General features: G+C 40.8%; 39 protein-coding genes, 1 tRNA gene and 1 pseudogene (2 of these 41 cut by a window edge). 15 read left to right on the top strand and 26 right to left on the bottom strand.

What is annotated here, in order from left to right; translation table 11 throughout:
- Both KFO40_RS02075 and KFO40_RS02070 read left to right on the top strand, forming a co-directional pair.
- Window positions 1-460, top strand: partial view of a DUF2059 domain-containing protein gene (locus KFO40_RS02075; RefSeq protein ID WP_128859667.1) — the end only. The gene continues 560 nt to the left of window position 1, outside the view; 460 of the gene's 1,020 nt are visible here — the last part of the coding sequence; its start codon lies beyond the left edge, outside the window; it ends in the stop codon at window positions 458-460.
- A gap of 85 nt (window positions 461-545) precedes the next feature.
- Window positions 546-1,736, top strand: a complete 1,191-nt coding sequence (locus tag KFO40_RS02070; RefSeq protein ID WP_225450227.1) for a TlpA disulfide reductase family protein — start codon at window positions 546-548, stop codon at window positions 1,734-1,736.
- 87 nt (window positions 1,737-1,823) lie between these two features.
- On the opposite strand, the gene KFO40_RS02065 is transcribed toward KFO40_RS02070, so the two are convergent.
- Window positions 1,824-2,891 carry a M20 family metallo-hydrolase gene (locus KFO40_RS02065; protein ID WP_087318166.1) on the bottom strand — a complete coding sequence of 356 codons (1,068 nt, stop codon included), beginning with the start codon at window positions 2,889-2,891 and terminating at the stop codon, window positions 1,824-1,826.
- Between the two features lie 109 nt (window positions 2,892-3,000).
- Between KFO40_RS02065 and KFO40_RS02060 the strand changes: the two genes are divergently transcribed.
- A complete protein-coding gene (locus KFO40_RS02060) occupies window positions 3,001-4,815 on the top strand; it encodes an AMP-dependent synthetase/ligase (RefSeq protein ID WP_211146035.1) in 1,815 nt (604 codons plus the stop codon).
- Between the two features lie 239 nt (window positions 4,816-5,054).
- Here KFO40_RS02060 and KFO40_RS02055 read toward each other — a convergent pair.
- Window positions 5,055-5,381: pseudogene (locus KFO40_RS02055) on the bottom strand (insulinase family protein); the annotation flags it as partial.
- A gap of 271 nt (window positions 5,382-5,652) precedes the next feature.
- Between KFO40_RS02055 and prfB the strand changes: the two are divergent.
- The 5 genes from prfB to KFO40_RS02035 all read left to right on the top strand — a co-directional run bounded on the left by prfB (window position 5,653) and on the right by KFO40_RS02035 (window position 10,206).
- Window positions 5,653-6,769 (top strand): peptide chain release factor 2 gene (gene prfB, locus KFO40_RS02050; protein ID WP_117683141.1). Its coding sequence is split into 2 segments (ribosomal slippage): window positions 5,653-5,715 and window positions 5,717-6,769, totalling 1,116 coding nucleotides; the frame shifts between segments, so codons are not numbered across the junction.
- An 84-nt stretch (window positions 6,770-6,853) separates the two neighbouring features.
- Window positions 6,854-6,988 carry a hypothetical protein gene (locus KFO40_RS25805; RefSeq protein ID WP_004299554.1) on the top strand — a complete coding sequence of 45 codons (135 nt, stop codon included), beginning with the start codon at window positions 6,854-6,856 and terminating at the stop codon, window positions 6,986-6,988.
- 235 nt (window positions 6,989-7,223) lie between these two features.
- A complete protein-coding gene (locus KFO40_RS02045) occupies window positions 7,224-8,276 on the top strand; it encodes a porin (RefSeq protein ID WP_008770408.1) in 1,053 nt (350 codons plus the stop codon).
- A 111-nt stretch (window positions 8,277-8,387) separates the two neighbouring features.
- Window positions 8,388-8,855, top strand: coding sequence for a CYTH domain-containing protein (locus tag KFO40_RS02040; RefSeq protein WP_117683142.1), 468 nt, complete (start codon window positions 8,388-8,390; stop codon window positions 8,853-8,855).
- A gap of 58 nt (window positions 8,856-8,913) precedes the next feature.
- Window positions 8,914-10,206 carry an MgtC/SapB family protein gene (locus KFO40_RS02035; RefSeq protein ID WP_211146052.1) on the top strand — a complete coding sequence of 431 codons (1,293 nt, stop codon included), beginning with the start codon at window positions 8,914-8,916 and terminating at the stop codon, window positions 10,204-10,206.
- A gap of 326 nt (window positions 10,207-10,532) precedes the next feature.
- On the opposite strand, the gene KFO40_RS02030 is transcribed toward KFO40_RS02035, so the two are convergent.
- Window positions 10,533-11,675 (bottom strand): DNA/RNA non-specific endonuclease, encoded by a 1,143-nt coding sequence (locus KFO40_RS02030; RefSeq protein ID WP_211146034.1) that lies wholly within the window; start codon window positions 11,673-11,675, stop codon window positions 10,533-10,535.
- A complete protein-coding gene (locus KFO40_RS02025; RefSeq protein ID WP_087323930.1) occupies window positions 11,672-12,697 on the bottom strand; it encodes an endonuclease in 1,026 nt (341 codons plus the stop codon). Before KFO40_RS02025 ends, KFO40_RS02030 begins: the two co-directional genes overlap by 4 nt.
- A 200-nt stretch (window positions 12,698-12,897) precedes the next feature.
- Here KFO40_RS02025 and KFO40_RS02020 point away from each other — a divergent pair, with 200 nt between their 5' ends.
- From KFO40_RS02020 to KFO40_RS02005, 4 genes are all read left to right on the top strand, one after another.
- Entirely contained in the window at window positions 12,898-15,426 is a 2,529-nt protein-coding gene (locus KFO40_RS02020; RefSeq protein ID WP_008024272.1) for a TonB-dependent receptor, read from the top strand.
- 47 nt (window positions 15,427-15,473) lie between these two features.
- On the top strand, window positions 15,474-16,316 hold the full coding sequence (locus KFO40_RS02015; RefSeq protein WP_004313872.1) for a DUF5689 domain-containing protein: 843 nt from the start codon (window positions 15,474-15,476) through the stop codon (window positions 16,314-16,316).
- Window positions 16,317-16,336: 20 nt separating this feature from the next.
- Window positions 16,337-18,370, top strand: coding sequence for a DUF6359 domain-containing protein (locus tag KFO40_RS02010; RefSeq protein WP_229037498.1), 2,034 nt, complete (start codon window positions 16,337-16,339; stop codon window positions 18,368-18,370).
- Window positions 18,371-18,497: 127 nt separating this feature from the next.
- Complete coding sequence (locus KFO40_RS02005) at window positions 18,498-19,346, top strand: DNA/RNA non-specific endonuclease (protein WP_211146033.1); 849 nt, start codon at window positions 18,498-18,500, stop codon at window positions 19,344-19,346.
- A gap of 48 nt (window positions 19,347-19,394) precedes the next feature.
- On the opposite strand, the gene KFO40_RS02000 is transcribed toward KFO40_RS02005, so the two are convergent.
- Window positions 19,395-20,948 (bottom strand): ATP-binding protein, encoded by a 1,554-nt coding sequence (locus KFO40_RS02000; protein ID WP_087318173.1) that lies wholly within the window; start codon window positions 20,946-20,948, stop codon window positions 19,395-19,397.
- A 190-nt stretch (window positions 20,949-21,138) separates the two neighbouring features.
- On the opposite strand from KFO40_RS02000, the gene KFO40_RS01995 reads away from it, so the two are divergent.
- The 3 genes from KFO40_RS01995 to KFO40_RS01985 all read left to right on the top strand — a co-directional run bounded on the left by KFO40_RS01995 (window position 21,139) and on the right by KFO40_RS01985 (window position 27,501).
- Window positions 21,139-22,713 (top strand): ATP-binding protein, encoded by a 1,575-nt coding sequence (locus tag KFO40_RS01995; RefSeq protein ID WP_004313876.1) that lies wholly within the window; start codon window positions 21,139-21,141, stop codon window positions 22,711-22,713.
- Between the two features lie 1,475 nt (window positions 22,714-24,188).
- Complete coding sequence (locus KFO40_RS01990; RefSeq protein ID WP_049701699.1) at window positions 24,189-24,638, top strand: hypothetical protein; 450 nt, start codon at window positions 24,189-24,191, stop codon at window positions 24,636-24,638.
- Between the two features lie 301 nt (window positions 24,639-24,939).
- Complete coding sequence (locus tag KFO40_RS01985; protein WP_087317121.1) at window positions 24,940-27,501, top strand: outer membrane beta-barrel family protein; 2,562 nt, start codon at window positions 24,940-24,942, stop codon at window positions 27,499-27,501.
- Window positions 27,502-27,528: 27 nt separating this feature from the next.
- On the opposite strand, the gene KFO40_RS01980 is transcribed toward KFO40_RS01985, so the two are convergent.
- From KFO40_RS01980 to KFO40_RS01885, 21 genes are all read right to left on the bottom strand, one after another.
- Window positions 27,529-28,902 carry a glucoamylase family protein gene (locus KFO40_RS01980; protein WP_008024291.1) on the bottom strand — a complete coding sequence of 458 codons (1,374 nt, stop codon included), beginning with the start codon at window positions 28,900-28,902 and terminating at the stop codon, window positions 27,529-27,531.
- A gap of 48 nt (window positions 28,903-28,950) precedes the next feature.
- Window positions 28,951-31,260, bottom strand: a complete 2,310-nt coding sequence (bglX, locus tag KFO40_RS01975; RefSeq protein WP_211146032.1) for a beta-glucosidase BglX — start codon at window positions 31,258-31,260, stop codon at window positions 28,951-28,953.
- A gap of 142 nt (window positions 31,261-31,402) precedes the next feature.
- Window positions 31,403-32,935: a RagB/SusD family nutrient uptake outer membrane protein gene (locus KFO40_RS01970; protein WP_099146323.1), complete on the bottom strand. Its 1,533-nt coding sequence runs from the start codon at window positions 32,933-32,935 to the stop codon at window positions 31,403-31,405.
- Between the two features lie 64 nt (window positions 32,936-32,999).
- Window positions 33,000-36,065: a SusC/RagA family TonB-linked outer membrane protein gene (locus KFO40_RS01965; RefSeq protein WP_120144799.1), complete on the bottom strand. Its 3,066-nt coding sequence runs from the start codon at window positions 36,063-36,065 to the stop codon at window positions 33,000-33,002.
- A 248-nt stretch (window positions 36,066-36,313) separates the two neighbouring features.
- A complete protein-coding gene (locus tag KFO40_RS01960; RefSeq protein WP_211146031.1) occupies window positions 36,314-37,204 on the bottom strand; it encodes a carbohydrate kinase family protein in 891 nt (296 codons plus the stop codon).
- 60 nt (window positions 37,205-37,264) lie between these two features.
- A tRNA-Leu gene (locus KFO40_RS01955) sits at window positions 37,265-37,346 on the bottom strand.
- A 73-nt stretch (window positions 37,347-37,419) separates the two neighbouring features.
- On the bottom strand, window positions 37,420-38,481 hold the full coding sequence (locus tag KFO40_RS01950; RefSeq protein ID WP_049702273.1) for a S41 family peptidase: 1,062 nt from the start codon (window positions 38,479-38,481) through the stop codon (window positions 37,420-37,422).
- Window positions 38,482-38,528: 47 nt separating this feature from the next.
- The gene (locus KFO40_RS01945; protein ID WP_049701705.1) at window positions 38,529-39,389 is read right to left on the bottom strand and encodes a DUF3316 domain-containing protein; all 861 of its coding nucleotides are present in this window, start codon (window positions 39,387-39,389) and stop codon (window positions 38,529-38,531) included.
- Entirely contained in the window at window positions 39,389-42,034 is a 2,646-nt protein-coding gene (locus KFO40_RS01940) for a DNA gyrase/topoisomerase IV subunit A (protein WP_211146030.1), read from the bottom strand. Before KFO40_RS01940 ends, KFO40_RS01945 begins: the two co-directional genes overlap by 1 nt.
- 206 nt (window positions 42,035-42,240) lie before the next feature.
- The gene (locus KFO40_RS01935) at window positions 42,241-43,584 is read right to left on the bottom strand and encodes a Gfo/Idh/MocA family oxidoreductase (protein WP_008024306.1); all 1,344 of its coding nucleotides are present in this window, start codon (window positions 43,582-43,584) and stop codon (window positions 42,241-42,243) included.
- 87 nt (window positions 43,585-43,671) lie between these two features.
- On the bottom strand, window positions 43,672-43,911 hold the full coding sequence (locus KFO40_RS25860; RefSeq protein ID WP_008024308.1) for a hypothetical protein: 240 nt from the start codon (window positions 43,909-43,911) through the stop codon (window positions 43,672-43,674).
- 3 nt (window positions 43,912-43,914) lie between these two features.
- The gene (locus tag KFO40_RS01930) at window positions 43,915-45,240 is read right to left on the bottom strand and encodes a Gfo/Idh/MocA family protein (protein WP_032812030.1); all 1,326 of its coding nucleotides are present in this window, start codon (window positions 45,238-45,240) and stop codon (window positions 43,915-43,917) included.
- A 1-nt stretch (window position 45,241) separates the two neighbouring features.
- Window positions 45,242-46,009 (bottom strand): FAD:protein FMN transferase, encoded by a 768-nt coding sequence (locus KFO40_RS01925; protein WP_181981038.1) that lies wholly within the window; start codon window positions 46,007-46,009, stop codon window positions 45,242-45,244.
- A gap of 52 nt (window positions 46,010-46,061) precedes the next feature.
- A complete protein-coding gene (locus tag KFO40_RS01920; RefSeq protein WP_117683153.1) occupies window positions 46,062-47,465 on the bottom strand; it encodes a putative oxidoreductase C-terminal domain-containing protein in 1,404 nt (467 codons plus the stop codon).
- 4 nt (window positions 47,466-47,469) lie between these two features.
- Window positions 47,470-48,480 (bottom strand): Gfo/Idh/MocA family protein, encoded by a 1,011-nt coding sequence (locus KFO40_RS01915; protein WP_117683154.1) that lies wholly within the window; start codon window positions 48,478-48,480, stop codon window positions 47,470-47,472.
- Window positions 48,481-48,486: 6 nt separating this feature from the next.
- Complete coding sequence (locus tag KFO40_RS01910) at window positions 48,487-49,278, bottom strand: glucosamine-6-phosphate deaminase (RefSeq protein WP_117683155.1); 792 nt, start codon at window positions 49,276-49,278, stop codon at window positions 48,487-48,489.
- Complete coding sequence (nagA, locus tag KFO40_RS01905; protein ID WP_211146029.1) at window positions 49,259-50,446, bottom strand: N-acetylglucosamine-6-phosphate deacetylase; 1,188 nt, start codon at window positions 50,444-50,446, stop codon at window positions 49,259-49,261. The genes KFO40_RS01910 and nagA overlap by 20 nt, the downstream gene beginning before the upstream one ends.
- Before the next feature lie 32 nt (window positions 50,447-50,478).
- Complete coding sequence (locus KFO40_RS01900) at window positions 50,479-51,795, bottom strand: sugar MFS transporter (RefSeq protein WP_117683157.1); 1,317 nt, start codon at window positions 51,793-51,795, stop codon at window positions 50,479-50,481.
- A 111-nt stretch (window positions 51,796-51,906) separates the two neighbouring features.
- Window positions 51,907-53,556, bottom strand: a complete 1,650-nt coding sequence (locus KFO40_RS01895; protein ID WP_117683158.1) for a glycoside hydrolase family 32 protein — start codon at window positions 53,554-53,556, stop codon at window positions 51,907-51,909.
- A 17-nt stretch (window positions 53,557-53,573) separates the two neighbouring features.
- Complete coding sequence (locus tag KFO40_RS01890; protein ID WP_117683159.1) at window positions 53,574-55,178, bottom strand: beta-N-acetylhexosaminidase; 1,605 nt, start codon at window positions 55,176-55,178, stop codon at window positions 53,574-53,576.
- Window positions 55,179-55,268: 90 nt separating this feature from the next.
- On the bottom strand, window positions 55,269-57,671 hold the 3' portion of the coding sequence (locus tag KFO40_RS01885) for a hypothetical protein (protein WP_117683160.1). 111 nt of this gene lie beyond the right edge of the window; the window shows 2,403 of its 2,514 coding nt (coding positions 112-2,514); its start codon lies off the right edge, out of view; it ends in the stop codon at window positions 55,269-55,271.

Raw genomic sequence — 57,671 nt, 5'->3', positions numbered from 1 at the left:
TATAGTTATAGTTCCTGAAGAGGTGTATGAGAAAGCGTATGAGAATGGGAGGTCTACAACTCCTTCTTTATATTCGATTGAAAGGAGAAAGAATGATACTAAAGTGACATTCATACAACCTATTTATTGGGATTGGCAATGGTTGTATTATAGTCCGGGATTTAAGATTATCGATAAGAAAAGTGGCGATGAGTATAATGTGCGGGGATATGATGGTGGAGCTCCGATGGGGAGGCTGTTGGCTGTCAAAGGATTTAATCATAAATATATTTATATCAGTCTTTTATTCCCGAAACTGAAGAAGAGTGTGAAAGAAATAGATATTCTTGAGTTGCCACACAAAAAAGATAAAGAACAGTTGCCTTCTAATGATGATGGAAAGTCTAAATCATATTTTAATGTAAAGGTGAAAGATTATCAGGTCGTTTCCGATAAGAAAAATAAGAAGATCTATTATTAGTTCAAATGATTATTAGAATTTGAAATGACAATAGCAGGTATTGAACATGAGTGTGAACTTTTTTTTTGATATAAACTTATTCCGTATGAGAAATCGAATTATGATTTTATGCACGTTTTGTGCTATTGCTATATTTTCTTCTGCCCAAGAGAAATTCTCTATCCGAGGTATTGCTGATGAGGAATTGAATAATCAATTGTTGTATTTATGCCTGATGGGAGATGGAGAGCAAGCTAAAGAAGTCGTTTTGGACAGTACAACAGTGGAAAAAGGTAAGTTCTCTTTTTCTGGTGTACATCAGATGCCGGATATTGCAATCATCAAGGATATGGATGGAGAAACCTATCCGTTGATTTTCGAAAAAGGAGAAATATCAGTAAATATTGCTGCGAATAAGAGAGGGGGAACGCCTTTAAATGATTCATTGAATATAGCTTTAAATCGTATGCAGCTAATAATGGATAATATGTTGAAAACATCAGATAGTATTTATAAGTTAATGGCTGGAATGAAATCTGAAGAATTTGCTGATAAGATGGTGAATGATACTGCATTTAGAGCAAGATATGATAAAATAGAGAAGAATTTTCTTGCACAAGTGGATTCTGTATCACATTGTATAAAGGATTATAAGAATAGTATAGTGGGTGTATATCTTTTCTCCGTTGGAGGTATGATGATGCCTTTTGATGATATGAAGATTCTGATGAAAGAAGCTTCGCCTCTGTTTTCACAAAATAATTTGGTGAGAAATATTGTGGAAAAGAAGAACCAAGCAGAGCTGCGAAGGAAGGCGGAACTTGAAAATAAAATGACTCCGGAGCAGCGTGAAGAACAAAAGAAACGGCAGGAAATGGATGCCAAGATAAAGATTGGCGAACGTTTCCCGGATGCTAAAGTGAAAGACAATGCTGGCAACATGAAGCTCTTGTCTGATTATGTGGGTAAGGGAAAATATGTCTTGATTGACTTTTGGGCTTCATGGTGCGGACCTTGCCGGCATGAAATGCCCAATGTGAAAGCTGCTTATGAAAAATATGCTTCTAAGGGATTTGAGGTGATTAGCATATCTACAGATCGGAAACTGAAACCTTGGAGGGCTGCTGTTGAAGAACTTGGAATGAATTGGGTACAATTGTTGGATGTGGATGCTTCTGATATATATGGTATCTATGCTATACCCAGAACTTTCCTTGTAGATCCTACGGGAATTGTTATAGACAAAAACTTAAGGGGTGAAAAACTGGAGGAAGCTTTATCGAAGTTGTTTGAATAATCGTTGCTTTGTTTTTATTGTATGGGTGAATTGATAGTTGAGAACTATATAATAGGATAACAATTATCAATTCACCAATGACTTTTATTAAATCAGAAGTCCGTCCAATAGCTCTAAATAAAGTCCGATAGCTTCTTCTATTTCTTTTAACATGATATATTCTTCTGCCGTGTGTGAACGTGACGAACGGCCCGGACCAATTTTTACCGATGGGAAGGACATTAGTGCTTGGTCGGACAATGTTGGAGAACCAAAAGGAACGCGTCCTAACTTCATAGCTTTCTGTACAAATGGGTGTTTCTCGTCAATTCGTGAAGAATTGAGACGGAATGAACGAGCTTGGGCTTCACAGGAAATATGCTTTTTGATTTCAGCAAACAGTTCTTCATTTGAGTAAAGCTCGTTACTCCGGACATCGACGATGAAAGTACATTTGTCGGGAATCACATTGTGTTGTGTACCGGCATTGATAACAGTAACACTCATCTTCACGGGACCCAACAAGGGCGATTCTTTCTCAAAACGATAGTCACGGAACCAGGCAATATCATCCAATACTTTGTAAATAGCATTGTCTCCTTCATTACGCGCTGCGTGTCCTGCTTTACCTGTTGCGGTAACATCTAGTACCATTAATCCCTTCTCGGCAATGGCGGGTTGCATCTCTGTAGGTTCACCTACTATGGCGAACGAAACAGGAGGGAGCCCCTGTAATACACTCTCAATGCCATCCTTGCCTGAAACTTCTTCTTCACAAGAGGCCAGATAAATCAGATTATACTTCTGCGAAGTACGACATAGTTGCAGGAACACCTGTAATAACGAAACAACGCTGGCACCGGCATCGTTACTTCCTAATCCATATAACTTACCGTTTTCTTCACGTGGAGTGAACGGATCTTTTCGCCAACCGTTAACAGGTTTCACTGTGTCTATGTGGGAGTTAAGTAAAATAGTCGGCTTCTTCAGATCAAACATAGGACTAAAGCACCACACATTATTTCCTTTACGTCCCGTCTGCATACCTGCCATTTCAATATAGTTTTGCAGGAAATCCGCAGCTTGGGTTTCTTCCCGGCTGATTGAAGGAATACTAATCAGTGATTTAAGCAGGCTTACAGCCTCTGTTGTCATATACGGAATATCATATTTCATAGTGCAAATCTTTTATCTATACCTTAATATTTGCACAAAGATAGTCGTTTTGAGCAATAGTTTCAAATAAAACTAATACCTTTGTACCATATTTACTAATACAAAGAGTATGACTTATCATCATTTATCTGTCCTGGTCCATCGTCAGGCCGAAAAATATGGCGACAAGGTAGCCTTAAAATACCGTGACTATGAGACAGCTCAATGGATTCCTATTTCATGGAAGCAGTTCTCCGGATCAGTACGGCAAGCAGCTAATGCTTTCGTGGCATTGGGAGTAGAAGAACAAGAGAATATCGGTATATTTTCACAAAATAAACCCGAATGGTTCTATGTCGACTTTGGCGCGTTTGCCAATCGGGCTGTTACTATTCCGTTTTATGCAACGAGTTCACCTGCGCAGGCGCAATATATCATTAATGATGCGCAGATTCGTTTCCTTTTTGTAGGCGAGCAATACCAGTATGATGCTGCTTTCAGCATCTTTGGTTTCTGCACCTCTCTGCAACAACTGATTATTTTTGACCGTTCGGTAGTGAAAGATCCTCGCGACGTATCGTCTATCTATTTTGATGAGTTTATGGCGATGGGAGAGGGATTGCCTCACAATAATACGGTAGAAGAACGTACCGAACGGGCTTCTTATGATGACTTGGCAAACATTCTCTATACATCCGGCACAACGGGTGAACCGAAGGGCGTCATGCTTCATCATTCCTGTTATCTGGAACAGTTTCATACACACGATGACCGTTTGACGACTATGTCGGATAAGGATGTATCTATGAACTTCCTCCCCTTGACACACGTGTTTGAGAAAGCATGGTGTTATCTCTGTATTCATAAAGGAGTGCAGATTTGTATCAATCTCCGTCCGGCGGATATTCAGACAACGATTAAGGAAATTCGTCCGACACTGATGTGTAGTGTTCCCCGTTTCTGGGAGAAAGTATATGCAGGTGTACAGGAGAAAATTAACGAAACAACAGGGTTGAAGAAAGCACTGATGCTGGATGCTATCCGGGTAGGTAGAATCCATAATCTGGATTATCTGCGTTTGGGTAAGACTCCTCCGGTGATGAATCAACTGAAATATAAATTCTACGAAAAGACAATCTACTCTCTACTGAAAAAAACAATCGGTATTGAGAACGGTAACTTTTTCCCGACTGCCGGTGCTGCCGTCCCCGATGAAATCAATGAATTTGTCCATTCGGTAGGAATCAATATGGTGGTAGGATATGGTTTGACGGAATCGACGGCCACTGTATCTTGTACATTGCCGGTTGGCTATGATATCGGTTCAGTAGGTGTTGTACTTCCGGGAATTGAAGTGAAAATCGGTGAAGACAATGAAATTCTTCTTCGGGGCAAGACGATTACCAAAGGTTATTATAAGAAAGCAGAAGCTACGGCTGCTGCCATTGAACCGGATGGCTGGTTTCATACAGGTGATGCCGGTTACTTTAAAAATGGCCAGCTTTTCCTGACGGAACGCATTAAAGACCTATTCAAAACATCGAACGGCAAATATGTTGCTCCGCAAGCTTTGGAAACGAAATTGGTTATTGACCGTTATATTGACCAGATTGCCATTATTGCCGATCAGCGTAAGTTTGTTTCCGCTCTGATTGTTCCTGTATATGGGTTTGTGAAAGAGTATGCGGAAGAAAAAGGCATTAAATACAAAGATATGGAGGAACTGTTGAAACATCCGAAGATTGTAGGATTGTTCCGTGCACGGATTGATACACTCCAACAGCAATTTGCACACTATGAGCAAATCAAACGTTTCACTCTGCTTCCCGAACCGTTCAGTATGGAACGTGGAGAACTGACTAATACGTTGAAATTGAAACGGTCGGTAGTTGCCAAGAATTATAGTGAGCAGATTGAAAAGATGTACGAAGAAAATGAGAAATAAGCGATGGACGGTGAACGTTAAATATGAAACGGTAAACCGTAAACGATAAGTCGCAAACAATAAAACGGTGAACAAAATCTGTGCAATTGGCAGAGTTGTTCACCGTTTATTATTTATAAGTACATCTCCCTAATTAGTTTGTATTGTTTTCATTTTTACAAATTCCTTATAAAGAAAAACTTCTTGATTTTGATAGTATAAACTTATTTAGAAGACATACTTAGTTTATTCGTTCCTTTTTAGTATCCGAAAATCTGCTCCTGTGTCAATTCTTCAATAAGACCTACAGCTTTCAGCTTATCCAGTTCCAAATCCTTCTTATCTCCCAGAATGCAATAAACATACGTGCGTCCTTTTACCCATTGCTTTTGGAAATCGGCAATGTCTTTCAGCGTCATGTTCTGTATATCATTGTAGAGCTTGATACGCGGGTCTACGTTTTGGCCTAGGTCCTGTGCATTGATATAACTCCAGATGATGTCACCTTTGATGATACGTTCGGTACGCAGGCGGTTCGTTAATCCGTCTTTAGCCAGTTTGAATGCAGCCTCCGATTCCGGCATATTCTCATTCAGTCCGGAGAGTACGACATACGTACGTTCGTTGCCCGGAGATACGTAGAAAGTACAAGCCAAGCGATAGAATTCACTTTTCAGTTCCTCCGGTGTTATGTCCGAAGTACCCAGATATTATGTCAGGAAGAGTGACAAGCAAGAAAGTTTCAATAGTTTGTTCATAATATGACAACATTTTAATAACAAAAACAAAGGTAGCAGATTTTTGCTTATCTTTGTCCCCCGATATCTGAATTTTGTAAATAATAAAATTGTAAATCAAATGATTACTATTGAACAACTTAAAGACGTGAAAGAGCGCACTGATGCGCTGAGGAGGTATCTTTGACATCGACGGGAAGAAAATTCAAGTCGAAGAAGAGCAATTAAGAACACAAGCTCCGGGATTTTGGGATGACCAGAAGAAGGCCGAAGCTCAAATGAAATTGGTGAAAGACCTGCAAAAGTGGATTGAAGGATACAACGAACTCAAGACATTGGCAGATGAACTTGAACTGGCATTTGATTTCTATAAAGAAGAACTGGTGACCGAGGAAGATGTGGACGCTGCTTACGCCAAAGCTAGTGAAGCGGTAGAGGCACTCGAACTCAAAAATATGCTTCGTGACGAAGCCGACCAGATGGATTGTGTGTTGAAAATCAATTCAGGTGCCGGTGGTACGGAAAGTCAGGACTGGGCTTCTATGCTGATGCGTATGTATCTGCGTTATGCCGAGACCAACGGTTATAAAGCTACCATTGCCAACCTTCAGGAAGGTGACGAAGCCGGAATCAAAACCTGTACTATCAATATTGAAGGTGATTTTGCATACGGTTATTTGAAGGGAGAGAACGGTGTGCACCGCCTGGTTCGTGTTTCTCCGTACAATGCGCAAGGTAAACGTATGACTTCCTTTGCTTCTGTATTCGTTACTCCGCTGGTGGATGACAGTATCGAGGTAAATATTTTGCCTGCCAACATCTCTTGGGATACATTCCGAAGCGGTGGTGCCGGTGGACAGAATGTAAATAAGGTAGAATCCGGTGTCCGTTTGCGTTATCAATACAAAGATCCTTATACCGGTGAGGAAGAAGAAATCCTGATTGAAAATACCGAAACTCGTGACCAGCCGAAGAACCGTGAGAATGCAATGCGTCAACTACGTTCCATCTTGTATGATAAGGAATTGCAGCATCGTATGGCAGAACAGGCGAAAGTGGAAGCCGGTAAGAAGAAGATCGAGTGGGGTTCCCAGATCCGTAGCTACGTATTTGATGACCGTCGCGTGAAAGATCATCGTACCAACTATCAGACTTCGGATGTGAACGGTGTGATGGATGGCAAAATAGATGGCTTTATCAAAGCTTATTTGATGGAGTTTTCTTCACAAGAATCATAAAAAATAAAATTAGCAAGAATTATTTTTGGAAAGTTAATAGATTTGTACTTACTTTGTTAGCGTTGAACTTTAAAGCTAACTATTATGGGTAAGGTGAAGAAAAAAGTAGCAATTAGTAAGAAAGAAGAAGAACAAGCCCAGAAGGTTGTCAAAATAGTGTTCGTCTCATTAATTATTTTGGCATTGATTATGCTGATCGCATTTTCCTTTTTCGGCTGATAAGTTCGCCACAAATTATACGGTTAACCCAGATTGTTTGGTTATTGATAGGATAAATATCAAATCCGATCTGTGTTAATCTGCGTAATTTGTGGCGAACTCTTTGTTTTGTAATGCATTTGTGTTCTCTGTAATATAAATGTAACTTTTCTGTCATTTTCCCGTAGTTAATTTGTCATCTCCGTATATCCTCACAGTTGTACTTTTGCCGTGAATTTAGTAGCAGACAACTGAAATGAGTAGAATCAGAACAACCGTCGTTATGCTTTTGCTGGCGACAATGGCCTTTGGACAGGCAAAAGAAGATGCAGGGGATGGTAAGATGCTGGATAAACAGACCATGGAGTTTAAGGATTATCTGCCGGAGATTCACGGAACAATCCGGGGAAAGTACGAATACCAGACAGAAACAAGTGAAAGCCGTTTTGAAGTACGTAATGCACGCTTCAGTGTTTCGGGAAATGTGCATCCGATAGTTGCTTATAAAGCGGAAATCGACCTTTCCGATGAAGGCTCTATCAAGATGCTTGATGCGTATGCACGTGTTTTTCCGGTGAAAGACCTGAATTTTACGATCGGTCAGATGCGCGTTCCTTTCACGATAGATGCTCACCGCTCACCACATCAGCAGTATTTTGCCAACCGTTCATTCATTGCCAAGCAAGTAGGAAATGTGCGTGATGTCGGTTTGACGGCTGGTTATACGAATAAAGACGGTTTCCCATTTATTCTTGAAGGGGGATTGTTTAACGGCTCCGGTCTGACAAATCAGAAAGAATGGCATAAAACGCTGAATTACTCCATAAAAGCGCAGTTACTGCCTAATAAGAACTGGAATCTGACACTTAGCACCCAAATGATAAAACCGGAAAATGTGCGGATTAATATGTACGATGCCGGTGTCTATTATCAGAATGACCGTTTTCATATTGAGGCGGAATATTTATATAAAATGTACGGTCACGAAGCATTTAAAGATGTTCATGCGGTGAATAGTTTTATTAATTACGATTTACCATTAAAGAAAGTATTCAATAAAATCTCCTTCCTGGCTCGCTATGATATGATGACCGATCATAGTGATGGTAAGATGGATGAAACGACAAAAGCTTTGATTATAAATGATTATGCCCGACATCGTGTGACAGGCGGAATCACATTAAGTCTTTCCAAAGCTTTCATTGCCGACCTCCGACTGAACTTCGAGAAATATTTCTATAAGAACTCCGGCGTTCCAAAAGAATCGGAACGGGACAAAATCGTGATTGAGTTCATGACGAGATTCTGAAATAAATAGAGACTTGAAAATTGAGAATTAAGAATTGTAGTTTTCTGATACATGATGTGAGGTATCAAACTATCATTTTTTAATTCTCAATTTTTAATTTATCTTTGTGCCATGGCACAGGAAATAGAACGTAAATTTTTAGTTATCGGTGAATTCAAGTCTTCGGCTTTTGCGCAGAGTCATATTGTGCAGGGGTATATCAGTAGTGCTCGCGGGCGTACTGTCCGGGTTCGTATTCGGGATGAAAAAGGTTATCTGACAATAAAGGGAGCTTCTAATGCTTCCGGTACCAGTCGTTATGAATGGGAAAAGGAGCTGGCCTTATCAGAAGCAGAAGAATTGATGAGGCTTTGCGAACCGGGGATTATTGACAAGACCCGTTATTTGGTACGTAGTGGCAAACATGTATTTGAGGTCGACGAGTTTTATGATGAGAATGAAGGACTTATTGTGGCAGAAGTAGAGCTGGAATCGGAAGATGAGGCTTTTGTAAAACCCGACTTTATTGGTGAGGAGGTAACGGGCGACATACGCTACTATAACTCACAGCTAATGAAAAAACCGTATAAAACGTGGTGAGCGTTAACAAATAAACCGTATATTTGTTCTTATATAAAAAAGAGAGCAGTGTATGGATATGGAACAGTTGTACAGTTATGTGCCGCGTGAATTGGTTACTTTTGTTTTAGTAACCTTGTTTTCTTTATTAATCGGACTTTCGCAACGTCGAATCAGTCTGAAGCGTGAGGGTGAAACTACTCTTTTCGGAACCGACCGCACCTTTACCTTTATTGGTATACTGGGTTACTTGCTTTATATCTTAGACCCTACGGATATGCGTCTGTTTATGGGAGGTGGAGCGGTATTGGGATTGCTGTTGGGATTAAACTATTATGTAAAGCAATCACAATTTCATGTTTTTGGTGTAACTACCATCATTATTGCCCTGATTACTTATTGTATGGCTCCTATCGTAGCTACCCAACCTTCCTGGTTTTATGTCATGGTAGTTGTGACTGTGCTCCTGCTGACTGAACTCAAACATACTTTTACAGAGTTTGCTCAACGGATGAAGAATGATGAAATGATTACGTTAGCCAAGTTCTTGGCTATCAGCAGTATCATATTACCGATGCTTCCGCATAAGAATCTGATTCCGGATATTAATCTTACTCCTTATTCTATCTGGTTGGCAACGGTAGTAGTATCCGGCATTTCCTATCTCTCTTACCTATTAAAGAGATATGTATTCCATGAATCCGGAACGTTAGTTTCTGGTATTATTGGTGGATTATACAGCAGTACGGCTACGATCTCGGTACTTGCCCGTAAAAGCCGGAAAGCCTCTGAACAGGAAGCGACTGATTATGTTGCTGCCATGCTGTTGGCTGTCAGCATGATGTTTCTACGATTTATGATACTGATACTTATTTTCAGTAGAGAAATCTTCCTGTCTATTTATCCGTATCTGTTGACTATGGCGGTGGTGGCGGCTATTGTTGCCTGGTTTATCCATTCCCGACAAAAACGACCGGAAGACCAGCCTGCTGAAACAGAAGAAGATGATAGTAGCAACCCGTTGGAATTTAAAGTTGCTTTGATTTTTGCCGTACTCTTTGTGATATTCACTTTCTTAACTCACTATACGTTAGTGTATGCGGGCACAGGCGGATTAAATCTCTTGTCTTTTGTTTCCGGTTTTAGTGATATAACTCCTTTTATATTAAACTTGTTGCAAAATACAGGCAGTGTGGCTGCACTGATAATTACTGCTTGTAGTATGCAGGCTATTATTAGCAATATAATGGTAAACATGTTCTATGCTCTATTCTTTGCAGGGAAGGGGAGTAAACTTCGTCCTTGGATTTTGGGAGGATTCGGTGTGGTAATTGCTTGTAATCTCGTTTTGTTGCTGTTCTTTTATATTTAAGAAAAGGGAGCAATTGATCGTTTTTCATAGGTCTTAGTTCTAGTAATCTTCTATTTTGTCGAATATAGTCGATAAAATAGAAGTGTTTTTATCGACTATATTCGATAAAGTGAAATGGATAAAAAATGAAGAGTAAATTTCATTAAAAAGGAAACTTACTCTTCATTTAAATTCAAAGTGAGATATTTGTTGAATACCTTTAAGTAGTGGTATGACTTGTTACCATTTCCAGTTGTCTTTACTCTTTTCTACGTCTTTTTCTATGTCGGAAGGAAGATTAGGTTTTTGGCACACATCTTCTGGATATTAATGACGGATGCAGAGCTTTACCAAGACCAATCACTCTCTTTGTAATTTGCCTCTACTGCTGTCTCGATTTCATCAGGTAGATTGTGATAGAAATCAAGTCCAGTTAGGGATTCTAATTCATCAATAGATCTGGCACATGCTTTAATGTTTTTCGATTTATCGCTTTTGTGCTCTATATAAAATCCAATTGCTTTGTACTGTCCATTTTTATAGGATAAGATTGTACTGAAGTAATATTTAGGTATCTTTACCCTATATTTGCTTGTCTCGAGTATCGCATAATCTATGGAAGTTCCTTTCACAATATAAGTTGTGTCTTGTGGATTCGAGACCTTTGCCCACTCTTGTACCTTGTTCTCTATTGCATCCCAAGTACTTCCACCTTCGTTGAATCCAGTTATTAGTTGTGGACTGATATTAGAATAATAGAAAGTTTGACTATTTGCTTCGCGGCTATATAATCTGTCACTTGAAGCTACCATATGTCCTCTATTATAAGGTGAATAGTAGTCTTGCCTGTCAGTTCTATATTGCGCCGGAATATTGGGGTCCGGTTGATAAGCGTCTTTACGGTCTACATTCTTTTGAGAAGTTACATTATCAAAAGTCAATGCTACCCAACGCACATGTTTTTTGGTACAATCATATTCATAGCTATAAGTTACAGTCTTTTTTCCGTTCTCTGTTGTTGTCCAAGTATGGAAAATGTTCATGCTTCCACCTTTCAACTTCGGAATTTCAATTCTCCCTGCATATCCTGAAGGTTTTTCCGGGTCTGGATCTGGATTTGAGCCATTGCCAGCTAATTGTTTGAGTGTAAACTCTGCTTTTTCTTTCCCTGCTATGATTGTAATAATGACACTTCGTTCAGCTCCGGTATTTGCTTTCATATATCCACTGATAGAGCCATTTCCATTGCCGGATGCTCTACTCAATGTGCACCAAGTCTCACTGCTTGAAGCCTGCCATATGCCGTCAACTTTTACACGAATGATAAATCCGCCTCCGTTTCCATTGATTTGCGTTTGGTCTATAGAGGCGATTCCTTGATTCGTATTGCCCGGATTATCAGGGAGCTCGGGAGAATCCTGTTCACTACATGAGATTGCAGTGCTACAGGTTATGAACAGGATGAATAGTCTAAATAATGCTTTTGTCATTTCACTTCTTTAATTAGATAAATAATAGTAGGCAAGTGATCGCTATATCCGTTTAACCATACACCACCTGCTTGCGTCCGTTTAGGATATCCTTTATATTTCCCTTCTTTTTGGAACATGAAATCACGGCGGAAGATTTCATGTTTATAGAATTTCAGTGTACTGCGGTCAGTGCCCAACAAATTCCCGGTGAATACAATTTGATCGAACAAATTCCATTTACCTTTGTACATCAGAGTTCCGTATCCTTTCTTCAAAGTATCCCACCACGGATTGTACAAGTCTGTAGGACCTACATCAGCAGGTTTCCGCTTAGCTCCAAGTGCTACAGCCATACTTTTATCCATCGGGTCATCGTTCATATCCCCCATGATAACAATTTTGGCTGCGGAGTCTTCCCTTAACAGTGAGTCTTTGATCGCTCTAACTTGCTCCCCTGCGCGTTCACGCACCGGAGAAGCGGCAGCTCTCGAAGGCCAGTGATTGACGATAAAGTGCATTTTCTCACCTGCGATATTACCGCTGGCAATCAAGAAACCACGTGTTTTATGCACTGTATCATTGATATATACATAAGGTACGAGTTTACTATTTGTCAGTTCAAACAATTTGGGATTATAGAAAAAAGCACAGTCTACACCACGTCTGTCTTCTCCTTCGTAGTGAACATACTGGTACCCTTTGTCCGCTAAGGCAGGTTGTTTCAGTATGTCTTCCAATACTCTGTAATTTTCGATTTCAGAAACGCCGATAATGGCGGGACCCATTGGTAACTTGTCGGTACTTAACATACTTAATATTTCCGACATGTTTTTCAGCTTAGCCTTATACTTCATCGTATTCCACTGATTAGTACCGTTAGGAAGATACTCGTAGTCATTCTTACCTTCATCATGAATGGTGTCAAACAAATTCTCCATATTGTAGAACGCTACACTGTAGAGGGCAAATTTCTTTTCTTGTCCGTAGGCCATGAGGACAAAAAGAGCGAGTACACCTAAAGTCATTAAGCTTTTTTTCATCTTTAAAATTGATTTTAAAAGTGGGTAATTTGTCTTTTGTATGACAAATATCTAAAAAGAAAACGGAAAAACCACCCTTGCTAGTTACTTTTTTTGCAAAAAACATTGTTATATATAAAATTCTTTGTTATTTTGCGTAACAACATATTTCTTTTATGTTGCAAAATGAAAGACCAATTAACATTAATATAAATTAAATTATGAAACAACGACTAGGGTTAGCGATCGTGCTATTTTGCTTAATGCCAGCACTTTTTGCGCAGCAAAAGGCAAAGCAAAACGCCCGTGAGGACAATGCTTCTTTCATGTTTACAGAATCACAATTGAATGAGGATGATGATGCAGCACAGAGCACATCTGCATTGGTCACTTCTAACAATGATGTTTATCTGTCAAATGTAGGTTATCTGTTTAGCCCAATGAGATTTCGTGTAAGGGGATATGATTCCCAGTACAGTGACATGTATATCAATGGGGTACAGTTTAATGATGCAGAAACAGGACGTTTCAGCTACGGATTAATAGGAGGATTGAACGATGCTACCCGTAATAAGGAAGGGATCGGTCCTTTTGAATTTAACAACTTTACTTTTGGTGCGATAGGAGGTGCCACCAATATCAATTTACGTGCCAGCCAATATGCGGCTGGCTCAAAACTAACACTGTCAGGTAGTAACCGCAACTACATTTTGCGTGGAATGTATACTTATTCTACAGGTCTGATGAACAATGGTTGGGCATTTACCGGATCATTAGGTTATCGCTGGGGTAATGAGGGAAATATTGAAGGAATCAAATATAATTCTTTTTCTTACTTCCTCGGTGCGGAGAAAGTATTCAACGAACGCCATAGTCTCTCTTTGGCAACTTGGGGAACACCGACAGAGAGAGGACAGCAAATGGCGGCAACCGAAGAAGCTTATTATTTAGCGAACAGTCATTATTATAATCCGAACTGGGGATATCAGAATGGAGAAAAACGAAATGCACGTATTGTACGTCAGTTCGAACCATCGGCTATTGCTTCATGGAATTTCACTATTGATGATAATAAGAAATTAGTGACAAGTGCCGGATTCAAATATTCTAACTATGGGAAAAGTGCTCTAGGCTGGAATGGTAATGCGGCCGATCCACGCCCGGATTATTATAAAAAGTTGCCTAGCTCAATCTTTGATGTATGGGAATCTGTTCCTACTGCCGATGAATTGCAGCAGTTTAATGAAGTTACAGATAATTGGAAAAATAATAAAGCTTATCGTCAGTTAGATTGGGATGCTCTTTATTTTGCCAATAAACAGGCGAATGCATTAGGTAAAGAGACACTTTATTATGTAGAAGAACGTCATGATGATCAGTTGGCTTTCAACCTTAGTTCGGTATTCAATCATCAATGGAATGAACACAACAGCTACATTGCGGGAGTTGCCGTGAATACAACCAAAGGTATGCATTATAAAAAAATGAAGGATTTGCTGGGCGGACAGCTTTATACTGACGTCGACAAATTTGCAGTGCGCGATCATGGAGCTAGTTCCAGTATGGTGCAAAATGATCTTGATAATCCTAACCGCCGTATTGGTGAAGGTGATAAATTTGGTTATGATTATAACATCTATGTGAATAAGCAGAGTGCATGGGTGCGTTATCAGGGTAACAATGGCGGGTCATTAAACTATTTTGCTTCCGGTAAGATAGGATCTACACAGATGTTCCGCGATGGATTGATGAGAAACGGACGTGCTCCGTTGAAATCACTTGGTAGCAGCGGTACGGCTAAATTCCTTGAAGGAGGTATAAAAGCCGGTTTGAATTGGGCTATCAATGGTAACCATTCTTTCACGTTGAATGCCGGATATGAAGAACGTGCACCGTTGGCCTATAACTCTTTTATTGCTCCACGTATTAAGAATGACTTTGTGAGAGACTTGAAAACAGAGCGCATCATTGGTGGTGATTTGACTTATAACTTCAACACTCCATGGGTGATGGGACGTTTGACTGGTTATTACACTCGCTTCCAGAATCAGGTAGAAATGGATGCTTTTTATAATGATAGCGAAGCACGTTTCACTTATCTTTCTATGAATGGCATTGAAAAGGAACATTGGGGAATAGAAGCAGCGGCTACCTTTAAGTTGACAAGTGAACTTTCATTGACGGCTATCGGTACTTGGAGTGAAGCTAAATACACCAATAATCCGGATGCTGTATTGACATATGAAAGTGAGAATGAGTCAAACCTCGATCGTGTTTATGCTAAAGGTATGCGTGCTAATGGTACTCCGCTTTCTGCTTATAGCCTTGCTTTGGATTATAACGTAAAAGGTTGGTTCTTCAATTTGACCGGAAACTATTATGATCGTGTATATATCGATTTCTCAAGCTATCGTCGTCTTGGCAGTGTATTGGATAAAAATGGTGCCGGCGTAGATGCTAATGGAAATCCGGTTCTCCATGTACCGGGTCAGGAGAAACTGGATGGTGGATTTATGTTGGATGCTTCCATCGGAAAATACATTCGTTTACGCAATGGAAAGAGCATTAGCCTTAATTTGAGTTTGACTAATATCTTGAACAATACAGATTTGCGTACAGGTGGTTTCGAACAGAACCGTGATGATAATTACAAAGACGGTGACGCACGTGTTTACAAGTTTTCTAAGAACTCTAAGTATTTCTACGCATTCCCGTTCAACGCTTTCTTGAACATTGGTTATAGATTTTAAGAATGTGTAGTTATCAATCCAAAACAATAAGAAAGGAAGAAACAATTATGAAGAAATTACTATCTATATTATGTACCGGATTGCTGCTATGTGGCGCAGGTCTCACTTCCTGTGAGAACTATGATGATCCGGTGACGGGAAATGCTTATGGCAATAATTCAATCCCGGAAGGACGCACCATTTCAATAGCTGCGCTGAAAGAGAAATACAATGATTTCATTGATACAAGTAAAGATACCTATACCACTATCGAAGGTGAAACGCGCATTGAAGGAGTGATTACCTGCGATGACGAAAGTGGGAACTTATATAAGAAGCTGGTGGTAGCAGATGAGACAGGTGCTATCGTTATTGGTGTTAATGCAACCGGATTGTATGCATTCTGCCCGGTAGGACAGAAAGTGGTAATCGACTGTAAGGGTTTGCAGATAGGTAGCTATCGTAAACAGGCACAGATCGGAACAGTATATAATAATTCTGTAGGCCGTATGCCGGAATATGTATGGAAACAACATGTACGTCTGATTAATGAACCTAAATTATACTATCCAGAACTGACACCGATTGAAATTACTACTCCAGCTGATCTTGCTGCTATAGACTTGAAAGAAGCTCCGGTACTGGTTACTTTCAAAGATATAAAACTTTCCGAAGCAGATGGAACAGCGACTTATGCTCCAGGAGATGAAGGTTCAGTAAAACGTTATTTCACTTATGCTGACGGTACGCAGAGTGGAAGTAATCTATTCCTTTATACCAGTGCTTATGCAAACTTCTCAATGGAAGTAATGCCGCAAGGTAGTGTAAATATTACAGGTATTTTGTTGCGTTACAATAACCAGTGGGAGGTTGTTGTTCGTACTTTAAGCGATATCAAACGAAATAATTAATTCAATTAACACATATAATTATGAAAAAGATTCTAAATGCTTTATTCTTGACACTGCTTGCGGTGTTCACATTTAGTTCATGTAGTGATGTACCGGCTCCTTATGATATATTGGGAGAAGGTGATGTTCCGGGATTGACGGGTGATGGTACGAAAGAAAATCCATATAGCATAGAAGCAGCACAACAGAAACAAGACGGTACAATTGCTTGGGTGCAAGGATATATTGTGGGTACTGTAGAAAATTACGAAGATCCTTCTGGAAGTGCAAAATTTGCAGCACCATTTACAGCTAAAAATAATCTGTTGATAGCTGCTAGTGCAACAGAGACAAATGTAAAGAATTGTGTTTGCGTGCAATTAAGTTCTGGAACAGAGCTGTATTCGAAATTAAACCTTGCAGAAAATGCCACTAATTTGGGACATATTCTTGCTATCCAGGGTTCATTGGAAAAATTCTATGGATTTCCAGGAGTGAAGAGTACAACTGCAGCGACATTAGATGGTAAAGATGTTGGTGGAAGTGGTGAAACAGATCCGGATAATCCTCTCGGACTGGATGATTCTAATCCTGTGAACTCATTCTCTGCTACTTTTGATGATGCAGTAAATAATAACGATTATCTTTTGGCAAATTGGTATAATGTAGCTGTTGCTGGTGGTAGACGTTGGCAAGGAAAAATCTTTAATAATACAGATAAATATATTCAGGCTACTTCTTACAATGCTTCAGGTAGTAATTTTGAATGTTGGTTCGTAACTCCGGCTTTTAAGGTTGATGAAATCGCAGATAAGACTGTCTCTTTCAAGTGTGCGGTTTATAATTATGCAACAGCAGCTGCTAATTCTAATTTGGAAGTTTACTTCTTGAAATTAGTGAATGGTAAGATGGAATCTAGTAAGCTGACAATTGATGGGATGCCTACAACTGATAACACATGGGTGCCATTGGAAGCTAAGTTGGATAGTTATGCAGGACAAACGGGTTTTGTTGGATTCAAATATACTAGTACAAGTAGCACAGAAGCTTTAAGCTATCGTTTAGATGATATTCAAGCAGGAAAAGGCCAAGGTGGTGGAGAAACCCCAGGAGAAGGTACAGAGTTATTAACTAATGGAGGATTTGAAAACTGGGCAGATGGATATCCGACAGGTTGGAAGTCTGCATCTACAGCAAGTAGTGCGACTCTTGAACAGTCTACTGATAAACGGAGTGGTGCTTCGTCCGTTTTGGTAAAGGGTGACCCACAAAGTAATAAGCGCCTAGGCAGTACAGAAATGACATTGAAGGCTGGTACTTATACTTTTAGTGCATATTTAAAAGCTGCAACAGCAGGAAGTACAGCAAGTGCAGCTTTAGGTTATGTACCAATTGGTGATGATGGTGTAATTGGTGGAAATGATTACAAGTATGGTGATTATGCCAATGATTTGACTAATGCTGATTGGGTGGTTAAAAGTTATACATTTACTTTATTAGAGCAGAAAAAGATATGTTTGCTTGTAATGAACTCGAAGAAACCTGGAGGAAATTTATTGGTTGATGATGCTAGTTTAAAAACGACAGATGGTGGAATCGTAGACGGTGGAGGAGTAGATCCGGAACCAGATCCAGAGCTGGATCCATACGAAAGTAATATAGCAATGCCTACTACTTCTGATTCTAAAGTCGATTTCTATTATAATTGTACTGTGAATGAATTTGCTAGTTTAAAGTTGGGAAAAAATGGCGTTGCTGGAACATGGACATCTGACGCTCTAGGGACTGTAAAAACAAAATTATCTTTTTATTCTGTTGCTTGGAGTGGTAAGAATGGTACAAGTCTAACTGTAGAAATTGTAGGTGGAGGTACTTTTGAAGGTGGTGAGGCTTCAAAGACGGTGAGTTTGATTGCGAATACAGGCTTTTCAGGTTCGGGAACTGCTTTTACAATTGTGCCCGTTACTGATACAGACTATCACGAATATACTTTAATTGGCATCACTGCTAATTCTAAGATTAAATTTTCGACAGACAAAGAACGTGGTGCAGTCTTTGGTGTCAAGCTGAAATGATAGTATTAGACTAGTATAACAAAAATATCTCAAAGGAGAAATTGAGTTTTCTCTTTGAGATATTTTTTCTTTTCCTCTTATACAGGAAATAGGGATATGTATCGTAGGTTATCATAAGAATTGAAATATGAAATATTTAGAAAAGTATCTTTTATTGAGTCTGTTGTGCATAAGCTTTTGCGCTTGTGATAAAGATGAAAATAACAACTCCAATAATTTCGCCACCGGCATCGTAGAACTCCCAGCCTTACGCAATGGTGCAAACGATGTGTTTGTAACACACTACACCACATTCAATGGGCAGAAAGTAACTTCTTTCAGTATGGAATACGATAAGAGTAAGAAACATTCCCGTTGGATTGCCTTTCGATTTGACAATCAAACAAAGCAACAAAATGTATCACGTAGTGATGAGCCTTTTGATGCAGATCCTGCTATCGGTTCACAATACCAACGTGTGCAAGCAGATTTTGGGAAACAAGGTTATGATAGAGGGCATCTTTGTGCTTCTGCCGACAGACTTTATTCGCGTGAGGTAAATGAACAGACTTTTTATTACACTAATATGAGTCCTCAACGAAATAAATTTAATACAGGTATTTGGTTGACTTTGGAGGGACAGGTGCAATCATGGGGACGTAGCTGCACATCTTCAGATACCTTATATGTGGTAAAAGGAGGAACGATTGATAAGGAAGATCAGATCAGAGGATATATTAGTAACGACCGTAGCAAGCCCATTCCTAGATATTATTATATGGCTTTGTTGTTTAAAAAAGGAGATTCATTCAAAGCGATCGCTTTTTGGATGGAGCATACCGACTCTCCGAAATCAACAAAGTTAGTTGACTATGCATTATCAATAGACGAACTGGAGGAAAAGACAGGAATCGATTTCTTCCCGAGTCTGAATGATAATTTAGAAAATGCGCTTGAGGCTACGTATTCAACAAAAGCGTGGCCGGGATTGGAATAAGATCACCACGTTAATAATAACAGACTCTTTGTCAAGGCGGGGTATACTTCAGGATTCTACTACCCATTTTTCGATATTACGGGTTTTCTCACTGAAGTTAATCCCTATCTTGAATAGTTTCCGTCCATCCGCTTCGAAAGGTAGCGCATAGCGTTTGTCATTAATTTGCTGCAAAGCCTCTTCTGCTGTTCCGTTTAGCTTGAATTCCATTATATAAATGAACTTCTCTGTCTGTAGCACGAGATCTATACGCCCGTCATTAGTGTGGTATTCCACCTTGGTATAGAAGCCAACCAGCTTGAAAACGATGAAAAGTACGTTCTCATAATGTAGTTCCTGCTCCCGGATTACTTCGTAAGTCGTATCGGCAAAGAAACTCTGCAGGCGGTGGAAGAAAGAATCATAATCTCCCGTTTCTACTTCACGGACGAATTTTTGAACTTCAAATGGGGATTCCACCTTATTCACATTCGCGTAAAAAGGAAGCAGAAAGCGAATGAATCCTTCTTCTACTTCACGGTTGGGGAAACCTAAACGGTATATGCCAAAACGTTCGTCATATCCTTTAATGGTGAGGTATCCGCTTTGGTAAATCACTGGAATCGGGTTGGTTGATTCGGAGTCGATGCTATTCAGTACTTGTGCATCAGTTTCTTCGTGTGCCATCCGTTCCAGATCATAATGATGCTTTTTTAGTAACTTAACCAGATAGGTAGGTGTCCCCGTCTCAAACCAATAACTGCCGAATTCTTTATATTTGAAAGCGTTGAGCAGACTAAACGGATTATATATACCGATAGAATTATGTGTAAAATGATAGCCATCATAATATTCTTTTAGTTTTGTACAGAGTTTGTCATACGACAAACTTTGCGTCTCTGCAAACTCATGAAGTTCGATATCTAAGTTTTCATGAAGCTCCTGATCGCTGACACCGCAGATTTCAATATAATCTTTTCGCATTGAGATGTCATCCAAATTATTCAAGTCGCTAAACACACTGACTTTGCCGAACTTTGTAACGCCGGTCAAGAACGCGAACTTTATATAGCCATCCATTGTTTTGAGTGCCCCATAGAATGGTTTTAAGGTATTCCGGAATTGTTTTTGCAACTCTTCATTGCCGATAGCTTGTAACATGGGTTTGTCGTATTCATCTACCAAAATAACTACGCGTTGTCCTGCCTGCTTGCAGGCGCGTTCTATGATACCGGCAAAACGCAAAGAAAATGAGCGTTCGGATGGCTCGGCACCATAGAGCTTTTCCCATGCAGTCAACGATTTTTCGAGTATATTATCCAGACTTTCCGGCGTATCATATTTTTCGATATTAAGGTCCAGATGTAGTATCGGATATTTAATCCAATCCTTTTCCAACCTTTCTACAGCCAGTCCTGTAAACAGTTCTTTTTTTCCTTGAAAATAGGCTTCAAGAGTAGAGATGAGCAGACTCTTTCCGAAGCGGCGCGGGCGGCTTAAGAAATAGTAACTACCGGTTTTTACCATTTGATACATCAATGCCGTTTTATCAATATATAAATAGCCGTCATTACGAATCTTTTCGAAATTCTGTATGCCGATGGGATAAATTTTAGTGCTCATATACTCCGGTTTTATAAATCAATTACACAAAGGTAATAAATTTCCGGGTACTTCATTGCTTTTAAAAAGAGGAAAGTATAAGTATAGTTGCTTTTAACTGAATGGAGTGTAGAAAACAGTACGTACTGTTTGAAGTCTATATTTTAATGCCTATATTTGTCTACATTTCAATTTTATAAGAATAGGCATTATGGATACTACTGATACTACTTTCAGAATATACCCGATAGGGATACAGAATTTTGAAGACTTACGCAATAATAACAACGTTTATGTAGATAAGACGGAGTTGATTTATCGTTTGGCTAATACCAATAAGGTTTATTTTTTGAGTCGTCCCCGTCGTTTTGGAAAAAGTTTGCTGGTGTCCACTCTTGATGCTTATTTTCGGGGGAAGAAGGACTTGTTTCAAGGTTTGGCAATGGAGCGTTTGGAGAAAGAGTGGAATGTCTATCCGGTGTTGCACCTTGATTTCAGTATGACAAAGTACACAGCACTTTCCGACCTTTTGGGACAGTTGAATCTGAACCTATACGATTGGGAAAAACTCTATGGAAAGGAAGAAGTAGAAGGTACGCCTGCGGAACGTTTCCGGGGAGTGATTCGTCGTGCTTATGAACAGACGGGCAAACCGGTAGTAGTACTTATCGACGAATACGATGCTCCTTTATTAGACAGTAACCATTTGCCGGAACTGCAAAATGAACTTCGAGAAGAAATGCGGAAATTCTTTAGTCCCTTGAAAGCGCAAGGAGAATATCTTCGTTTCCTTTTCCTGACAGGTATTAGCAAATTCAGTCAAATGAGTATTTTCAGTGAACTGAATAATTTGCAGAATATCAGCATGAGAGATGATTATAGTGCTATCTGTGGCATAACCGAACGGGAATTGCGTACACAATTGAAAACTGATATTGAAATGATGGCACAGGCTAATAATGAAACCTACGAGGAGGCTTGTACGCATTTGAAGCAGCAGTATGACGGGTATCATTTTAGTGAGAACTGCGAAGACATTTACAATCCATTCAGTTTGTTCAATGCTTTTGCACAGAAGAAATATGCCAATTTCTGGTTTTCTACCGGGACACCTACTTTTTTAATTAATATATTGCAGCAGAGTAATTTTGATATTCGCGAATTGGATGGTGCAACGGCTACTGCAGAACAGTTTGATGCGCCAACGAGTGTTATTACCGATCCTCTTCCTGTACTTTATCAAAGCGGCTATCTTACCATCAAGGGATATGATCCGGAGTTCCAACTCTACACATTGGCTTATCCTAACAAAGAAGTGCGGAAAGGATTCATAGAATCTCTTATGCCCGCGTATGTGCATTTACCTGCCCGTGAGAATACCTTTTATGTAGTCTCTTTTATCAAGGATTTGCGTGCCGGAAAACTGACCGAATGTCTGGAGAGAATAAGGTCTTTCTTTGCTTCAATTCCCAATGATTTGGAAAATAAGCAGGAAAAACATTATCAGACAATTTTCTATTTGTTGTTCCGTTTGATGGGGCAGTATGTAGATACAGAGGTGAAAAGTGCAATCGGACGGGCAGACGTGGTAGTAAAGATGCAAGATGCCATTTATGTCTTTGAATTTAAGGTAGATGGAACTCCGGAGGAAGCACTGGAGCAAATAAATAGTAAGGGGTATATTATTCCTTATCAGCCTGATCATCGGAAAGTTGTAAAAGTAGGAGTTAACTTCGATAGTGCGACAAGAAGTATTGGTGATTGGAAAATTGTAGAGGAAGTATAATTCTTTCTCTCCCTATTGATTTTGTCAATACCTCTTTCAACCTATCACCATCGTTCTGAAACTCTTTATTCATTGTATTTACAGAGTGGTGATAGATTGAAAGAGGATTTTCATTTTTATGTATGAGAGAGCTTGCTGGCGCAGTCTGGAAATTGGGGGATTTGATTCAGGACAATCACATCCTTAAAAATAGATTTATTTCGGTGCATAAATGAACTGTTTCACCACAGAGGACACGGAGGACGCAGAGGTTTCAAAGTTCTAATTCATAGATAATTATAACCTCTGTGTCCTCCGTGTCCTCTGTGGTGAAAAGAATCAAAACGGTACGGAAATGAGTAAAATCGTGTAGGAATGAGCTGAAATATAATCTCACAACACTTTACTAGAGATTTAAAAAGTGAAAATTTGCTGTCATCTGTCACCTGTTTGTGTTTAAATGTCTAATTACAAATATATTATGATGTGACAGCGGTGTGTGACAACACGGTGATAGCACTTTTGCTGTCACCGTTTCTTTTCCTTCTCTCTTTCTTAAGAATCACAACTTACATCGTTCATATTTCTTAGCCGTAAGGAAGTATTTGCTTTCCCGCCTTAGAAACTTCAGTTTCAAGCCTTGAAACCCTAGTTTCATTTACTAGAAACCCTAGTGTCGCACGTTTGAAACTCTAGTTTCTCATTGCTGAAACTAAAGTTTCAAGTTAGAGAAACTAACTTAGAACTTTCTTCGGTGATAACAAAGATGCTGTCACCGTGTTGTCACAGGTTGCCGTCACATTATAGTGCGTTTATAATCAGATGTTTAAATGCAAATAGGTGACAGATGACAGCAAATTTTCACTTTTTAAATCTTTAGTGAAATATTGTGAGATCATATTTCGGCTCAAATCAGTGCAGGAATGAATCTAATTTTAGGGATATGGCTGTGCTAAACCAAATCCTCCAAGAATTACAATTGAGTCGGCTTGTTGAATATACATAACTTCCAGCATTTATTTCCATATTTCCACCACATTTAAAAAAATATGTATATCTTTGTCATACGGTTTCTGCTCATCAGCGTGATGAAATTAGTAGAAAGCGGTATATATTACTAAATGGAATATGTAATGTATTGTCTCTCCCACTCGAAACTTAGCAATTTCATATAGAGGAGAGATGATTCAACAGATATTCCACGCGAACGGCTTTATATCAACATATCCGTTGGAGATGTGTTATATATAAACGATTGGCGTGGATGTCTGTTGTTATCATTGTCTTTCTATAGGGTATGCTAAGACCTCGAGTGGAGATAATGGTGCAACAGCATTCACGTCTTTTTTGTGTCCGGTCGGTTATGATTACCCCTAAAAGTCTAACCTAAACAATTCCCCGTCCGCCCGAAATACAGAAAACGTGAATGCCCGTTGCTCCACATAAACAAAATAATACTCCATTTTTATTGTGGAACACATTAAAACAAAAGCATTATGCCAAAATGGATTAGCGTAGAAGAAGCGGCGGCCAAGTATGGAATCAACAAAGAAGTAATTTGGCTTTGGGCGGATATGAAAAGATTCCCGATGTCGTATGAGAAAGGTATCACCACTGTTGATGAAGAAAGCCTTATCGGATTCCTGCATCAGAATAAGGATCGAGTTACAGCCGAGTATATCGACACATTGGAAGACCTATGTATTGAAAAAGCAAATATCTGTAACTTATATGCTGAAATTATTGGCTATCAAGACAAAGAACTCTTGTATCAAAGAGAGCAAATAGCTCGAATGAAAGAGATACAAACAGCTATGAAAAGGCAAAACAGCCGGCTTCGGGATTGTGAGAAAGTGTTCACGAAATATGAAGAGAACTTTAGTACTTGCTGGGTTGGAAGAATCTGCGCTCACTTAAGGCGGCTGATATGGTTGATACGACGGTAAATACCATTCTATCTTCTTTTAAATAAGGAATAACCGATACCGTTGAGCGGAAATGTCTAAAAGTACTCTTGAATAGAAAATTTAAAGATGCCCATGAATAGATATATTTAAAGATATCCCTAAACAGAAATGTTTAAAAATACTAGAAATATACTGTAGTAAGATTTTTTATCCATTCGTTTTATATTCTTAACTCCGAAAAATTCGTAAGTGTAGATAAACCAACTACTTTTGGCTCTCGAATTTGCAGCATTTTTGAATGTCTTGCGTCTAATAAACATAAACTAATATATTTCTAGTCATGAAACACAGACTGTTACTACTAATTCTATTCGTATTTGCTATCTCCGTGGCGGGGTGGGCACAAAAATCCACAGCTCCTTCTTATACAGTCAAAGGAGTACTTATTGATTCTTTAACACAAGAGGGAGAACCGTATGCTACCATCAAAATAGCAAAGAAAAATGCTCCGGATAAAGCAGTCAAGATGGCGGTGACTGGGGCGAATGGTAAATTTCAGGAGAAACTGAATGTCGCTGCGGGCAATTACATCATCACTATTTCTTCGATTGGTAAAGCGCCGATAGTAAAGGAATTTACTCTAAAACCGTCCGTGAAGGAGGTTGACTTGGGTACAATGATTTCTTCGGAAGCCAATAACGTATTGAAAGGAGTGGAGGTAGTTGCACAAAAACCTTTGGTAAAGGTAGATGTGGATAAGATTGAATATAATATTGAAGATGACCCGGACTCAAAATCGAACAGTATATTGGAGATGCTTCGGAAAGTGCCTTTGGTAACGGTGGATGGAGAAGACAATGTACAAGTAAACGGCAGTAGCAGTTTCAAGATACATGTAAATGGAAAGCCCAATAATATGATGAGTAATAATCCGAAGGAAGTACTGAAAAGTATGCCGGCAAACACGATCAAATATATTGAGGTGATAACTTCACCGGGAGCTAAATATGATGCGGAAGGTATCGGAGGTATTCTGAATATCGTCACAGTAGGTTCCGGATTTGAAGGATACACGGCTACTTTCAGAGGAAATGCTAATAATAACGGAGTAGGTGCCGGCACTTACGCAATGGTGAAACAAGGTAAACTGACTGTTTCTGCCAACTATAACTACAATTATAATAATAGCCCGCGCAGCTATTCCGACAGTTACCGCGAAAACTACGAACCGGATAAAGAGAATGAAAAATACCTGGAATCGGAAAGTAGCTCCAAGTCGAAAGGGAATTTCCAGTATGGCAATTTGGAAGCCAGTTACGAGATTGATACGTTGAGGTTGCTGACCGTGGCTTTCGGAATGTACGGCAGCAGTGACAAAAGTAACAGTGACGGAAATACGATTATGCACGGAGCTGACCGACAGGATTTTGCGTACCGTTATAGAACCGACAATCATGGAAAAGGGTCATGGTATTCTATCAACGGAAATATAGACTATCAGCGTACTTCCCGAAAGAATAAAGAACGAATGATTACGCTTTCTTATAAAATCAATTCCCAACCCCAAACGAATGATTCATATAATACTTATCTGGACATCGAGCCTGATGAGAATAAACTGGATATCATCAAAGAATTGTCATTAAAGAATTTCCATTCGGACGGAAAGACAAATACGATGGAGCAGACTTTCCAGGTGGACTATACTACTCCGATTGGAAAGCTGCATACAATTGAAACCGGTGCCAAATATATTTTCCGACGTAACTCCAGTGATAATCGGTTTTATGAAGCCGAGGGAGCAAGTGAAAACTATGCATATAATGAGAATCGTAGTAGCGAGTACCGTCATTTGAATCATATTCTCTCTGCTTATGCCGGATATACGCTGAAATACAAGGGATTTACTTTCAAACCGGGATTACGTTATGAGCAAACTATACAAGAGGTGAAGTATCTGGTCGGTCCGGGCGAGAACTTTGATTCGAATTTTAGTGATCTGGTTCCTTCCGTTTCCTTGGGAATAAAACTAGGAAAGACGCAGAATTTGCGTGGTGGATATAATATGCGTATCTGGCGTCCGGGTATCTGGAATTTGAATCCTTATTTCGATAATCAGAATCCGATGTTTATCAATCAGGGAAATCCGAACCTGAAGAGTGAGAAGAGTCATTCGTTCGACTTGTCTTACAGCAGTTTTACGTCCAAGTTCAACATCAATCTTTCTTTGCGTCATTCTTTCAATAACAATGGAATTGAAAGAATCAGCCGTTTGATTACTGATAAAGACGGAGAAATCTTTGAAGGTGGGCATAAAGCTCCCTACGGTGCACTGTATAGCACATACGGTAATATCGGAAAGAGCCGGGAAACAGGATTGAACTTTTATTTGAACTGGAACGCTTCTCCTAAAACGAGAATTTACGTCAATGGACGTGGCAATTATAGCGATTTGCGGAGTCCTGCCCAAGAGTTGCACAATTATGGATGGAATGCTTCTGCTTATGGAGGAATTCAGCAGACCTTACCGGGAAAAGTACGTTTGAGCCTGAACGGCGGAGGTAGCACACCCCGAATCAGTTTGCAGGGAAAAGGTTCAGGATATAGTTATTATAGTTTGGGATTGAGCCGTTCTTTCCTGAAAGAAGAACGTCTTTCTTTGAATATTTATTGCAGCAATGTTCTGGAGAAATACAGAACTTACAATAACCACACAGAAGGAGCTAACTTTATTTCGAAGAGTTCGAGCAAATATCCGAGCCGGTATTACGGTTTCAGTATTAGCTATCGGCTTGGTGAGTTGAAAGCCAGTGTGAAGAAAGCCGCACGAAGCATCGACAATGACGATGTGAAAGGTGGCGGCGGAGGAGGTGGAAACACCGGTGGTGGAGGTGGTCAGTAGACCACTTCCGCACACCGGGATTCCCTCTTATTTCTGTCTCACGTCTTGCTTGTTGGTGTTAAAACCAAGTTTGGTTAACCCGGCCTGTACGTCGGGATGGCTCATGAAGAGTTTCCACAATAATCCGCTCCGGTAGTTTTCGATCATGACAGCAATAGGACCCTGGTCGATAGCCAGATAACGTTGCGGATACCAATTGTCCGTTTCGCTGAAAGCATCGTAGAATCCGAAAGGACCGAACACTTTATCTCCCATACCATATAGATGGCGCATCACTTGCATGGAATATTCCGGTGTATAGACAATGGATGAAAGCGCGGCGGTAGGGGAGATTACTCCTTTGTCCTCCTGCTCATTGGGCGAATGAGCCGCATATCCATCGACGGAATAGCTGGCGGTCAGTCCCCAACAATCCGGTCCGAAACCTTTGTAATGTTTAGGGTTGCGGATGCAGTAAGCACGGTTCACCAGTGTCAGGTTGCGCATTTCGTGGAAGTAGCTGGGGCAGTATTCATCTTTCAGTCCCACCGGATCAAGTCCGAGGAAAGAATATTGAGCCCAGAAAAGCGGTCCGGCTTCGGTGCCCTGATAGCGGAGGTGCAACTCGATTCCTTCCACTTTATGCGGAGAAACGATGGCTCCGTTCTGTGCCCAACCGTCATGATAGACAGCCGCAGGTACTCCGTGTGTAGGAGAAGCGGCGGCAAGAATATACATAATCATACATTCGTTGTAGCCGTGTACAGGGAAATTCATTTCCCAGCCATACGTCGGACTCCAATGCCAGTAAAGAACGTTTTGCCCGCCTTGCCGATACCAGTTCCAGTCGACATCCCGCCAAATCTGGTCGATACGTTGGGCGAGGGCTTTCTCTTTCTCGTTTCCGTTGACGTAATATTGGTGTACGGCCAGCAGCCCTTGGATGAGGAAAGCGGTCTCTACCAGATCGCCCCCATTATCTTTTTGCCCGAATGGTTTCACCTTGCCCGTATCACCATACCACCAATGAGGGTAGGCTCCGTGGAAACGGTCTGCCTTTTCGAGGAAAGAAACGATGCGTTCCATTCGTGCCAGTCCCTCTTCGCGGGTGACGTAACCGCGGTCGATTCCCGCAAGGATAGCCATGATGCCGAAGCCGCTGCCGCCGGAAGTGACTACGTTGGCATCGTTTTCAGGATAAACGCCGTCTACATGATAACGTTCGGGAGCTAAGCCGCTATTCGGCTCGGCACCTTCCCAGAAATAGAGGAAAGTCCGTCGCTGGACGGTATCCATCAGGGCGTCGTCCGATAACGAGTCGGTGGCTGCGGAAAGGTTGTTGCTTTTGCTTTTCCCTTTACAGCTCTGGAAAGTCAGGGCAACGGCGGATAGAAATAGTAACATGAGTGGAAGTGCACTCATTTCTATTATTCTTTTATATTTATCGTTCATAATCAAGGTGATAAAAGTTTAGTTTAACGTGAATTTCGCGGTTTTCACATCACGGCTGTTCGTACCGATCATCACTTCAAAGTCGCCCGGTTCGGCAACCAGTTGCAAGTCATAATTATAGTATCGAAGCATTTCCGGAGCAATCTTGAAACGGACAATCTTCATTTCTCCCGGTTCGAGGAATATCTTTTGGAAACCTTTCAGTTCTTTGACGGGACGGGTACTGCTACCCACAACGTCGCGGATATAAAGCTGTACCACTTCCGTGCCGGGCCATGTTCCGGTATTGGTAACTTCCACTGCTGCGGTCAATGATCCGGTCATATCCATGCTGGAATGGCTCAAGTCGATGTCACTGTAAGAGAAAGTTGTATAAGAAAGACCATAACCGAACGGATAAAGCGGATCATTATCCACATCGAGATAGTTACTGCGGAATTTCTCAAACCATTTACCTTCTTTCAAAGGACGTCCGGTATTCTTGTGCGCATAATAAAGAGGTATCTGGCCTACGTTCTTCGGGAAAGTCATAGTCAGTTTACCACCCGGATTGACATAGCCGAAGAGGGCGTCGCCAATGGCATAAGCTGCTTCACTACCTCCAAACCATACATTCAGAATGGCGGGTACATGTTCCTGTTCCCAGCTCAACGTAAGCGGACGGCCTGTAAATAATACCAGTACCACCGGTTTGCCTGTCTTTAAAAGCTCTTTCAACAGATTCTGTTGTACGTCGGGAATATTTAAATCCGTGCGGCTGCTACTTTCACCACTCATTTCGGAAGATTCGCCTAAGGCAGCGATGATGATATCCGACCGGCGGGCTACGTTCAACGCTTCATCCAACAATTGTTGGTCGGTGCGGTTATCGCGGTTCAGGGAACGACCGAACATCGTTGCCCGTTCTTCGTAACTTGCATCACTAATCAAATTACTTCCTTTGGCGTACATGATATTCGCTTTTCCGGCTGTCATCTCTTTCAATCCTTCTACCAAAGAAGGGCAACGGTCGAGCACAGCTGCTACGCTCCATGTACCCGGCATATTGCTACGGCTGTTTGCCAACGGACCGATTACTGCAATATTTCCTTTTGGGTTGAAAGGCAACAACGGATTTCCGTTCGGATTACCGTCGGGACTGTCATTCTTCAGAAGAACGAAACTTTCTGCTGCAATCCTGCGGGCTGCATCGCGATGCGCTTTGGTAAAGATGTCGCGTGCCGGACGTTTCGGATCGCAATATTTATAAGGATTATCAAATAATCCCAGTTTATATTTGGCTTCCAGAATACGACGGCAAGCCGTATTCAATGTTTCCATAGAGACTTTTCCTTCCTGAACGGATTTCTTCAGTGTCCCTACAAAACCCTCGCTTACCATATCCATATCCACTCCGGCGTTGATGGCACGGGCGGATACTGTCTGAAGATCGCCGATACCATGGTCGATCATTTCTGAAATGCCCGTATAATCAGTTACTACAAAACCGTTGAATCCCCATTGTCCGCGGAGAATATCCGTCATCAGCCATTTATTGGCAGTGGCCGGAATACCGTCTACTTCATTAAAAGAAGCCATCACGCTGCCTACACCCGCTTCAACGGCTGCTTCATACGGCAGCATATAATCATTGAACATTCGTTGGCGGCTCATATCCACGGTGTTATAGTCGCGGCCGGCTTCACCTGCCCCATATAGCGCAAAGTGTTTTACGCAGGCCATGATTTCGTCATTCCGTTCCATGTTTTTCCCCTGATAGCCGCGTACCATCGCTTCGGCAATCATGGCACCGAGAAACGGGTCTTCGCCACTACCTTCGGATACGCGTCCCCAACGAGGGTCGCGTGAAATATCCACCATCGGGCTGAAAGTCCATGAGATTCCATCAGCACTTGCCTCTACGGCTGCAATGCGGGCAGACTCTTCAATGGCTGTCATGTCCCAGGTGCAAGACAAACCGAGCGGGATAGGGAACATCGTTTCGTATCCGTGAATAACGTCCATCCCGAACAATAACGGAATACCCAGTCGGGAATCTTCCACAGCTTGTTTCTGTACTTCACGTATTTTCTCTACTCCTTTCAGATTGAACAATCCTCCCACTTCGCCTTTCTTGATTTTTGCGGCGATGTCGCTGCTTTTAGCTTGTCCCGTAGTGATCTCTCCGGTGACGGGAAGGTTTAACTGTCCGATTTTTTCTTCCAGCGTCATTTTATTCATCAATACGTCGATGAAACGATCCATATCCTGTGGCGACTTTTGTGCCGACGCGGTTAGAAAACCTGCGGCAAACAACAGGACGGATAGGCTTAACTTTTTGTATATCATATTATTATGGTTACTTTTATCTCTATTCATATAAAGTCCTCCTGATGCGTTGAATGTTCGGCACCGAGGAGGACATTGTTCGACACCGAGGAACAGTAGTTTCGGCACCGAGGAAACAACCGTTCGGCACCGAGGAACTTTCTTATTGGTAGTCGGGGTTCTGTACTAACACTCCCTTAGACTTGTCGATCTCTGTCTGCGGCAGTGGAAGCAGTGCGTTTTTGTCCTGATAATTGGTTTTACCGGCTGCGTGCAACACTTCTTTTGCAATGCCCCAACGAACGAGGTCATAGAAACGGTCGAATTCCAACCCTAATTCCACACGGCGTTCGTGGCGGATGGCCTCACGCAATTCTCCCTGATCGGTAGTCGTCACTTTAGGCAATATATTGCTATTGGTGCCTCTGGCGCGTGCGCGTACTTGTTCCAAATAGTCGATTGCTTCACCCGGAATACCTTTTTCATTAGCTGATTCGGCTCCCATCAGCAGTACATCTGCGTAGCGGATCAGACGAATGTTTACCCAGAATCCTTTGTTGGTATATTCTTTACGCAATGCCGGGTCGGTATAGGCTTTCTTATTGAAATAAGCACCCATTGCCGGGGAAACCGGAGACTCGCCGTATGGTTCGTTGGTGTTTTCCGGTGTGATAGGATCGCTGTCCGAGTGGCGGAAGTAGAGTAGGGTAGAGTTTTTGCGTGGATCACCCTGTTCGTATGCTTGCGCCATATACTCTGTTGCCATGTGCCATCCCCATCCCAAGTCCCATTGACCTGCTCCGCGTACACCTTGTACTTCACAGAACTGGCTACCGATAACGGTACTTTGAGGAAGAGCGGCAGTAGCTGTACATTGCAACTCGAATATGGAACCTCCGTTATTTTCACCATCATCCGTGAAAATCTCATTATACGGAGTCTTTAAGTTGTAGAGCCCCTTTTTGATGACATCGGTGGAGGCTGTGTACATATTGTTCCAGTCGTTGCGCATCATATAAGTACGCGCGTGTAAGGAACGGGCAGCTCCCCAAGTCAGTCGTCCGGTGTATTCGCTGCTCCATGTTTCCGGCAATGACTCTTCTGCTGTTTTCAGGTCCTTGTCGATTTGCTCATAGATTTTATCAGCACTTGTCTTCGGGATATTGGCTTCCGAAGCATCGTTGATTTTATAAGTCACCAAAGGAACTTCGCCGAAAGCTCTTACCAGATTGAAGTAGCAATAAGCACGGAAGAAAGAGGCCTCTCCCTTATTGATGATGTCTTCAGTTTCTGTTTGTCCGGCTGTTTCTTTTTCTGCAATGGCATCAAGAATCTCATTACATTGGTAGATGATGGCATAATTCTGTCCCCAATAAGCACCCAGTAGGCCGTTGGTCGGTGTATACACAAAATCATCATACATTTCGGCTACATCAGAGCCATCGCTGGCAATACTTCCTTTTTCCGAATCTTCCGAACGAAAACAGTGGATGGCAAAAGCAGGAGGGCCGGCTGTCACATTATAGTTACGCATCATCGTATAGACATTATAAATCTTACCGTTGACCAGAGCGTTCGGATTATCATCTTCCGTGAACTGTCCTTGCGGACTACGATCCAGAAAGTCACTACAGCTACCTAGAAATAATGTAGTTGAAGTAATAAGGGTTGCAAATATATATTTATTCAGTTTCATATAATGATAGTTTTAAAGATTAAAGTTGTGTTCCGCATGGAAAACTGGCAGTGGCACCTTGTCACTAGAATGTTAGGTTGATACCGAAGGTATAGACTGCAGGTACAGGATAACTGCCGTTATCTACTCCGAATGCGGTGGCAGTTCCTCCAAGTTCGGGAGTATATCCGGTGTTATGTTTCCATGTCTTCAGGTTCTGTATGTTGACATAGACTTTCAGAGCTTGCAGACGTATTTTGGAAATTAAGCTCTTGTCGAACGTATACGCTAACTGTACGTTGCGGATACGGAAGAATTTGCCGTCCTCAATGTAATAGTCGGAGTTGAGGTTGTTGATGGAATGTTTGGTGTTCAGCAACGGTTGGGTGTTGGACGTACCTTCTCCGTGCCAGCGGTCCAAACGTTGTTCCAGGTAGTTGAACTGGGCAAAATTGTAGTTATCCCATGTACGGAAAATCTTGTTTCCACCTTGTCCCATCATGTCGATGCCTAACGACCAATTCTTATAGTCTACTCCGAGAGAAAAACCGTAAGTTACCTTTGGAGTCGGGTTACCTATCATGGTACGGTCTTCCGGGGTGATTTCTCCGTCACCGTTCACATCGGCGAATTTCAGGTCACCGGGGGTAACGGTAGCCAGTGTATTTTTGGGTGATGCGTCAATATCTGCTTGTGACTGATAAACGCCTGCCACTTTGTAACCATAGAAATATCCGATAGGATAACCTGCCATTGTGTAACTTTGCTGCTTATCTCCGGCAATGATGGAATATCCTTCCTGAACAAGACTTTTTACCTCATTCTTGATAGTAGTCAGGTTGGCACTGACGGAATATCCCCAGTCACCAATCTGATCGCGCCAGGTTACAGCCATTTCCACTCCTTTATTCTGAATCTCTCCCAAGTTTCCGATACCGGGGATAGTTCCGGAAATCCCGGGAACTTCGGCTAACAAATCTTTGGTATTCTTCTTATAGTAAACACCCTCAAAATGCAAGCGGTTGCGAAGCAGGTTCGTTTCAAATCCGGCTTCCCAGGCTTCTACTTTTTCCCAACGCAGGTTAGGATTAGGAAGATAGGCAAGCTGGTACCCGGGATAAATGATGGACGGTTTACCGAATACGGCCGAATAAGCATTGGTCAATAAGGGTTCGGCAGGATAGGCTTTATCCAGGTTCTGGTTTCCTAACGTACCGTAAGATGCTTTGATTTTCAACATATCCAGCCATTTGATGTCTTTCATAAATTCTTCTTCAGACATCAACCAACCTCCACCCAGTGAGAAGAAGTTCTGCCATTCATTGCCTGTGTAGGAGAAAGCGGAAGAACCATCCCGGCGGAAAGATCCGTTGAACAGATATTTACCTTTATAGTTGTAGATCACACGTGCAAGTACGGATAATGTACTGCGTTCCCATTGAGTACTTCCATTGGTAGCGGTAGCCGCATCGCCGATGCTAACAAACCATTTGTCCGGATTATCCGGAATAACCAGTCCGACCCCCTGCTTGCGTGCTCCGTCCAATCGGCTCAACGAATTATAATAGGTAGTAAAACCGGCAGTAGCTGTCAGGTTATGATTTCCATTATCAAAGCTGTTGGTGTATGTCAACAGGTAGTCGCTCTGAACTTTTGTTTCATTCTCTTTAAACTGGCTGACCTCGGTCTTGCCTGTTCCCAAAGTAGAGATCCCTCCGTTGACAGCGGCATCGTATACTTTTACGATCGGTGTATACGTCCGTCCGTTGTTCGACGCATAATCCATGGAGAACATCGCTTTGAACGTGAAATGTTTCAGGAAGTCTACCTCACCATAAATGTTACCGGATGCCCGGTAGTTTTCCGCTTTGGTAGTATTCGCTTTTAATTCGACGTCTACCATCGGGTTGTTGATCTGCGCTTTCTGGAATTCGGGCAGAGCCGTATATAATCCGTATTCGTTGTTATACACCGGAGCGATAGGAGTTGCACGTAGAGCATTCAACACCTGTTTGGAATCTGCAGGAAGCATACGTGCACCGTTGAATTGGAAACCGACTTTCAAAAAGTCCGTAATCTTATAATCATTACTTGCGTTGATGGTTACCTTGCTGAATTTCTCATGCTCGATGTTGCCTTGTTCGTAAGAGTAGCCTACACCCAGATAGAAACTATGTTTGGGCGAAGCCCCTGTAATACTGATGTTATTGTTTGTAATGAAAGCAGTTTGGAAAATTTCGTCTTGCCAGTCGGTATTGGCATCCCAGCCGGTATAATCGAAAGGGTCATCTTTCTGATTGGCGAGCTGTTCGTTATATAGTTCCTTGAATTGTGAACCATTCACCAGTTTCACTTTATCCACTACTTTCTTGAAACCGAAAGAAGTATTAATATTGACCAGTGTCTGTCCCTCTTTGGCTTTCTTTGTGGTAATGATGATGACACCATTCGCACCGCGAACACCGAAGATAGCCAGAGATGACGGGTCTTTCAGGATTTCCATAGATTCGATGTCCTCCGGATTCAGGAAATTGATGTTGTCATTGAATAATCCGTCGACAATGTACAGCGGTTTATATCCGTTGATGGAGTTTGTTCCGCGAATACGGATTTCCGGGTCCGATCCGGCTCGTCCGGAGTTTACAATCTGCACACCTGCCACTTTCCCCTGAAGGGAAGACAGCGGATTCATTGCCGGTTTGTTGGCTAACTCTTCTCCTTTGACATTGGTGATAGAACCTGTCAAGTCTCTTTTCTTTGCACTACCGTATCCGATAACGACTGTTTCGGCTAGTACTTGTGAATCTTCTTTTAAAGTGACATTGATGACATTCTGTGCCCCCACCTTAATGGTTTGCGAAGTCATCCCCACGTATGAAAATACCAATACGTCCTCCGGAGTGACAGAGATTGAATATTTACCGTCCATGTCTGTGATGGTTCCGGTGGAAGTTCCTTGTACGAGTACCGATGCGCCGATCAATGGTTCATTGGCAGCGTCCGTCACTGTTCCTGTCACCGTCTTTGTCTGTGCAAAGGCTGATGCAGAGGCCAGTAGCAGGCAAACAAGCGTCATGATGCTCCTTGACCTGATGGCTTTTTTCTGAAGATGTTGTAAAAGTCTAGTCCTCATTGCATTAAATTTTTCCATTTGTTATTATTTAGGTTGAAGTCTTTTTTCTGCCGTCTTTTGGCGAGAGTAACAAAGGAAACAAACGAAATTCAAAAAAGATTTTGGAAAAAAGAGGGAATGGTTGATTTTAACACTAAAAGGGAGGTGACTGTTGAAAAAGGTTCAGGCACGAACCGGTGTTGTTCGTGCCTGAATAATAGGATGAGGATTACCCGTCGGGGAAGGTATATCCTATGTATACGCTGTTCGTTCTGTGATTTCCTGTTTTAAAACATCTGTTCCGCAGTGGTCATACATTGAATGACATCTTCTTTGCTGCCATTGAAAGGACCTGATTTCTCTATTTTTAAAGTTGACATGGCGGCTGCAAAACGTCCTGCTTCTTCAATGCCGGCTCCTGATACCCGTTGGTATAGATACCCGATGGTGTAAGTGTCTCCACACCCTGTTGCATCTACCACCTCTTTGGGTTTATATGCCGGAATACGATAGAAGTCTTTTCCGTCGAAAATAAGTGATCCCATGCTTCCCAAGGTGACAAGCACTTCTTTCACGCCCCATTCATATAATTGACGGGCAGCTTCATGCGGATCAGAAAGACCTGTCAGCACTTCCATCTCGTGCTCGTTGACTTTCAGGAAATGGATATATTGTAAAGCTTCCCGCTTATCTGTCCAGTCCACCGGATAGACGTGAGTGTCACGCACTTCACGTAAATAGCCTTGTGAGTCTACTGCAATCAACCCTCTTTGAGATAGTTCTTTGATTACTTCCAATGAGAAGTCGTCAGACAGCAGAGAGCCGAGATGGTAGATTTGCGCATCTATATCTTTCAGCTGACCGGCAGTGAACGGATCGGCTTTCGCTAATACACGTTGAGTACGGTCGTCCGGATTGGCGCCATAGATATTCTCGAAGTATACGGAATATTTGCTTGGCAGGGCGGTTACATGAATACCCATTTCACGTAGTTGCTCCACGACGTTCATTTCAGTGACACCAACTGCTGTTACTAAAGCGTAATCGATGTCGTTAAAATGGCGGATGGCATGTGAACAATAAAAAGCCGTTCCTCCCGGCATATAGACAGTGTTTTGGGGAGTGACTACTTTGTCTAAAGTGATGTGACCGATGCAGCAAAGTTGATGTTTATTCATGTCTAACCAATTAAAAAGCCTCCAAGATAGTATCTTGAAGGCTTCTAGTTTATTTTTTTGTGCGGATGATAGGACTCGAACCTACACGCCTCACGGCACCAGATCCTAAGTCTGGCGCGGCTACCAATTACGCCACATCCGCATGTGTAGCTTTTTTGTTTAGCGGTGCAAAGATAGGAAGATTTTCTGATTTGGCAAATAATTCGGCAATAAAGTTATTCACTTAAGATTTCGAATGCCTTTTCAATCAGTGGATCTTTCTTTTGTGATTCTATGTCGCCCTGCTCTATCCCTTCTTCCAGAATCTTATCCATATTTACATATACATCAGGTTTTATTCCATCCTCCAATGACTTTCCATACTTATCAAAGTGGGGGCTGGCAGAGAAGCGGACGCTCCAGCCATTGGGTAATTCTGATGAAAATGGCAGCCCTGATCCACCACCAGTCTGATCGCCCAGCTGGATGATTCTTTTATCCTCGTTATCATTGTTTAAGCTGCGCATTATGTTAACAAAATCATTTGTGGCACTATAACATCGACGATTGGTTAGTATCACGACCTTTTTTTGCCAACGAATACTGTTGGAGGGTTCTAAATAAATGGGTTCCATCTCTGAGAAATCATTGTGTCCCGGACCTGTCTTATGTTGGATATATCCTGTTAGTGCCAGTTTATCAGTGAACCGGGCAGCTATGCGTGAAGAATTGGTTAGATTACCTCCTCCGTTATCACGGACATCGATAATTAATCCATTGCAGATTTGTAAATAGTAAAGGACCTCATCCAAATTGCCATCTCCAACTCCGGCACTGAAACTTTCATAACGTATGTATCCTATGTTATTGTCGAATATTTTATATTTAAGACCAGCGGATGTGCGATAGCCTGAATTGGCACTACCCAGATAATAGTTATAAAGAATATCTTCTCTATAATTCCAGGGGTAGCCCTGATACCATGCATCGTAATAAGAAATACGACTGGCAGAAGATAGATTGACATGCCCGTCTTTCAAGATATAAAGCATTTGACTTAGGATGTCGAACAGGTCATCATTGGACATCGACGGAATAATCAGTCTGCTGTATTTGTCATGAACAGCATCCCAGTCAATACCTTTCGTATCCAGGAAACAATACTGTTCGTCAATGATCTTCCATAGTTGTTCGAAATTACCTCTGGGATCATTGGCGTAGTCATCTTCCCCAATGCAACCAGTCAGCACCGGAAGGCAGCAGAGCAGCCAAAGTATTTGTTTGATCTTATTTCTCATCATTAATTGATCTCTCACTTGAAGTTTCAACATTAAATTTTGTTCTCTTAGTAAGCTCTAACCGATGAAGGAAGAGCGGTTCCTTTCTTATTTCGGATACGGTATAGGTCTTTCACAAATCCTACCATGAATACGTGTGAGTAGGTATGTGTCTTGATATTGTTAACGTTGGATTGCTGCAAATCAGCCAGGTAGCTGAAGCGCATTTTCGTATATCCTATCGGCAGATCGACGGAGAGCATCTGTCGCAACGAAGGTTGATTGTGCAGGGAGGTGAATTTTATCACTCCGCTCGAATTTCCCAAAGAGAATATCTCGTAATAAGATTGTCCGTAGTGGGGAGAGAACATCACTCCCATAACCGGCAGATTGACCTGATAACGAAGCACCATCGGATACCGTTTGATTTTCAGGTGCCAAATAGCCATTCCGGAGGCATCCAGATTGACGTATGCCCGTGCGGATGCCGGATTGTTGGTGTTCCGCAGATTATAGACAAAGCCTCCGTTGACATCTATCAATCCTCCGGCTAATAATTTGAAATTATCTGTCAGGCGGAACTGGTAGTGTAATCCATAGTTCCAGTTGACTAATCCGGAGAAAGTGTTATTGTTATCAGCCCGGTTGTGCGTATAGCCGATGTCTGCTTGAAAGAAGTTCTGCACAGATACATTTCCATCAAACAACTTGGTCATCCGAATCAACTCACGGGAAACACGGAAGTCGATACCTTTGTATTCCTGTGGTGAAAGATAGGTGTCGAAAACGTTAGTAAATCCGATACCATACATGGTGGCACGTGTTACATACCGATGGGCTTGCAGACTGTCGATCTGCGCTTGTAATCTTGTGCAAAGGGCGAACAGGATGCAACCTGTCAGCCCCAGGTATATTAGTTTTTTCTTCATCAGAATAATTTCATCTGCCCGGTGATTTCATCAATAATGTCGCCTTCGCTCTTGCCGCTGTCCGGGTCCAGATTTTCCGGCTCCTCTTCAGGAACTTCCTGTTGTTCTTGTGAGGGTTCGGGGAAGCGAGTTGGTTCAAGCTCATTGATCGTCTCCACTGCATAGGTAGTGATACGTTTTCCCTTGGCTTTGAAACCTTTGACAGCAATGAATTCATCCGCATCGATATTCAACGGATCACGGAAATTGTCGTGTCCGCCAAATATGACTTCCAGACGAGGATAGTACTCGTCGGTCAGCAGGATCAGACGGTTGTTCTTATTTTCTCCCAAGTAGTTCTGTTTACGGTTAGAGGCCTCAAAACAGAAACGTTTCAGATACGGATAATTCTGTTGGTCGGCATCGTAAAGCGCGGCAGTCCATATCTTGTTAGGATCAAACTTCTCCACGATGCTTACATTATCTTCATAGTGGTTGCTCAAGTCGAAGTTGGTAGTATAGAAATCACCGTTGTTCAGAACAATCAATATGCTGTCGTCGCTTTGGAATTCACCCAGATATTCACCTCGTCCGTCATAGTTGAGGCGGAGTATGTCACGGTCAAACCATACTTTACGTCCACCGAGCGTGGAACCTCCTTTTTGTTTCAGGGATATCTTATGTACCGGCAAGCGGGTAAGAATCACGCCTCGTGCCTGACGTCCCTTGATGCTGACCTCACTGAAGTCATGCTCGAAAATGATACGGCGTACACGTGGATTCGGTTTCAGTGTCACCTTGATGATTTCGGCTTCTCCATTCGGGTTGGCGCTGAAATAGGTAATCCGTGATTCGGGAGTTCCCTGTGTGACATCATATTCGCGGTCGCGAACTACAGAGGTCACGGCGAAACGTTTTACGTATGTCGTTCCTTCTTTTCCGTCGCGGTAGGCTACATTGTAGATCGTACGTTTATCGTTCTTCTTGAATACATTGACATAGAGAACGTTTTTGCCGACGAATTTCTTGTCGGCAACAGGAGTAACGATATACTTACCGTCGCGGAAGAAGATAATGACATCATCGATATCCGAACAACATGCCACGAACTCGTCTTTTTTCAAGGCTGTTCCGATAAATCCTTCTTCGCGGTTAATATAAAGTTTCTCGTTTGCTTCTACTACTTTGGCAGCTTCGATGGTGTCGAAGTTACGCAGTTCCGTACGGCGCGGGAAGTTCTTACCGTATTTGTTTTTTAACATCTGATACCAGTTGACGGTATAATCTACGATGTGAGCCAGATGATTATCAATCTCGGCCACTTCTTCTTTCATCCTGGCAATCAGTTCATCCGCTTTGTCCGAATTGAATTTCAGAATACGTCCCATTTTGATTTCCATCAGTTTGAGAATATCCTCTTTGGTGACTTCACGGATAAATTTCGGATAATAAGGCGTCAGGCGTTCGTCAATATGAGCACAAGCTGCGTCCATATCTTTGGATTGTTCGAACTCTTTGTCCTTATAGATGCGTTCTTCGATAAATATCTTTTCGAGCGAAGCAAAGTGCAACGCTTCCAGTATTTCGTTTTTCTTGATTTCCAGTTCCTGCTTTAGCAAATCCAGCGTGTTGTCTGCCGACTTTTTCAAGACTTTGCTGACAGTGAGGAAATGAGGTTTGCTGTCGTCAATCACGCAGCAGTTGGGTGAGATACTTACTTCGCAATCGGTGAATGCGTACAATGCATCGATTGTTTTGTCCGATGATGTACCTGGTGCCAGATGCACTAATATTTCTACGTTGGCAGCTGTGTTATCGTCTACCTTGCGAATTTTGATTTTTCCTTTATCAACAGCTTTCAGGATAGAGTCGATCACTGTTGAAGTGGTTTTCCCATAAGGGATCTCTGTGATTGCAAGTGTTTTGTTATCAATCTTGTTGATCTTGGCACGTACTTTCACTGCTCCGCCACGTTCTCCGTCGTTGTATTTGGCTACATCAATCGAGCCGCCTGTCTGGAAATCGGGATACAGTTGGAATTCTTCCCCACGCAGATAGCTGATGGAAGCATCACAAAGTTCGTTGAAGTTATGCGGCAATATCTTGGAAGAAAGTCCAACGGCGATACCTTCCACTCCCTGCGCCAGTAATAACGGGAATTTCACAGGAAGAGTGACTGGTTCCTTATTTCGTCCGTCGTATGACAATTTCCATTCGGTAGTTTTGGGATTGAAGACAACATCCAGCGCAAACTTGGATAAACGCGCCTCGATATAACGTGGAGCAGCCGCACCGTCTCCGGTGAGGATATTACCCCAGTTACCCTGACAGTCAATTAACAGGTCTTTTTGTCCCAACTGTACCAGGGCATCCCCGATAGAAGCATCACCGTGGGGGTGGAACTGCATGGTGTGTCCCACAATATTTGCCACTTTGTTATACCGCCCGTCATCCAGACGTTTCATAGAATGCAGGATACGACGTTGCACAGGCTTTAAACCGTCATTGATGTGAGGTACGGCACGTTCCAGAATAACATATGAAGCATAGTCCAGAAACCAATTCTGGTACATGCCTGTTAACTGATGTTTTACGCTTTCGTCCCGCGCGTCCGCCGGTTTGTAGTCTGAATGTTCTTCCGTTATCTCGTTGATTTCGTCACTCATAAAATTCGTATATACTATAATTTTAACGCATACGCACGCAAAAATACAAAAATAAAAGAGATTTCGATGAAAAACGGTGAATATTCCGTGTGTTAAAAGGGTATAAATCAGCTTTACGGAAGGAAAACAGAAAGGCATATCCTATCAAAGACATGCCTTTCTGTAAAATTATAACCTGATGAAAAAACGAGAAATGGGTACATGATTTAAACCCGTATTTCCCAACCTTTTTCGTACTCTCTTCCCCAAAGTTTATTGGCTTCCAAATCGTTGAGAATTCGTCCGCTTCCCGGATCAATCTGTAATGAATGTCCGACACGTTGGGCAATGTTACCTAATTGTACTAACTGGGTACTGATACAGGCATCTACAATTCCGGAATTTAACTTTGTTCCTTTACGAATGGCATCAAACCAGTTTCGGAAGTGGAAGGCATCCAGCTTTTCGGATGGATTCAACAGATTGCCGGTCTCAAATTTTAAATCACTTTTTACCTCTTTAATCGTTTTACCTTTTATATCTGCAATTTTATATTCATTGCCACCGCCAATGAAGAGAGTTCCGGTTTCTCCATAAAATGCGGTTCCTACTCCATATCCGTCTACCGGCATCGTATTACAACTACGTCCTTCCCATGAAAAAGATGCTTCGTCGCCAAATTGGAAGGTGATGAGTTGTGTGTCAGGAGTTTGCCAGTCGTCTTGAAAACGATACCGACCTCCGATAGAATCAACCTTTGTAGGATAATCTACGCCCAATCCCCAGCGGAGTATATCAACAAAGTGGGTTCCATTGTTGAGTGCTTCACCTGTTCCCCAATTCCAGAACCAATGCCAGTTATAATGGATGAAATTATCTTTGAAATCTGCAACACGTGGGGCAGGACCTTGCCATAAATCCCAATCCAGATAATCAGGTACAGGAACAACTTTCCCTGTTCCAATGGAAGGGCGATTATTGACATACCAAGATTTGGCATATCTCACTTTTCCGATAGAACCGGATTTTATTTCTTCCATAGCTTTAATTACATTGGGAAAGGAGCGGCGTTGGTTACCCACTTGAACAATCCGGTTATATTTCAAAGCGGCTCGAACCAGCATTTCATTTTCTGCCGGATTATGACTGGTCGGTTTTTCCAGATAAACATGCTTTCCGGCCTGCATAGCCATAATGGCTGCTTTGGCATGCCAATGGTCAGGGGTGGCAATCACCACTGCTTCAAAATCGTTCGACTCTAACATCTTACGAATGTCTTTTTCTCCTTTGGGAGTACGTCCGGTTATTTTGTGGATAGCAGCCTGACATTTTTCTAATGCTCTTGAGTCCACATCACAAATGTAAGTTACTTCACAATCTGGAAGTTTGGCAAATCCTTGCGCCAGGGCCTTACCTCTCGAATTCACTCCAATGACTCCGATACGTATTTTTTCGTTAGCTCCCAGAATATCTTGATAACGGCTTGAACCGAATCCTGGAAGTATGCTTCCTAATGAAAGTGCAGCTGTACCTGCTACTGTTTTTTTGATAAAATCTCTTCTTGTTGTCATAGTATCTATTTTTCTCCAAAATTAGGTTGTTATTAGAATATGTGAATGAGCTTTTCCGTCAATTCTCCTTCAAAAAACGTAAATCTCTTATTTTTTTCTTCGGAAAAGGTGACTCAAGAATATCAGGATTCCTCGGGGAATCCATAAGATAAGATAGAAGAAAAAACTAATCACGATGACATACCCGATTTGGGATATTATTTCAATCCATGGGCGGGAATAGATAATGATTGCGATTACATTGATGATAAATGCAAGCAGGAAACTTAGAAGAAAGATATTCCTTTCTTGTTTCAACTTTTTTGAGGTGATAATAATATCTTTCATAGTTTAGAATTTCATATAGGGTATTTTATATTCGTCGGGGAAGAGGATATGGCGTTGTTCATCCATTGCTTGATTCCCAAGTAAGCAAAGGACTGTAGAACAATAAGCCTCTTCTACTACATTCTGTGCTTTCTCTCCAGTGATACAAGATTGGCAGAAAGAGGATAGAATGATATCTGAACCGTCTTTATCTGCTCCGATCATACTTAATCCGCTGTTAACGTGAATATCTCCGTCAATGATGAAATGTGGAGTGTATTCCATTTTCGTTTCCGGTCGCCAGCTGGGGCCTGCCGTTGGGATGGCGGCAAAAACTTTGTCTTTTACCTGATCGATTAATTGGCGGATACCCGAAGTAGAATGATCTTCTTCCAGGTAATAAATACCTTTAGCCATTTCCATTGTACCTTTGTGACCTAGAATCTGGTCTTCCATACCATTGAACTTATTGGAAATCAAAGATTCATAGGCAATCTTGGTTCCATCGGAATATCGGTAAGTCACATTTACACTATCGTATACTTCACGACCGTCTTTCCAGTAAACAATATCACCCATCCCCATGATACTTACCGGCATTCTTTTAGCTGCCCAGTTACATACTTCTAATTGATGGCAAGCTAGTTCAGTCATTAGTCCGCCCGAACTGTCTTTATATAATCTCCAATTGATTTTGCGCTCCAATTCCGGTGAAGGAACAGGACGACGCCAGTCTGCATTTCTGAACCAATGACAGCGCATTCCTACCACATCTCCGATCAGTCCGGAATGAATCATTTGCATCCCTTTGATATACTTCTCGTCATACATTCGTTGCATACAAAAGTAGAGTACTTTTTCAGACTGGTTGTAAGTGTCATAGATAGCCTTGCACTCGTCAAGGGTGCGTGCCATTGCTTTTTCACAGAAGACATGTTTGCCGGCAGCTAATGCGTCCAACACAATAGGTGCGTGCCAGTTTAGTGGTGTGGATATGATGACTCCATCGATGTCTTTCGATTCCAGTAACTTACGGTAATCTGTATAGGATTTGGCATCCGGGCAAAGCTCCAATGCTTGCTGAAGATTGGGAGCATAATTGTCACACACGGCTACAATTTGTGCATGAGGTATTTCCTTGAGGTTATGGATGTGGTATTGCCCTCTGGAACCTGTGCCAATTAAAGCAATCCGTGCTTTTTCATGTTTAATCTCTTTCAATTTTTCGGGGGTACAAGAGGTAAGCCAGGGAGTGGTAGCTAATAAAGCGGTTCCTCCGGCAACATATCCCAGACTTTTTATAAATTGTCTGAGCCCTAAGTCTACTCCTTCTTTTTTATTGTCTTTCATGTTATAAATCATATAGGGTTGCTTGTATATTTTTAAAATTCTCTGTGAGTAATTGTTGTTGTTCTTTATTCGCAATCATCCATACGGTACTTAGAATTTCAGCCTCTAACGGATCTGTAGATATGATAGAGCTTGCTTTTCGTTGTTCATTAAATAAACCCGTAAGCGGATTCATAATGTGTCCGGTATATTGCAGCGTATTACCGGAAGTGGATAATGCTGTATTTTGAAGGTTGAACTCGTTTAAAAGAGACTGATTATACGGATTCAGAAAACTCACTTTCCAACTGTCTCCATAAGGATGATGTCCCATGCCCAGAATGGAGCTATTACCGAAATTGACAAATGCATGGTTGACGTTTTCTTGTTCTATGAGTTCTTTGATTTTCTTCAAAGCATACCCTTTGGCAAAACCTCCGAAGTCGAGTGTAGGTCCGAGTACAGGTAAGAAAATATGCCGGTTGCCGAATTTTATTAGGGAGAAATCTTTCATCGTAATGTCGAAGAGATGGAAAGTACGCTCATAGTAATATTGGCAGAGTTGAAGAATTTCTTCTAATTCTGTGCTGATAGGGATAGGGCTTTGAGATTTCAAGCTGTTCAGTCTGCTTACTTCACTTTTCGAATCAAAACGGTTCAGTATTTTATCTAAGTGTTCTATTTCGTTTATAATAACTGCCCATATTCGATTTAATAAGGTGAAATCGGAATGAATGATCAGGATGTCAAAGCGTGTCCCCATGATATGAGGAATGAATCCATGAAACATGGATTCATTATTATAATATTTGTATCTTGTTTCTAACACCTTATTGAGCCTTTCAATTATTCTCCAATTTTGCCATTTCTACCGCAGTGGTAGTGATATAATATTTAGAGATTATATTTTCATTTTCCCATTCTGGCATATCTTTGTATTGAAGATAATGCAAGAATGTCTTGGCTACTTTACTGAAATGAGCTTCATGGTTTGATCTGTGTTCTTGTGGAATATCAATCAGATAAAGTTCGTTGTTTTCTTCTTTTACAGATAAGAACGGATAAGTGTCTCGTAATTCTTCAATGGTTTTTTGTAACTGAATCCTGAATGTGGCACTGTCAGTGTTCTGTTCTTTTTGAATGTAGAGTTCTTTTGTAAATCCGTTCTTTTTATTTTGAACTGTTTTTAATGTGGCCTTAGTACCTTTCTTGATGGAAGTGAAGGTGTCTCCTCCATTAGTTGGTGGAGCATAATTCCAAATGACTTTTATTCCTATATGAATTCCTTTAATCGTAAAATTCAATGTTCCGTTTGCCAATACTTCCAATATGTTATTCTTTACGTATTTGTCAAGAAAAGGAGGAAAAGAATCTATTTGAGTTGATTGGCTGAACTCTGGCAATGTGATTGAAGTAGGCCAGTGTGTGGCGTTTGTTACTTTTACATCCGACTGGTAGCGGATCGTTTCATCCGAAAAGCACTGCCATTGCACCAGATCGATAAGGTGAGTCGTTACATCAGCAATACCTTCACCTTGTTGTGCTGTATCGTAATACCAAGCAGGTCTGATCAACGGTTTGCCGGATACGTTCTTGAAGAAATGATGAACACTTTCCATGGTGATAGAAGGACTCTCCGGTGAACCTTGCTGCAGTTCACCGAACAGTTCCTTTTTTTGTAATAGTTCTTTTTCTATAATGTTGAGAATATCATATCGCTCTGTCATCAGGTCATATAAAAGAAGTTTTTTTTCTTTTGCCAGCCGATAAGCTTCAACCAGCAAGTTGAAATCCTTTTGGTTGATTGCTAAAGGTTTATCAGAGAGAACGTTATATCCTGCTTTGATAGATTGTATTATATATTGTGCCTTTTTTTGATTGTTTCCTGCCAAAACAACAACATCTCCTTTCTGTCCGGCGAGCATTTGGGAAAGATAATCATCTCCTGTATACACCTGGCTTACCCATGAGGTGGGGGCCTCTGTACGTTGGTTGTAAGAGTTGATACTTTCCATATATTGGTTAAAGCCTGTCCCTTCGGGAGCATATACGTGAATTGTATCGTTGACATCTGTCAGCGTATCTTTCTGGAGTAAACTGGCGTGGAAATGTCCCGGATCGAGAACGATCAGTTTTATTTTATGAGAACCGTTTGCCTCATTGGCAGTCTGCCTTTTAGATAAAGAGCATGAAGCTACCACCAATGAAAGCACTAAAAATCCGATGTTATTGTATATAAATTTCATTCTTTTATTTCTTATTACAAGCCTTGATCAATTTCTGTGCATCTTTCCAGCCTTTCTGGTAAGCTTCTTCTAGTGTGACAATCTTGCCATTTTGTTCTTTACTCATATTAGAAGCTTGCATAAAAGTGAATATTTCAATTGTTTCTTCTTTTGAAACAGGTGCAACTCCGGTTCGGAAGAATGTTAGGATTTGTTCAAGAAGTACTTTATAGCCCTGATATCCTCCTACGGTTATTGCTCCTTTGGAGGTAAAGGCTGTCCCGCCATAAATTTGCGGTCCTTTAGTGATTCCCCGGAATATGCCGATTCTTCCATCCTTCCAACGTCCTACTACAACATCTCCTCTGTCGGAAGACATGCGGTTGACAGACTCGCATCCTGTACCCATGGCTGTGTACAAAGTTTCAACCCCATGGATTCCATAGAAACCGAAATCCGGATGAGTGGGTTCCACTTTATGCGGAGAATAGCAGTCAGCTCCTAGGATTTTACCTAGTTCATTATTCCGCAGTTTTTGATTTTGAGGAGTAAATCGTAAAGCAGAGGATGAGAAGATCGGTATGTTGTATTTCTCCGCCATCTCATAGATAGCAATAGCATCTCCTAATGTAGCTCCGATAGGCTTGTCTATGTAGCAGATCTTACCAGCTTTGAAGACCTCCATTGCCTGCTCCAGATGAAGTCGTCCGTCATTCGTTTCCAGAAGTACACAATCCACTTTATCCAATAAGTCTGCTATGGAAGAGACGATTTCTACTCCTTGCGTCTTTACTTTTTCAATGTATCCGGGAATACGTTCGTAGCTGGATTGAATTGTTTTAGAACCATACGGATAAGCGGCTACTACCCGGAATCCTTGAGAAAAAGTTTCATCGGAGCCGCTATTGATCAATTCTGTAAAAGCGGTAGAATGGGAAGTATCCAAACCGATGATTCCTATTTTCATTATTTTTTGTGCGTATATACCGACACTGATCATCAGTAATATAAAGAAAAAAGCGATTCTGTTTTTCATGATTGGTTATAAATTTATCTGTTCTGCACTTTCAGTGTCCAAATATAACGAAGATTTTTCTTTTCTTCGCAATATGCTTGCCGGACATTTTTCTGAAATTTCACCATAAATGGCCCGATATACTGCGTGGGCTTTATTCTTGAAAGGGACAATACAAAACATCCATTCGGCTTTTAGCAAAGCAGGTATTGTTAGTGTCAAAGCTTCTTTAGGTACTAAATCTAGTCTTTCGAAGCATTTTTCGTTAACTTGCTGTTGGCGGCATACCGGATCAAGTTTTACGATTTTCACCAGTTTGGGATCATTGAAATCAGCTACATCCGGATCATTGAAAGCAATATGTCCGTTTTCTCCGATACCCAGGCAAACAATGTCTACTGGATATTTAGTAAGCAGATCGGCATATCGTTTGCATTCCTCTTCAAGACTCTCTGCGCGTCCATTCAGGTAGTTCACCTTTTTGAAAGGAACTTTGTCAAAGATACGAATACGGAGGAAATGCCCGAAACTTTGTGGTGCGTCTGGATGAATACCTATGTATTCATCCATATGGAAGGCGTTGATTCTGGTCCAATCTATTCGCTTATCATGGATTAGATGATTTAAAAATTCGTTTTGTGAGGGAGCGGCGGCAAAGATCATATTGATTTCAGCCTTTTCTTCCAAGAGCTTGCAGATTCTGTCAGCTACTTCCTTTGCGGCTTCATTGCCCATTTGTTGGAGAGTGGGATAAATTTTAATGGTTAATAGCTCTTGTTGAAATACTTTGGTTTCAGATTCATTTACTATAGATAACATGGCCTTCTGATATTGTGTTAATAACATTGATTTGATTGTCGAAAATGATAATGTCAGCATCTTTACCTGCTTCAAGAGAACCTTTTGATGAGTCAATGTGTAAAATGCGGGCAGGGGTGAGTGTCATCATGCGGATAGCATCAGTGAGGGGAATGCCAGCTAATTGTACCATGGTTCTAACTAAACGGTCAGTGGTGGCTACACTACCTGCAAAAGCAGAACGATCCGGCATTTTTGCAACGCCATCTTCAATAATAACTTTTTGTCCGTTAGTCAGGCTTCCTAGAATGGACTCTCCATCTGGCATTCCAGCGCCTCGCATAGCATCGGTACAGAGTGCGGTTTTGTCAGGTCCTTTGAATTTATAAACAAATTGAAGGAGCGGCTTGGGGAGATGTATACCGTCAGCGATGATTTCAACTGTTATATCATCAATCAAATAGGCAGCTTCCACTACTCCTGCATGTCGAAAAGCATCTCTGCGTGTTACGGATGACATGGCCGAATATAAGTGAGTTATATGAGTATATCCGGCTTTGTTTGCTTTTTCCACCTCTTCATAGGTTGCGTCAGTATGTGCAATGGAAGGGAGGATATGCTGTCTTTGCAACTCTTCCCCCATTTCGATAGCTCCTTCCAATTCTGGCGCGATGCTCCAGCGTACAATATCCTGTGAGATATTTATAAAATGGTTATATTCTTTCGGACATGGTTTTTTAAGATAATTAGGGTCTTGTGCCCCACACTGGGAAGGTGAAAAATAAGGACCTTCAAGATGTAGACCTATAAATTTAGCACCTTTATTATTCAGAACTTTCGCTTTTTTATAAATAGTAAAAGTATTCATTAACTCTTCATCGGTGCAGGTCAGAGTTGTAGGCACCATAGCTGTTGTTCCATACTTCGCATGAACTTCCGCTATTCTTAGAAATGCCTCTACTGTTCCGTCCATGAAATCATGTCCGCCACCTCCATGAACATGCATATCGATAAAACCAGGAGATACATATTGTTGTTTGGCATCTATTATTTGGTCGTCCGGGTTTATCTCAAGCATTTTGTCGGCAAGGATTTGTTCGATCTTTCCGTTTTTGCAAATCAATGCCTTGCCCGTATCTATGCGATCAGGAAAGATGAGTTGTCCGTTTAGAATGATTAGTCTCTTCATTTTATATTGTTTGAGGTTTATTCATTTGTTTTTTATCTCCATGAAGTGATTTTGTGTCCTTTGACAGCAAAGAATACAAGATAAAGGAAGCAGGGGATTAATACCCAATAGCCGATACGTAAATCGTATATTTCAGCAAAGTGACCATAAACTAACGGAAGGATTGCATTTCCGCAGAGTCCCATGATTAACAGTGAGGAACCTGTTTTGGTAAACTTTCCCAGACCATGAATGGATAACGGCCAGATACCTGCATAAATCAGTGCATTTGGAAAACCTAATGCATTGAGAAAAAAGATGGAGGCATTGGCTTGATGGCCGAAAAGGGTTACATTGAAGTCGGCAAATACAACTCCGAATGAAAGGAATAGTCCTAGTACTGTACATATAATCAGTGCATTTTTCTGTGAGATATATTTAGGAATTACGATGATTCCCAATATATAACCGATCATCGTACATGCCAGAGTATATGAGGGAAATGCTTTTGCCTCCAATAGATCCATACCCATGGAATTAGCATAATTGATGATGGTATCAATGGCTATCACTTGTGTTCCTACGTGAAAGAAAATAGCCAATGCACCTAAAATAAGGTATGGAAAACCAAAAATGTTTTTCTGATTACTATGACTGCTTTCTTTGTCGTCTGTCGCATTTTGTTCATCCGTATTAATTTCGGGTAAGACAGAATATCGAATGACGATGCCTGCTAATAAAAGTAGTATTCCTAGTATCGTATACGGAACGATGACACGTTGTATCAGTTCGTCAAGCATAACACTTTGGGTCATTGTATCCAGTGTACCTGATTCTATCAGGGCAAAAAGTTCGCTGTCATCAGCTTTTAGAATCAATGCAGCGAAAATGAGAGGAGAGATAATTCCGGCAAACTTGTTACATATACCCATGATACTGATACGACGGGCAGCACTGTCAATCGGACCAATAATGGTTACGTACGGATTAGCTGCCGTTTGCAGGATTGCCAGACCTGTTCCTATGGAGAACAAACCGATCAGGAAAATTTCGAATTGTCGAGCTAAAGCGGCTGGAACAAATATGAAGGCTCCTAATGCAGTTAACATAAAGCCATACATGATTCCTCGTTTGAAGCCTACTTTCTTTAATAGTATCCCTGACGGAACAGCCATCACAAAATAGGCAATGTAGAAAGCAAATGCTACAAAGTAGGATTCGAAATGTGTAAGTTCGCAGGATATACGGAAATAAGGAATGAGTATGGAGTTGACCCAGGATACAAATCCAAAAATAAAGAACATTCCGGCTAGAATGGCTATTGAGATGTAGTAGGTCTTTTTTTCGTTTGATAGGTTCTTATTTTTCATAGTAACTGTGTTCTATTGAGTAATTATTTAAAGCAAAAGTATGCTTTCTTTGGTTTATGGATTGATGAAAAAGCGAAAAATCATATTCAAAAAACGTATTCTTATCAAGTATTATTTTATAAAATCATTCTGTAACTCTTTGTATATGCTTTTCATCTGCCAGACATCCATACTAATAAGAGTAGCATCTCTTCCCTGTGATTTTAGAGAAATCCCTACACTTTCTTTTTTGCCTGGATAAACTCGGGTTGTTACTACTTGTTTGTCATTAACAAAGATTTCAATAATACTTTTGTCTATAAATATATGTAACTTAAGCGTTTCGTTCGGCTTAAGATATACAGGAGCGAGTTCTGGTGCTCTGGATATTACATCCGGAAGTATAGAAGAGTGGGCGGTTTCAAGTGAAATCAAACTCCATCTTTGATTTTTCAGTGCAGGATTTGTTCTGACTAAGTCAACCCCTCTATCTTTGAAAAATTTGATAGAAGTAAATTCTTCTTTATCAGGTGAACGTAGAACATTCATTTCTATCATTGGCGAAGATTTTATATTGATCTCAGCTTTGATTTCAAGTGCATTTCCCTGTATGTTATCGATTATGATTTCTTTGTTTGCCGGTAGATGGGTCTTATCTATATGTTGATGGTGGGTGCGGAGTGATTTATAATCTCCATAAGGTTGTATGTTGATTGTGTCACATTTGTCTAATGTGAGTTTTCTCGGAAGTGTTGTAATACCTCTCCAGCCGGGAGATTTTTTGCCTGTATGCATGTTATGTATAACTATGACTCCTCCTTCGCCATCACTTGTTGCGCTTGGAGCATGTACTCCTCCGGGGAGAAAAGACATGAAGTTAAAACGTCCGTGAAATGTTGGATAAAAACAATGTTCTTCTTTATTGTAGTCTCCTAATAAATACTGGCTACCGGTTGTGTGGCTAAAAAATAAAAAGATATATCTGTTTCCTATTGGCCAAAAGTATGGACATGAAGCATCCTCTCCTGGTGGTAAGAAACATTCATTTTTCATGAAGTTATGTTCGTATTTCCAGATTTTTAAGTCTTGTGAAGAAAAAAGAGAAGTTGATCGCATCGCTTTGTTACCGGGACCTGTATTTGTCCGTCCTCCCGTCACGGCATAGTATATGCTATCTTCTTTCCAAATGGCAGGGTCAAACACATAGTATGGCAGAGTCTCTCCTGATTTTACTCTTGGAATGGCCGGTGTTGCTACCTTTTTCCAGTTTAGTAATAACGGATCGCTGGATGTAGCCACAATATCTCCTAAGTCAACTCCATAATACATAGCTATGACTTTGTCTTTTTCGGCTAGGGTGGCACCGGAATAACACATGTTTTCCGGGCTGGGATATAAAGCTATGGGCAGATCTTTCCAGTGAATTAAATCATGACTGACCGCATGTCCCCAGTGTTGTCTAAAATCTTTAGAGGGCAAATATTGATAAAATAAATGCCAATTCCCCTGCCAATAGCATAAACCGTTAGGATCGTGTAAAATACTTTCTGGACTAGAAAAGTGATAGATTGGTCTGTAGGGATTGTTCTTCCATTCTTCCCGGCATTCGTTTAAATATTGTACGAAAGAATCTTTTTCTAGTTCTCTTAATTGATCTTTAAGATTGCTGGAAAAGTTTTTTTGTAATATCTTTGATTTGGGATAAGATGCCTGTTGAGCATAACATCCTATTGCAAGGAATGTCGTACAAAATAGAAACGTGTAAATATTAACTCTGCTCATTTTTTTGATTGTTGATTTTATCTAACTGGTTCTCCGGTCTCTTTAGGGGTAAAAGGATCTGAATAGTAGATATGATCTTTCTTATATAAATCAAATTGTTTTTTTAGACGTATATTGAAAGAATTGATATTCTTATTCATTTCCTTTGTCCATGCATTTTCTGCTAGTGCTGCTATCCGAGGAAATAGCATATAATCGAGTCTGTCCTCTGTTTCAATACGCTCTGTCCATAGATTAGCTTGTATTCCTAGTATGTTACAATTTTTAGGATATTTGACTGGTATATCTTGTGGACTGAAAGAATATACTTTTTGATAAGAGTTGCATGAAAATTTTCTCCAGTCAACTCCATGTACTTGTAAAGTGTCTTGTGCATAATCAAGATACATTGGTAATCGTGGACATAATACAATATTAAATTTTCTATCTAATGATTTCTGGAGTTGTTCAGGTCTATTCTGTCTCCAGAAAAATACGATGGTATGTTCAGGAGATAATTGGGAATCAGCTACTTCGTCCCAAGCTGCAACTTTGTTATGAATAAGCAGAAGAGAATCAGCCATCCTTTGGAAAAAGTAATTTTCTACGTCTTTTAAATTCTTCATTTTTTCATGTTTCATCAAGTCTTGGATATCCTTGTTAGTATTCCAATCCTGATTGCCATAATGTACTTCATCTCCTCCAAGGTGGATTACTTGCGAGGGGAACAGCGCATCTACTTCTTTTAGGATGTCCGTTAAATAAGTGTATACGGAATCTTTCCCGGGGTTAAAGGTATATCCAGGATATTTAGGAGAACCGCCACCGCTAAATTCTGGATATGCTTTAGAAGCAGCAGATGCATGTCCCGGCATATCGATTTCAGGTATAATGTGGATGTTTCGTTCTAGAGCATAAGTTACGATTTCTTTTATTTCTTCTTGTGTGTAGAATTGAGCAGGAGTGTATTCTTCTCCATAATTGCCGATTCCTCCAATGAGAGCTAGTTTGGGATATTTTTTTATTTCTATTCTCCAACCTTGGGAGTCGGTTAGATGCCAATGGAACCTATTTAGTTTATAAAGGGCCATCCAGTTTAAAATCTGTTTTACTTTTTTCATTCCCCAGAAATGACGGGCTTCATCTAACATAAAACCTCTCCAGGCATATAAAGGGCTGTCCTCTATTTCCCAGCATTCGATAGGTACAAGGGTGTTTTGTAACGTGGATAATCTGGTTAATTGAACTAAAGACATGACACCATTTATCATTCCGCTTGGTTGTCCAGCAGTAATAGTTATGTCTTTGGTGTGCATTTTTAAAGAATATCCTTCTGATTTGAATTTATAGTCTTTCTTAAGTTTAATAACATTGTATACAATATTTGAATCTAGAGTTGCTTTATCAGGAAGTGTACTTACAGCGATTGAAGTATATCGGAGAAGCTCTTTCTGTAAAAGGTAAGCTTGGGATTCAAACTCTTCGGTATATACAATAACACATCTGCTTGATAGTTGGAATGTTTCATTTATCCTGCTACTGCTTTGTGGATATGGAATTAGAGGACAAGTATTCTGCCCACGTATGATGGTAGTATTTAATATGTTTCCAATGAAAAATAATATTAGAAGAATTTTATTCATGTTTTTGTCGGATAAGATGAACAATATTACAGTTTAATATAAATAAATTAAGATTCCATTTATATTAAACTGTAATTAAAGAATGTTCTGTTATTTCGTCTCTGTTAAACTGATGTCATCCAGATTAACTAATGTTTTCAGTGTTTTTTGTGCACTGTCTATCTCAGGTACTATGTTGAAAAATATGGCACATTTTTCAAAACTCTTACCTGGATTTTTCTGGATGATATCGGGAAGATCAAAAGTAATATTATATTCTTTCCAACCTTCTGTTTTCTCTAACGTGATAACTTCTTCATATGTATAGTCTGTATTTACGTTTGCTTCTGTTGAGGACACAATTCCCACGACTATTTTTTCTGCATGGTTTATATTTGCAGCAACATCTGTTGTACCCCAAACAAGATTTGGACGATAATAGAAAAATTGTAGTTTGTATTTTTTGCTATCGTCTAGGGATAAACGTTGTGCAACTCCCTGGAGGTGTTCTAAATTATTGGCATGACTACTGTATTTGGCAGCATCCGCATTGGCTGCTATATAAATGACTACGGATTTATTACCAGAATGTGAGATTGGAGTTCCACCACCTGTATAGGCAATGGACATATCATCAATATAGGTAAACCAGAACCATGAATTGTTGTTGCATCTATGGAACCAGACATTATCAGGAACAGTAACGGTGCCATCTACAGTAGGAAATGTTTTTTGTGCTGTAGTATCAAAGAAACCACTAAGCCTTAGGGGGCGGACAAGACTATTCGTATGTACGACAGGCAATGTGGAGGATGGTTCTATACTATCTTCAAATCCGCCATTTGTAATTAGGTTATCAGTAGTAGGCTTTTCTTCTTCGGGTAATGTCTTGTCGATAATATTTTTATGATTTTCATAGAAAGTTTTTGTAGCCTTCATGAGACCTAAGTCTTCACTATATTCAATAGGGTCATTTTTTTGGCAATTACCGATAATGACAATACCATCACATCTTCGGTACAAATATTCAAGAGCATTCAACCAGGTAGCTTCCTTGATTGGCTTGTATGCATCGGCAAAAGCTTCATAGTCTTCTGGTATAGTTCCTGTCTTGTTGAAATAATTAGTCATGATACAGGCGAATATTTTCTTGTTTGGATTATTCCATTTAGCTTCTTCCAGAACTGCGGAGCAATCTTGTTTCCAGGTATCCAAATCGTCATTGATGATTGTAACTTCAGGATATAATACATCCGCATATTCCCTGATTCCTCTCATGGGTTCTACCGCGTATCTCTGCCATGAGTCATTTCTTTGAAAATCAGATTGAGTATAGTTGGTGACTCTGAGAGAGGTGAGGCTTGTGGGACCAACGCCACGATACCCGATTGTTACTTTTGAGTTGTTATCTTTGAATGTGCTATATACAGTTTGGAAACGTGACATCATTGCACTATTATCTGTAGAACGGTCCGCATGCCATGTACTGATAGATATACAAACTGGATGTGTAGCATCAGTTGCTAAATTCTTGATCTTGTCGATGACAGGAGGATATACACTGCCTTGCTTTTCTGTTTCGGAAACATTAGCTTCACTGATTACTGATATGGGTTGTATACCATAGCTTAATAGATTTGAAGGAGTATTCTGGAAATTTAATGAACCATATACATAGAATTCTGTAGGCTCTGATCCGCCATCATCGCCACCGCCTATCGGCTTGTCTAATTTTATGTTAGCTTTGTGCCGTTCGATAAATGTTTTTGTAGCACTATACATTGCCTGGACTTTTGTGTCATTCCACGCAACGTCAGTTTCACCATCTTCACCTTTTCCATTCGACCATATCACTGCTCCATCTAAATATGTATAACATCCTTCCAGTATCTTATCCCATTTTTCAGCAGGAATGAATTTCATATAGTCAGGATTATTTTTGAGATTATAATATTGCGGCCAGATATATCCGATAATCTTTTTATCAGGAAATTTTTCTTTGATATATTCTACTGTCGTTTTTAAATCTTTCAGCCACTGATCTACGTCCGGAGTCATTATATATAATGAGGGATAAAGAACATCTGAAACTTCACCGGCAGAGAGCCTTCTTTCGCTCTTTTTCTTCCATAATTTAATAATCTCTTCTTCTGGTTCAGTTCTATTATATCTGAAAACGTTTAAATCGCTCACAGGTATACCATAATTACCGACAGTACAACTGGGAATTTCTTTTTTAAAAGCGTCAAATACGGTTTTCAATCCGGTTTTAATTTCTTCATCGGTCTTGTTTGAATACCAAGCTTCAATATCAGTGCTGACAGTTTGATAGTTGGATGTTTTTGTGATACTGATTTGAGTAGCAACTTTATCCATATCAATCTCTTCATTAGTTAACAAGAAAGCTTCATAAATTAAGCGTATGTTAGAGATCATATCCGATGTAAGATCCGGTTTATTCTTATAACTCATCGCATCGTAAACAACAAATTCTTTTGTTTCCGGAGTAGGTTC

The organism is Bacteroides sp. 1001302B_160321_D4 (assembly GCF_015667765.1).
Lineage (GTDB): Bacteria > Bacteroidota > Bacteroidia > Bacteroidales > Bacteroidaceae > Bacteroides > Bacteroides xylanisolvens.
Note: the sequence above shows the minus strand (reverse complement) of the source record. Positions and strands in the feature narration are given on the sequence as shown.

Excerpts from the sequence above, each read along its gene's own strand:
- KFO40_RS01910 (WP_117683155.1), bottom strand. The coding sequence starts at position 49,278 with ATGTTATCTATAGTAAATGAATCTGAAACCAAAGTATTTCAACAAGAG.
- KFO40_RS02035 (WP_211146052.1), top strand. The coding sequence starts at position 8,914 with ATGGAACAGTTGTACAGTTATGTGCCGCGTGAATTGGTTACTTTTGTT.
- KFO40_RS01900 (WP_117683157.1), bottom strand. The coding sequence starts at position 51,795 with ATGAAAAATAAGAACCTATCAAACGAAAAAAAGACCTACTACATCTCA.
- KFO40_RS01925 (WP_181981038.1), bottom strand. The coding sequence starts at position 46,009 with ATGTTTCATGGATTCATTCCTCATATCATGGGGACACGCTTTGACATC.
- KFO40_RS01950 (WP_049702273.1), bottom strand. The coding sequence starts at position 38,481 with ATGAGAAATAAGATCAAACAAATACTTTGGCTGCTCTGCTGCCTTCCG.
- KFO40_RS01895 (WP_117683158.1), bottom strand. The coding sequence starts at position 53,556 with ATGAGCAGAGTTAATATTTACACGTTTCTATTTTGTACGACATTCCTT.
- KFO40_RS01940 (WP_211146030.1), bottom strand. The coding sequence starts at position 42,034 with ATGAGTGACGAAATCAACGAGATAACGGAAGAACATTCAGACTACAAA.
- KFO40_RS01990 (WP_049701699.1), top strand. The coding sequence starts at position 24,189 with ATGCCAAAATGGATTAGCGTAGAAGAAGCGGCGGCCAAGTATGGAATC.
- KFO40_RS01965 (WP_120144799.1), bottom strand. The coding sequence starts at position 36,065 with ATGGAAAAATTTAATGCAATGAGGACTAGACTTTTACAACATCTTCAG.
- KFO40_RS01915 (WP_117683154.1), bottom strand. The coding sequence starts at position 48,480 with ATGAAAAACAGAATCGCTTTTTTCTTTATATTACTGATGATCAGTGTC.
- KFO40_RS25805 (WP_004299554.1), top strand. The coding sequence starts at position 6,854 with ATGGGTAAGGTGAAGAAAAAAGTAGCAATTAGTAAGAAAGAAGAAGAA.
- KFO40_RS02070 (WP_225450227.1), top strand. The coding sequence starts at position 546 with ATGAGAAATCGAATTATGATTTTATGCACGTTTTGTGCTATTGCTATA.
- KFO40_RS01995 (WP_004313876.1), top strand. The coding sequence starts at position 21,139 with ATGGATACTACTGATACTACTTTCAGAATATACCCGATAGGGATACAG.
- KFO40_RS02060 (WP_211146035.1), top strand. The coding sequence starts at position 3,001 with ATGACTTATCATCATTTATCTGTCCTGGTCCATCGTCAGGCCGAAAAA.
- KFO40_RS02045 (WP_008770408.1), top strand. The coding sequence starts at position 7,224 with ATGAGTAGAATCAGAACAACCGTCGTTATGCTTTTGCTGGCGACAATG.
- KFO40_RS01960 (WP_211146031.1), bottom strand. The coding sequence starts at position 37,204 with ATGAATAAACATCAACTTTGCTGCATCGGTCACATCACTTTAGACAAA.
- KFO40_RS25860 (WP_008024308.1), bottom strand. The coding sequence starts at position 43,911 with ATGAAAGATATTATTATCACCTCAAAAAAGTTGAAACAAGAAAGGAAT.
- nagA (WP_211146029.1), bottom strand. The coding sequence starts at position 50,446 with ATGAAGAGACTAATCATTCTAAACGGACAACTCATCTTTCCTGATCGC.
- KFO40_RS02015 (WP_004313872.1), top strand. The coding sequence starts at position 15,474 with ATGAAGAAATTACTATCTATATTATGTACCGGATTGCTGCTATGTGGC.
- KFO40_RS01970 (WP_099146323.1), bottom strand. The coding sequence starts at position 32,935 with ATGAAACTGAATAAATATATATTTGCAACCCTTATTACTTCAACTACA.
- KFO40_RS01985 (WP_087317121.1), top strand. The coding sequence starts at position 24,940 with ATGAAACACAGACTGTTACTACTAATTCTATTCGTATTTGCTATCTCC.
- KFO40_RS02065 (WP_087318166.1), bottom strand. The coding sequence starts at position 2,891 with ATGAAATATGATATTCCGTATATGACAACAGAGGCTGTAAGCCTGCTT.
- KFO40_RS02025 (WP_087323930.1), bottom strand. The coding sequence starts at position 12,697 with ATGAAAAAAAGCTTAATGACTTTAGGTGTACTCGCTCTTTTTGTCCTC.
- KFO40_RS01920 (WP_117683153.1), bottom strand. The coding sequence starts at position 47,465 with ATGAAATTTATATACAATAACATCGGATTTTTAGTGCTTTCATTGGTG.
- KFO40_RS01945 (WP_049701705.1), bottom strand. The coding sequence starts at position 39,389 with ATGAAGAAAAAACTAATATACCTGGGGCTGACAGGTTGCATCCTGTTC.
- KFO40_RS02040 (WP_117683142.1), top strand. The coding sequence starts at position 8,388 with ATGGCACAGGAAATAGAACGTAAATTTTTAGTTATCGGTGAATTCAAG.
- KFO40_RS02010 (WP_229037498.1), top strand. The coding sequence starts at position 16,337 with ATGAAAAAGATTCTAAATGCTTTATTCTTGACACTGCTTGCGGTGTTC.
- KFO40_RS02000 (WP_087318173.1), bottom strand. The coding sequence starts at position 20,948 with ATGAGCACTAAAATTTATCCCATCGGCATACAGAATTTCGAAAAGATT.
- KFO40_RS02020 (WP_008024272.1), top strand. The coding sequence starts at position 12,898 with ATGAAACAACGACTAGGGTTAGCGATCGTGCTATTTTGCTTAATGCCA.
- KFO40_RS01890 (WP_117683159.1), bottom strand. The coding sequence starts at position 55,178 with ATGAATAAAATTCTTCTAATATTATTTTTCATTGGAAACATATTAAAT.
- bglX (WP_211146032.1), bottom strand. The coding sequence starts at position 31,260 with ATGATATACAAAAAGTTAAGCCTATCCGTCCTGTTGTTTGCCGCAGGT.
- KFO40_RS01930 (WP_032812030.1), bottom strand. The coding sequence starts at position 45,240 with ATGAAAGACAATAAAAAAGAAGGAGTAGACTTAGGGCTCAGACAATTT.
- KFO40_RS02030 (WP_211146034.1), bottom strand. The coding sequence starts at position 11,675 with ATGACAAAAGCATTATTTAGACTATTCATCCTGTTCATAACCTGTAGC.
- KFO40_RS01935 (WP_008024306.1), bottom strand. The coding sequence starts at position 43,584 with ATGACAACAAGAAGAGATTTTATCAAAAAAACAGTAGCAGGTACAGCT.
- KFO40_RS01980 (WP_008024291.1), bottom strand. The coding sequence starts at position 28,902 with ATGAGTGCACTTCCACTCATGTTACTATTTCTATCCGCCGTTGCCCTG.
- KFO40_RS02005 (WP_211146033.1), top strand. The coding sequence starts at position 18,498 with ATGAAATATTTAGAAAAGTATCTTTTATTGAGTCTGTTGTGCATAAGC.